We start from the raw sequence: 57,671 nt of genomic DNA, 5'->3' as shown, positions 1-57,671 counted from the left end.
CTCGACGCCATCGGTTGAAGCGGTTGACGCAGGTCGTGTGCGGCCCGTAGCGTGCCGGGATGTCTGCCCATGGCGCTCCAGTCCGAAGCCGCCAGAAGATGCCGTTCAAAACCCGCCGATCATCAACCCGCGCTACCCCGCGCACCTTGTTTGGCAACAACGGTTCGATAGTCGACCACTCGAAATCCGTCAGATCAAAACGTGCCATATCAAACCTCCTCAACTACGAAGGTTGAATCATTCATCGCACGTTTTGGGAATCCCCTTTATGGGTCTATGACCTAGCCCCCGTCCTTCGCGCCGATCTTGCGCACCAGCGCCGCGGTCGCCAGCATGGCGCCCATGTCCGAGATCATCGGCGCGACATGCCTGGTGTAGTCGAGCGGCACCGAAATCTCGGGCAGTTCGAAGAAATTCTTCGCCTGCGGCAACAGCAGGAAACCGTCGCCGCCATTGAGCGCGACGCGGGCGGGATCGTCGGGCCAGGTTTCGCCCAGCCATTTCAGCGCCTGCGCCAGCCGGCCCATCACCAGCGGCCGCGCCGCCTCGACATTGTCGGTGCGGAATTCATAGGCCGCATCGAGTTCGGGCACGCCGGATGACAGCTCCTGCATTTTGCTGGCGAACATGCCGCGGAAGAAGCCCATGACCGCATTGGTGCGCCGTGTCGCCACCAGGATCCCCGGGAACGGCTCGATGGCCTCGAAAGCGACGATGACGCCTTTGAAGGTTGTCGCCTTGGTCTTGGTCGACGCCCCATCCCAAAGGTCCGCTTCGTAGAGTTCGAACGCAAACCCGTCGTAGCGTCCCGATATGATATCGTCGAAGCGGCTCATGCTGGCGCCACCGACCGTCTCGCGCGGCAACCGGTCGAAGGAATTCGGCGTCACCTCATGCTGGTAGCGCATATTCCCGATGAAGCCGAAGATGATCGGCATCAGCGTCTCGCGAAACGATTGCCGCAGCCGCGTTGCCGGCCGGATCGCCCGGAAATAGAGCAGGATCGCCGTCACGAAACCGATGATGTAGAGAAACACGTGCGGCGTCGAAAACCATTGCTCATTGGGGTCGGCGACCTTGTTGAACAGCCAGGCGATCAGCGCCACGGCCACCAGCACCAAGCCAACGAAAAGCGGCGTCCGCCAGCGCACCTGCCGCAGCGTCGAAGCCCTCGCCGCTTCGTAGGCTTCGATACCCTTCCGGATGGCTGCGATGTCGTTCTCATCAGGCATGAAATCCGCTGTTTCCACCGCCATCTCTCCGCCGCCAGCACGCCTGCATGATAGCTGCTTTTGTGAGGGCCGCCAGACGGACGGCGCTTCTTCCTTCCCCCCTTGTGGGGGAAGGTGGATCGGCGCGCTAGCGCCGAGCCGGATGAGGGGTGTTCCAGCGGAGTGAGACGCTGGTGTTCCCTGGAACACCCCTCATCCGGCCGCTTCGCGGCCACCTTCTCCCACAAGGGGAGAAGGGAAAACCGCTCTCAGCCGCCCCTCGACCTTGTCGCGCATTCGGCTCTCCAACCCTGCCACCGGCACCAACCGTTCATGATCCCCGTCCCGCAGCCGCACGAACGGATGCAACCGGTAAGACGCAGCCACTCCGCGCGTCCCTGCATCGGCGCTGACATCGACAACGAAAATCCCGCCAATGCGCCCCGGCCATGGCTGTCGGGCAAGGGCAGTGCCCAAAAAATCGCCGAGCCCATAGGCGACCATCGTGCCGCCGATCCGCTCCACCGGCTGGACGACATGGGCGTGATGACCGGCGATGAGCCCGACGCCCTGCCCGACCAGGCGCCTGGCCAGCGCGCGCGTCCCGGCGCGCGGAAAATGCCGGAACTCCCAGTCCCAATGCGGCACGGCGCAGAGAAGGTCGAAATGATCGCGCGGCCAGCCTGTCGGGTTGCTATCCATCGACACACGCCCGGCAAACAGGTCCTCATCCGCATTGCGCCACAGCGTGAAGGCCGCGAAGCCGACATCCAGCGGCCCGACTTTGACCGGCTGCACCGGGCCGTCCGCGGCGAGGCCAATGGTGCGGATGCCAAGCCGCTTCAGCGCCACCAACGTCTCCTCGAAACCGGCGACGCCCTGGTCGAGCACATGATTGTTGGCCAGCGACAGCACCAGTTTTTCGCGCGCAAGGCCGACCGCGGCGAGCGCCTCGGCCAGGAACCGCTCGCTCATCGCGTGGTGCGTGCCCAGCTTCGTTCCGAGCACCGCGCTCGGTCTGTCCACGACAGGGCTTTCGCAATTGCCGATCACCAGATCAGCAGTGCCGAGCAGCGCCTTGATCGCCGGATCGCAATCCGGCGCACGGCGGTTGGCCACCGCCGAGATGTCGCCGATGAAGGCCAGCCGCGCCGTCTTTCTCGGCGGTGGCACCATCAACGTCCCCCCCATCGGCGCAAGCCCGTTGCCGTCACCGCCAAGCGACGGCTTCAGGAAACGCGGCAGCCAGGACAGTTTGTAGGAAAGCGGATAGTTCGACACGCAATGCCCAATCGTTTGCCTTGTTTAGACTGTCTAGTGGGTGGGTTGAAGCCGTCGGCAATCAACGATGTGGACAGCGCGTCGCCGCTGACAGGCGCGATGCCTCAAATAGCCTCAAATCTGTGTATGATTGTCGGCGACAAATGCTTGGGAGGGGAAAAGATGACACGAATAGCAAGCCTGCTGGCATCCGCTTTCATTGTGCTTATGCCACTGTCTTCCGCCAGTGCCGCCATGCCCGAAGCGGCAACCGCTCTGTTCGAGGCGAAGACCGTGGCCGCGCGCGACAGCGCCCTGTCGACGCTGGAGGCCGCGGCGCCGAAAGATCCGGCCTCCGCCTACGCCGCCGGCGCCGGTGAATTCTTCACAGCACTTGAGCTGCTGGCCAGCGGCCTGCACCACCATGGTTTCGAGAGCCCGCAATCCTTCATGCTGCCGCTGATGCAGCTGCCGGTACCGGCCAATCCCAACCCCGAGCCGCTGACCTATGAAGAGTTCCGCGCCATAGTGGTCGCCTTCCGCGACCGGCTGGCGAAATCCGCCGCCACGCTTGGTTCGGTGCCCGCCGATGCCGATATCGGCATGGTCATCGATCTCACCCATGTCGGCATCGACCTCAACGAGGACGGCACGATCGCGCCGGATGAAAGCATGGCGGCGATCATGGCCGCGCTGTCGCGCGGCAGCATCTCGCAGGGCGATAGCGCACCCGCGCTCACCTTCCGCTTCGACCGCGCCGACGGCTACTGGTTGCAAGGCTATGCCGAGTTCCTGATGGCGCAGGCCGATTTCTGGCTGGCGCATGATTTCAGGAACACTTTCGACGGCTCGTTCCACATGCTGTTCCCGCGCGCAAAATTGCCGCTGCAGGACATTCTGGTGCCGCCGCCAAGCGAGATGGGCAGCAACATCTTCTCCTCGGAATGGCGCATCGCCGATTTCATCTCGATGGTGCATCTCATCAACTGGCCGGTGGTCGAGCCGGAGCGTCGCAAGGCGGCGCGCCAGGAATTGCTCGAAATGATCCGGCTGTCGCGCGAGGACTGGAAGGCGATCCGCGCCGAGACCGACAATGACCGCGAATGGCTGCCCGGCCCGCAGCAGAAGGGCGCGAACCCGCTGACCGGCCTCGAAGTCGGCGAGGAACAGGTCCAGGCCTGGCTTGCCACTCTGACCATGGCCGAGGACCTGCTCGAAGGCCGCGTGCTGCTGCCGCATTTCCGCATCACCGGTAAGGGCATCAACATGAAGCGCTTCTTCAATGAGCCGAAGACCTTCGACCTGGTACTGTCGATCACCGGCCCTGGCATCGCGCCCTATCTCGAAAGCGGCAAGATTCTGACCAGCGAGGACTTCGACCAGATCCAGCGCGAGTTTGGGGGTGGTGGGTTTTTGACGTTTGCGCTGTGGTTTAACTGAGGCCGCGCCATCGTCATCCTGGGGCGTAGCAAGGAGCGAAGCGACGCGGCGCAGACCCAGGATCCATGCCGTGACATCAAAGCGCTGCTGCGGTACAGATTCTGTTGTGCTGCGCCGATCACAGGGTATTAATTCTGAACCGCGGCATTCTTCGGCTGATGTCGCGGCATGGATCCCAGGGTCTCCGCGACGGAGCTTCGCTCCTGCTTCGCCCTAGGATGACGAAGTTGGTTAGGCTTCGGCCAAATTCCAGCGTATGCGCTAGTAGCGAATGACGGATAGATTCTAGAAAATAGCTCCTTGGTATAAGACTGCTTCCGCCTCCTCCGGCGCAAACCGTCTGGCCAGCGAACGAAACGCACTGTGAACGCCGTCGCGGTCGATGTTGCAGCTTCTGAGATGACGGACGGCTAGCGTCGGGTCGAAGGCGCTGCGGCCATGCAGGACACGCTGGTTGTCGAAGACCAGCACCTCGCCCGGCTGCAGCTGGTGCTGGAACTGGTTTTGCGGATCGCAGATCAGCCGCGTCAGTTCGGCCAGCGCCTCGATCAGCCCGTCGATCCGGTCCAGAGGCGCCCATTGCGGCGCCAGGCACCGGTCATTGTAGCGGATTCCGGTGACCGCCCCCGCCGCATCGAGGCTGATGACATGCGCCTCGGCGCTGAAGAAGACCTCGCCTTCATGCTCGCGGTGGAAGGTGACGTCATGCCGCGTCAGAAGATCGAACAGTTCCGGCGTGCGCGTCCGCATCAGCTCGGCGACATGAAAACCGTCGACCATCAGCGAGGTGCCGCCGCTGCCCGCCCCCGTGCGGATGGCGTGGAAGAAGATGAAGCCCGGCGGCGCATAACGGAACGGCTCGTCCGTGTGCGGGATCTGCGCCCGCGCCGTCTCGCCCGCCACCCGCGCATCCGGCCGCGAGATCAGGTCGAACACCTTGCCGTAGCTGGTTTCGCGGATCGGCCCGTAGCGGCCGGCAACCCGCGCTGTGGCTTCCGTCTCGGCCGGAACGCCGGTCAGCATGGCGATGCCGTGATCCCTAAGCGCCCTGAGCGACTGGAACAGCGCTTCGTCATCCGCGACCACTGCATCGAAAGCGAAGCGGCCGAGCCGTGCGGCGAGGTCGCTGTGCCACAGCTGCGGCTGGAAACGGACTGGGCCTGAGCCGCCGACATGGCCGGCGAGCAAAGCCGCGTCGTAATGCGAGACGTGCCCATCCTGCCAGACGGCGGTGACCTGCCCAGGCGTGGAAACGTCAAAACTCTCGGCATGGATGGCCTTGTCGACATCAGCCGGCGTCAGCCATCTCTTGCCCGACGCGGTGTCGCCGCATTGCTCGCATTCGCAGGCCAGCCGCAGCCAGCGCGTCGAGAGTTTTGCCGAGCGGCCGTCCGCCAGTTCGACAGCGACGCGTGCGCCTTCGGCGCGCATGGCGCGGATCGGCACCGCTTGTAAGGCAGCGTCTCTTGGCTGGCTTGCATGCTTTGGTGTGTCGAGCATCTGGCATCTCCTGCGGTTGAATTTCTTCGACCAGCCTAGGCAGGAGAAAACCCATGTTCAAACGAGTTCCCTTCCCCAGGTTTTGAGGTAAATTCAAAACATGACAACGCTGAGGGATCTGCCGTTATCAGGTTTACGGGCGCTGGTGGCTACCGCAAGGGCCGGCAGCCTGACGCGCGCCGCCGAGGAATTGGGCGTGACGCCCGGCGCCATCGGCCATCAGATCCGGCAGTTGGAAGAGCGGCTCTGCGTCAAACTGGTGAGGCGCGAAGGCAATGGCATTGTGCTGACCCGCGCCGCCGAGGCCGCCTTGCCCGACATAGACCGCGGCTTCGACGCGCTTGCCTCGGGCATGCGCCGGCTGCGCTTCGAACGGCGGGCCGAGACCTTCACCATCTCGGCCGATCCCTCCTTCGCCTCGTTGTGGCTGGCGCCGCGCCTTGCGATGGTGCGGCCAGCCCTGGGACGACTCGAGGTCCGCATTGTCGCTTCCATCGGGCTCGATGCCATGGCGGAGGAAGGCGTCGACCTCGCCATCAGCTACCGCAAGGGATCGGCATCGGACATCGCGGCACTCGACCTCTTCACCGAGCGGGTCATTCCGGCCTGCGCGCCGGCGCTGGTCGAGGGGTATGCCGGGCCAAACTTAGCCGAGGTGGTGGACAGGATGCCGCTGCTGCACATCGACCCGATGATGGGCGACGATGTCTACCCAGCATGGCTGGACTGGTTCACCGCGGCGGCGCGGCAAAGGAAGGACATCGACCAGGGTCCGCGCTTCGGGTTGACCATCGTCGCGGCGCAAGCGGCGATCGCCGGCATGGGCGCGTTGCTGGCCAGCGAACTGGTGTTGCGTCGCCATCTCGACGCCGGCCATCTCGTCGAGATCGCCCGCGACGTACCGGCCCTGACCATCAAGCGCCGCATCGTCTGGCCCGAGCACGGCCCGAAGGCGCGCCGCGCCGCAGCGGTGGCGGCGGCACTCATGGCGGCGGCCGGAACCGGCATCGATGGCGCCCTGCCCGCTTGAAATGCCACCCAGGTCTAGCGTGCGAATCCGTGCAGCCGCGCGAGCAACCACTGCAGCGGATTGCCGACGAACGCCCGGGTGACGAACGTATCGTGGGCGGCATCCGACGCGAGGAAGGCAACGGTGCCGGCTTCGAGGCGGCGCGGTGGATCGGAACTGGGCGCGATGCCCTGGCCCGCCAGCAACTGCCTGATCTCGGCATTGCCGGAGGCCGAGGATTTGCCATAGGCGCTGACGAAGAAACTCTTCCGGTGCTGCGCGACCCAGCTGGCGAAAATGTCGGCTTCGTCGAAGACGGCGTCGAGCAGGATGACGCCGAGCAGGCGTCCGCTGATGTCACCGTTTTTGAGAATAGAGGCTGCAGGGTTGTAGCCGCCGCTATAGGCGACCAACACAACCGGCATGGCGTCGAATTTTGCCACCTTGGCGCCGGTCAGCCTGGCCAGGCCTTGCGCCGCCTCGGTCATAAACTCGGCAAAATAGCCCGGCGTCCAGAAATTGCCGGCGCTGGAATCCTGCGCATTGCTGGCAAATTGCGGCGCCACCAGCAAGGCATTGAGGCCGGAGGCCTCGACCTGCGCGACGACGCGCTGGCGGCCGACCACGTCGCGCTGCAAGGTGGCGCCATTGCCGTGGAAGAACACGACGATGACCGCCGGCTTGGCCGGATCAAACCCTTTCGGCACCGCCAGCAGCGTCGAGCGGTCGGAATAGGTCTCATCTTCCCAATAAATGCCGCCGCGCGGCGAGGTGTGGCCACGCCTTCCGCCCGCCGCCGTCACGTCGAGAAATGGTGCGGAGCCATCGGGCAGCTTGCCCCGATAGGGAAACGGCGATGCCTTGAACGGCACGATGGTCGAGATCGCCTTGCGCAAGCGCGCCCCTTGGCTTGCCACCGGGAACACCGCCGTGGCCAGCAATCCGGCAACGATGGCGCGCCGGTCCGGCATCAGGCTGATACCAGCCGCACGGCCGGCGCCTTCGACGGCAACAGCACGGCAAAGAAGGCCGGAATGGCGATGAGATAGGCGATCGCCGACCATTGCAGCACGGCGCTCAGCCCAAAGCTGGTGGCGACGATCGGAACCGCGGCCGAGCCGATGACGGAGAAGCAGCCATTGATGCCCCAGGCCCAGACGAACAGATGCTCCTTGCCGAGCCGCGCCAGCCAGGTCATGGCGGTGGCCATCGGCATGCCCATCAGGAAGGCCGGCGGCGACACCAACAGGAAGCAGAGCAGCAGGCGGACGGCATAGGGATAGGCGCCGATCCAGTCGAGCACCGGCGACAGATAAAAGCCATAGGCGAGCAGCAGCACGCACACCGCCAGCAGCACGAGAGGCAGCAGCGTCCTGGCGCGGTCGAAGATGCGTTCGGCAAACAGGCTGCCGAGGCCGGAAAACACCAGCATCGACGAAATCAGCACCGAGGCCGACACGGTCGGATTGGCGAGCGCCACGGTGAAGCGGCTGATCAGCCCGACCTCGACCATGATGTAGCCGAGGCCGAGACAGGCGAAATAGAGGATGGTGCCGAGCTTGCCGCGCGAGCGCGAGAACACGATGCGCCAGCCGAAAAGGACCGGCAGCAGCACCAGCGATGCCGCAGTGATGCAGGCGATGCCGAGTGTCGCCCAGATCAGGAGATAGCCCCAGTCGTCCTGGAACAGGTCGAGCCGGTCGAGCGTGCGCGGCAGGTCGGTAACCTTCACATAGGCGGCGAAATAGGGCTGGTCGTTGCTCAGCGCCCGCGCGTCGAAGACATAATCGCTGGCGAGCTTCTCCCAGCCGCCGGTCAAAAGCGCGTGCCAGGTCATGCGCTGCAGCGCTGTCGCCGGGAGCACGGCCGGGCCGGCATCGCCGCCGGCGCCCGCACAGGCATCGAGCGTCGGATCGGCGGGTGCCGTCGGGTCGCAATCGGGGTTAACTGGCGCGGTCGGATCGGCGGCGGGCTGCGTCAGCGTCGCATCCTGTCCGCTGCCGAAGATCGAGGCGCGGTAATCATCGAGCACCTTTTGCGCGCCCGAACCGTCATAAACCATTCCCGGATAATAGACTTCTTCCCAGGACATCGACTTGGTGTAGTCGCGCAGCGTCTTGATTTCGGCCTCGCTGAAGCCGCCGCGCTTGAACAGCACAGTCGTCGTCGACAGATAGCTCGATACGGCGAAGATGTCGTTGGCGGCGCCTTGCGGGTCGAAGGTTTTCGCCGCCTCGGCGATGGTCGAATAGAGCTTCAGCACCGATTTCGGCGGCTCTTCCTTGTTCCACAGGGTCACCGACAGCACGCCGCCATCGGCAAGCGCATGCATGTAGCTCAGCATCGCCTCATGCGTGTAGGCATACTTCTCCGAGATGGCGAAGCCGCCGGGATTGGACAGGCCGACGCTGTCGGCAAGACTGAGATCGATGACGTCGTAGCGTTCCGTCGTGTTGGCGAGGAACAGACGCCCGTCATAGTCGATGACCTTGAGCCGCGGCTCGGCCAGGATGTCGCCGGTGACATCCCTAAGGATCGGATCGCGGAACGCCCGCAGCGTCATCGGGTTGCTCTCGGCGACGGTCACCGAGGTCGAACCGGCATTGAGCGCGGCCTGCGTGGAGATGCCGCCGCCGAACTGCACGACGAATGTCTTGGGCTTGTCCTTGATGACATAGGGGTAGTGCATCGGCAGATAGCGGAAATAGACCTGCTCGGCCGGCGCCAGATTGCGCATGATGCCTTCCGGCCCGTCGCCGTCGCGGTACATGCCGACATAGGTGTTGGCCGGCACCTCGGGCATGCCGAAAGCGGCGTTGTCGCTCAAGCCCGGCGCGAAATGCATGTAGGAGCTGGCATATACCTGCAAATCGCCGAACGGCGAGACGCTGCGGTAAATGCGCTTGCCGTCCGGAAAGTTGCGGGCATAGGCGACGCCCTTGTACTGCGACACGGCGATGTCTGGGATGCCGAGCAGGCCGGGCAGCATGAGGTAGCCGGCGATCGACAGCGCCGCCACGACAACCCCTGCGACAACGCTTTTCCACGCACCGAACGCGAAGAACCACAGCAGCGAGCCGGCGGCCCAGAGCAGCAGCGGCACGACGATGATGGTTTCCGGCGAAAACAGATAGAGCGACACCAGCACGACGAGGCCGGCCAGCCCCGAGCCGGTGAGATCGGCGAAATAGACGCGGCCGAAGGCGGTGCGGCTTTTCAGGAAGACGATGCCGAGAAAGAACGCGCCGGCCAGGAACGGCAGGAGATAGAGCAGGAAATTGGCCAGCAGCCGCCATTTCTGCGCTGGGTCGGAGACCAGGAAGATGGCGTTGAACGGCACCGTCTGGGCAACGAGGTTGGCGCCGACGGCGAGCGGGCCGATCAGCAGCAGCGCCGCCGTGGCCGCGCCTTGCCAGTGGCGGTCGAACCAGCCCTTGCCGGCGAAGATGACGACGCTGGACAGCGAAAAGCCGAGCATGGCGAGGCTGACCACCAGCGAGCCGAAATGCGACCAGCTGCCGACCGCGAACACCCGCATGACCGCGATCTGCAGCGCGATGATGGCGCCGGCGATCAGCCCGACGGCAAGATAGTGCGCGAGCCGCGGCGCCTCCAGCGAGGCGATGCTTGGTCGAGAGGTCGATACGACAGCCGTCATTCAGGCCCCTTGATGCGGCAATTCAACCGTTATGCGTGCCGACGATCTGGTCGCCTTCCAGCTTGGTGAACGGCACGAACGGCACCACCTTGCCATTGTAGATATCCGAGCGGACGATGTTGAACGTGCCGTCGGCGAGCTGCTGCTTGATCACCTTGAGCACGTGCTGGGCGCCCGGTGGTCCGACCGGAATGACCATGACGCCATTGGGCTTGAGCTGCTGCAGCAGCGAGGGCGGGATGTGGTCGATGCCGCAGGTGACGATGATCTTGTCGAACGGGCCGACGCTTTCCCAGCCATAATAGCCGTCGGCGTTGCGGCTGGTGACCGAGCCGAACACGCTGTAGCCGCGATCGATCAGCGCGTCGTAGGTGCGGCGCGTGCGCTGCGCCAGCGGATTGATGATCTCGATCGTGTGCACCTTGTCGGTGAGGTTGGCGAGATAGGCCGACTGGTAGCCCGAACCGGTGCCGACCTCGAGCACGGCTTCGCCGAATTGCAGGTCAATGGCCGTCGTCATGCGCCCGACCAGATGCGGGCCGGAAATGGTCACGCCATAGCCGATGTCGAGGAAGGCATGGTCGTAGGCGCGCCCAAGATTCTGCGGCAGAACGAATTCTTCCCGTGGCGTCGAAAGGAAGGCGCGCTTGTTGCGGTCGTCCAGCACGTCCTTGTTGTAGACCATGATCTGGAAGCGATCGAATCGCTCGGCCAAAAACTTCGGATCCTCGCCCCGATTGGCCACCATCCAGTCGATGAACGATTTTTTGTCGTTGAACGGCACTTCGGCGTTGCGGTCATAGGCTACCGGCAAGGCAGCCCTGACGGTGGCCGGAAGAATGGAGAACGCCGCCGCAGCCGCCGACAGCGTCAAGAAATCCCGACGCTTCATGGAAAAGCCTCCAAAAGTGGCCTTTGCCACCCCAAAACCAAGCACTTCAACGGGATTGCACCGCCTCCCAAAACGAGTCAATGGCCCTCGGGAGGCGGGCGTCCGGGCCGGAAAAATGTTGCAAACGGGCAACAGTTTTTGCGATGCCATCGGCTTTTTCAGCATCGTGTAGTGGCGCGCCGCATTGCCGCAGGGCTCGCTGGAGCGCCTTTGTCTTAAATTAGCAAGGGCCGTTTTGCTTGACTCGGCCGTCAAAAACAGGCAGCAAACTTGCCTCGGAAGGGCTGAAATACCGCGTGCATGATCGTGGACGAGCCTTTTTTGGCACAAAGTCCACGTCTCTCGGTTGGTTTTGAGAGGGATTGGTTAACCAACTTTGTCCATATTTTGAAGCAATCGGCAACCAACGACAGGCGCGGCAAACGCGTCGGGGACCACCTGGGATCACTCGCAGAATGGTCGTCGCGGCTGACAAGGCCACGTACGGGGAAAACCGATTGGAGCAAGATTGGTTGCATGGCGTTGTCGAGTAAACAAAAAATAATCTGGGACCAACGCGAGGGCGGCGAGTTCGTCGATGCGCAGCGTGCCCTTTCCTTCAATCCGAAACGGATCGTCCGCTGGGTCGCGGTACCCGGTGCGAGCGCCGCCGTCGGCCTCTGGCTGATCGGCACCATGGCTGGCCTCAGTTCCGTCGGCGCCTCGCTGTCGGCGACGTCGGGCGGCGGCCTGCCGCAGACGCTGGCCATGCCGGGCTCGCTGGCGATGGCCGATCCGCTGAAACAGCATTTCCTCAGATCCTCGGCACCGTTCGTGCTGGCCAATGCTCATGGCGGCGCGCAGGCGCTGCACGACCATGCCGTGCAATGCGGCGCCAGCTGCTTCAAGCTGGCCAGTGTGAGCCCGCTGGCGGAAAAATCCGCGCGCCTCGTGGCACATGCGAAACCGGAACAGCCAATCCTAGAGTCGAAGGCGCAGGAGCGCTTCGAACGCATGGAAGCGTCGCTGTCGCCGACCAAGCTTGCCGCCGCTTTTGCGGTCGCCGGCAAGCCTGTTGCCACGGCCGACGCCCGCCCGGTGATTTCCAGCGTCGGCGCACAGATTACCGAAGCGTCGCTGGTGCCGTCTGCACAGGTCATGGCCAGCCTGTCGGACGACACGCCGGCTCCTGCTGCGGAACGCTTCGCCCGTGCCGATACCGTGGTCCAGGACGCGCCGGCGCCGAGCGGCTTTGCCCAGTCGCAGACGCCTGACAATTCGCAGCTGGCGTTGGCTCTCGTCGAGTCGATGCCGGTCGAGGACGAGGCCTTCGCCTCGCCGCTGCCGATGACCGAATCCTCGGCCGATGTCGCGGTCGCGCCTGTCGAGACCCAGCAGCAACAGCCCGGCGATGCCGCCTCGCTGCCGGATGCGCTGACCGACGACGTGCCGCTGCCGACCCGCCGCCCGCAATATGACGCGCCGCAACCCAAGGCCGTGGAGCAGGACAAGCCGGCTCCGCAGCCCAAGATTGCTCAGCCCAAGATCGCCCAGCAGAAGCCGGCGCCACAGGCAAAGCCGGTCCAGCAAGCCAGGCAGCCGACCCGGCAAGGCCGCGATGGCGGCGATGTGCTGGCCTATGCCAAGCCGGACACGCCTTCGGGTGGCCTTGGCCAGGCGTTCAGGAACCTGTTCAACGGACCGAACCCCGGAAGCGGCGCCGGCCACGGCGTCGCCGTCTATGACATCAGCGCCAAGACCGTCTACATGCCGGACGGCCAGCGGCTCGAGGCGCATTCGGGCCTCGGCGCCATGGTCGACCAGCCGCGCTATGTCCATGTGAAGGATCGTGGTCCGACGCCGCCCAACACGTACAATCTGTCGCTGCGTGAATCGCGCTTCCATGGCGTCGAGGCCCTGCGCCTGACTCCGGTCGGTGGCGGTAACAAGTACAACCGCAACGGCCTGCTTGCCCACACCTACATGCTGCGCGGCGGCCGCGCCGAGTCCAATGGCTGCGTCGTCTTCCGCGACTACGCCCGCTTCCTCGCCGCCTTCAAGAAGGGCAAGGTCACCCGCCTCGTCGTGGTGCCGCGCCTGAATGGATCGCCTACCCAGGTAGCGACTGACAACGCACGCGGCGCCTGACCGCAGGCAGGCATCCCCTGGCACCTGACTTCCTCCTGACAGCCTTCTGTCAGGAGCCGCATCCGGGCATGCGCCTCGCCGCATCCCGCTCTTTCCATTTTGGCCAAGACTCACCATATTCGGGGCATGGCCAAATCCCCCGACAAGAGAACGCCGCCGACGGCGGATGACGACCGCGCCGCGCCGAAGCGGCGCAGCCCGCTGACCGATTTCCTCGACGCCTCGGAGCCACTGCACAGAGGCGGCTTCGCCGAGATGCCGCAGCCCGAACTGTCGGGCACGCCGCTGACCGGTTCGATCGCCGACTGGGCCGAGCAGATCGAGCAGGAGGCCGAACGAGACGGCCGCCTGATCTCCCCCCTTGAGGGGGAGATGTCGCCGAAGGCGACAGAGGGGGTCATCGCAGAAGGCACCGCCAGAACGTCGAGCCCGGTCGAGCCGACCCCACCCGGCGGCTCCGCCGCCACCCTCCCCCCAAGGGGGAGGGAAAGCGCCAAGTCGAAGAAGATCCCCGAGCGCTCCACCGCTCCGGGCCGCAGCTCGCGCGGCACTTCGATGGGTGGCGCGGCAACGGCCAGGGAGCGGACCGCGGCCGGCCTCAATCCGGTCGCAGGCCTCGATATCTCGCTGGAAGACGCCGAGACCATGGCCTCGAGCAGCGTCACCGCCACGGTGGCAGCGCTGTCGGCGCTGATCGAATCCGGCAATCCGCTGCATAAGGACGGCGTGCTGTGGACGCCGCACCGCCCTGCCCGCCCGGAAAAATCCGAAGGCGGCATTGCCATCAAGATGGTTTCGGACTTCGAACCGGCCGGCGACCAGCCGACCGCCATCAAGGACCTTGTCGAAGGCGTCGATAACAACGACCGCACCCAGGTGCTGCTCGGCGTCACCGGCTCGGGCAAAACCTTCACCATGGCCAAGGTGATCGAGGAGACGCAGCGCCCCGCTCTGATCCTGGCGCCCAACAAGACGCTGGCCGCGCAGCTTTATTCCGAGTTCAAGAAATTCTTCCCCGACAACGCGGTCGAGTATTTCGTCTCCTACTACGACTATTACCAGCCGGAAGCCTACGTTCCGCGCACCGACACCTTCATCGAGAAGGAATCCTCGATCAACGAGCAGATCGACCGCATGCGCCATTCGGCGACGCGCTCGCTGCTCGAGCGCGACGACGTCATCATCGTCGCCTCGGTGTCCTGCATCTACGGTATCGGCTCGGTCGAGACCTATACGGCAATGACCTTCCAGATGCAGATCGGCGACCGGCTCGACCAGCGCGCTCTGCTCGCCGACCTCGTCGCCCAGCAATACAAGCGCCAGGACATCAATTTCGTGCGCGGCTCGTTCCGCGTGCGCGGCGACACGATCGAGATCTTTCCGGCCCACTTGGAAGACCGCGCCTGGCGCATCTCGATGTTCGGCGACGAGATCGAGCAGATCACCGAATTCGACCCGCTGACCGGCCAGAAGACCGGCGAGCTGAAAAGCGTCAAGATCTACGCCAATTCGCACTATGTGACGCCACGCCCGACGCTGAACCAAGCGATCAAGTCGATCAAGGAAGAGCTCAAGCACCGGCTGGTCGAACTGGAGCGCGCCGGCCGCCTGCTGGAAGCGCAGCGGCTGGAACAGCGCTGCCGCTTCGACCTGGAGATGCTGGAAGCCACCGGCTCCTGCGCCGGCATCGAGAACTATTCGCGCTATCTGACTGGCCGCCAGCCCGGCGATCCGCCGCCGACTTTGTTCGAATACATTCCCGACAACGCGCTGGTCTTCATCGACGAAAGCCACGTCACCGTGCCGCAGATCGGCGGCATGTATCGCGGCGACTTTAGGCGCAAGGCGACGCTTGCCGAATACGGCTTCCGCTTGCCCTCCTGCATGGACAACCGGCCGCTGCGCTTCGAGGAATGGGACGCCATGCGCCCGCTCTCCGTCGCCGTTTCGGCGACGCCGGGCGGCTGGGAGATGGAGCAGGCCGGCGGCGTCTTCGCCGAGCAGGTCATCCGCCCAACCGGGCTGATCGATCCGCCGGTCGAGGTGCGCCCGGCGAAAAGCCAGGTCGATGATGTCGTCGGCGAGATCCGCGACACCACCAAGGCCGGCTACCGCACGCTGGTCACCGTGCTGACCAAGCGCATGGCCGAGGACCTGACCGAGTACCTGCACGAGCAGGGCGTGCGCGTCCGCTACATGCACTCCGACATCGACACGCTGGAGCGCATCGAGATCCTGCGCGATCTGCGCCTCGGCGCCTTCGACGTGCTGGTCGGCATCAACCTTCTGCGCGAGGGCCTCGACATTCCCGAATGCGGTTTCGTCGCCATTCTCGACGCCGACAAGGAAGGCTTTTTGCGCTCCGAGACGTCGCTGATCCAGACCATCGGCCGCGCCGCCCGCAATGTCGACGGCAAGGTCATCCTCTACGCCGACCAGGTCACTGGCTCGATGGAGCGAGCGATGGCCGAAACCAGCCGCCGCCGCGAGAAGCAGATGGAGTGGAACGCCGCCAACGGCATCACGCCGGAATCGGTCAAGTCGCGCATTTCAGACATTCTGGACTCGGTCTACGAGAAGGACCACGTCCGCGCCGACATCTCGCAGTTCACCGACAGCGCCGGCGCCATGATGGGCAACAACCTCAAGGCCCATCTCGACGCGATGGAGAAACAGATGCGCGACGCTGCCGCCAATCTCGACTTCGAGAAGGCGGCCCGCATCCGCGACGAGATCAAGCGCCTGCGCGAGATGGAACTGTCGATCTCCGAAGACCCGCTGGCCAACTATGCCGACATGGAAAGCCCGGTGTCGGGCCGCGAAAAGGGCAAGCACAACAAGGGCGTGGCCAAACACCGTACGGCAGAGGAACAGGAGCGTTTCCGCAAGCTCGACGAAGCACGTGCCGCCGAAGAGGCAGCCAAGGCTGCCCGGTCCAACCTCTTCCGCAAGCCGGCGCTTGACGAGATGGGCGCCGACGGCGCCGTGCCGGTGAAGAAGCCGTTGTTCGCCAAACCCTCGATTGACGACATGGGTCCGGGCACCGACATGCCGACGCCGGCAGGTGCTGTGTCACGCTCGCTGTTCAAGAAACAGTCGGCCGAAGAGGCGCATGGTTCCGACTTCGGCATTCCTGGCGACGCCACCAAGCCGCTGTTCAAGAAGAACTCGCTGGATGAGATGACGGTGCGGCGGACGGAGAAGCCGGTCGAGGGAAAAGTGCCGGCAAAGCCACAGCCGATGTCCCCCCTTGTGGGGGAGATGCCCGGCAGGGCAGAGGGGGGCGCGAAGGAACGCGACGGCAAACCAATCGTCCGTCAGCGCGCCGGCATTGGTTCCTACGAAGACCCAGGCGACGCCCGTCGCGAAAAGCGTCGGCCCGGGAAGACTGGGCGGCCGGGGAAGTAGAGCTTTTCCCTTCTGCCGCGCCGTTGCGAACTTTCGACGCCAGCCACTAGAATGCGCGATGATCGTCACTGGCAGACTTCAGGAAGACGAGTTCAAGGCTTGCTTTGCCGAGCCTATGACGAACGTCACCGCCGCGGCAGAGGCTGCAGCGGACATATGGCCGTATGTCGACGCGCTGGATCTGGATGAGATCGGGCTGCCCTATCTGAACGACGTACACCATGTTTACCGTGATGCTCAAAACCAGTTTGACCAAGTTTTGATTGGCACCGGCAGGTTCAACGCCCTTCTTGTGATCGTTGTCGACCTTGGCCGAAGAACCGTGTTCGGCCATTTCCTGCTCGACCTGAACGAAGAGTATGGATCGACAGGCGGTCACTTGAGGCCTGTCTGAGTCTCGTCTGCCTTGGGTCGGCCACTTGCCACCAGCCCCGCCTTTGGTGTAATCGCTCCCCCCACACTCGAACGTCTTGAAAGGAGGGCTCACGTGTTTACGTTTCATCGTCACCATCGTCAGCGTGGCCCGATTTCTGCCCTGCGAGTTCGCTTGCAGGGCTGACCAGAGACGGTCCGGGTTTTTCCCGCTTCGATTTTTAGGTCTGCCCTTCGTGGTGCTGCGACGCCGAGCCTGATGGCCAGCACGCGCACCGTCAAAGTGCATCCGGAGTTGTTTCCGGCAAGAGCGCATGACCCCGAAAGCCGGATGGTTTTCGGAAAGGATCATGCGCCAACCAAAAAAGCGAAATCCAAATGGCCCTGATCAGCCTCAAAAACCTCGGCGTCACCATGAGTGCGCCGCTCTTCGCCAATCTCGACCTCACCATCGGCAGCGGCGACCGGCTCGGCATCGTTGCCGCCAATGGCCGAGGCAAGTCGACCTTGCTGAAGTGCCTGACCGGCGGGATGGAGCCGTCTTCCGGCGACATCACCCGCACGCGCGGCCTGCGCGTCGGCCATGTCGAACAATCCGTTGCCCCTGTCCTGCTCAGCGGCACCTTCTATCAGGTGGTGGCCGACGCCTTGCCGGCCGAGCAGGCTGACAGCGAGACATGGCGCGTCGACGTGGTGCTGGATTCGCTCGATGTGCCCAAGGCGATGCGCGAACGGGAAATGCAGGCGCTGAGCGGCGGCTGGCAGCGGCTGGCGCTGATCGCCCGCGTCTGGGTCACCGATCCCGACGTTCTGCTGCTCGACGAGCCGACCAACCATCTCGACCTTGCCCGCATTAGCCAGTTGGAAAGCTGGCTGAACGCGCTGCCGCGCGAGGTGCCCGTCATCATCGCCAGCCACGACCGCGCCTTCCTCGACGCCACCACCAACCGCACGCTGTTCCTGCGCCCGGAACAATCGCCGGTGTTTGCGCTGCCCTACTCCCGCGCCAGGCAGGCGCTCGACGACGTCGACGCCTCGACGGCGCGCAAGTTCGAGCGCGACATGAAGGTCGCCCAGCAGCTGCGAAAACAAGCCGCCAAGCTCAACAACATCGGCATCAACTCCGGCAGCGACCTTCTCACCGTCAAGACCAAGCAGCTCAGGGAACGTGCGGAGAAACTGGAAGACGCGGCGAACCCGGCGCACCGCGAGAAATCGGCCGGTGCGATCAGGCTCGCCAATCGCGGCACCCACGCCAAGGTGCTGATCACGCTCGACGATGCGGCTGTCGAAACGCCCGACGGCACGCTGCTGTTCAGGACCGGCAAGCGCCATATCTGCCAGGGCGACCGCATCGTGCTGCTCGGCCGCAACGGCGTCGGCAAGTCGCGCTTCGTTACCCTGATCCGCAACGCCATCGCCGAACCCGACACGGTCCAGAACGTGAAGGTGACGCCGTCGACAGTGCTCGGCTACAGCGACCAGGCGCTGTCGGGCATCAGCGGCGACGACACGCCACTGGCGATGGTGTCGCGCCGCTACGATGTCGGCGAACAGCGCGCCCGCTCGCTGCTTGCCGGCGCCGGCGTGGCCATCGAGATGCAGGAGAAAAAGATCGGCGTGCTGTCCGGCGGCCAGAAGGCGCGGCTGATGATGCTGGTGCTGAGGCTCGCCAACCCCAACTTCTACCTGCTCGACGAGCCGACCAACCATCTCGACATCGACGGCCAGGAAGCGCTGGAGGAGGAATTGCTGAAGCACCAGGCAAGCTGCGTGCTCGCCTCGCACGACCGCTCCTTGATCCGCGCCATCGGCAACCGCTTCTGGCTGATCGAGAAGCGGAAGCTGATCGAGGTCGAGGATCCCGAGGACTTTTTCCGCGAGGTGGCCGAAGCGGGCAGCTAAGGGTGAAGGATCGATATCCTCAATCGACCTGTAATTTATTTGCTTACATCCCTTGATTTTTGTAAGCAATATGCTTACATGCATCAATGATCAAGTCCTTCAAGAACAAGGCGCTGTCGGACCTCTTTCAAACCGGGAAAACCGGCAAGATCGACGTCAAGATGCACAAGCGCATTCTTGTCAGGCTTGATCGCCTGGAAGCCTCGGAAAAGCCGGAGGAGATGAACCTCCCCGGCTTCGACTTCCATCCATTGAAAGGATTCGAGCCCATCCGCTACACGGTCCATGTCAATGGTCCGTGGTGCATCACATTTGAATTCGACGGTACGGACGCCGCCCGTGTCGATTTCGAGCAATATCACTGAGGCGGCCAGATTGGAGAAGTTCGACTTATGAACGTGCACAAGCCGACGCGTCCGATCGAGCGTTGTCCCTCCCACCCGGGAGCGCTGCTTGAGGACATCATCCCGGCAACTGGAAAGACCAAGGTGGAAATTGCAAATCTGCTCGGAATCTCCCGGCAGCAGCTCTATGACATCATCCGCGAAAAGAAGCCGGTTTCGCCGGCAGTGGCCGCCCGCCTTGGGAAGCTGTTCGGCGACGGCGCTGCGATCTGGCTTCGGATGCAGGCGGCTTTCGATGCCTGGCACGCCGAGCGTGAAGTTGACGTTTCAGCTATCCCGACGCTTAAGGTCGCCTAGGTCCATTCTGGATTGAATCCGGAGTCGTAACAAAAATTCCGACGACCTGTCGGATCGCCTGAACCTGCCTCGTCCTTGGGATGCCGACACGATGATGCCGGCTTCATCTGAGGAGAAAGCATCATGTCCATTCTGTCATCCCTGGGTCGCGTTGCCAGCCGTTACGCACAGAACCGCGCCCGCCACCGCAGCGAACGTGAGCTGCTGTCCCTGCCGATCGAGCTGCGCAAGGATATCGGCTGGCCGGAAATCGTCATCGACACGCAAAACAGTCCGCGGATCCGCAGGGCGCCCTGATCATGCGGTCGGAAAATATCGATGCAGGCCGCCACGGGGCGACCATTGCTCAATCGTGCGTGTCGCCCGAGAGCGGCGTCGCCTGCATCGACGCGCGCTTTTCGAAAGCGTCGAACCAGCGCGTCAGCCGCGCTCGCGCACGGAAAGCCGGCAGGTTGCGGAACGCCATCCAGGACAGCGTGGTGGCGAGCGCTATATGGCCGACATGCAGCGGCGCGTCGTCGTCCAGGGTGCTTTCGATCCAGTCGTAGCTCGCCTCGATCTTGTCGCGGTAACCCTGCGCCAGAGCGTCATAGCGCAGCGGCTCTGGCCGCCTTTCCGTCTCCCAGCGCAAGGCGATGCCCGCCTGTGCCAACCCTTGGGCGACCGCCTGCAGACGCAATGCCTGCCAGCGCGCCTCGCCGTCTTGCGGCAACAGCTTGCGGCCGTCATGCAGCGTGTCGAGATAAGCGCAGATGACATCGGAATCGAAGATCGCCGATGCGCCGGGCCGCAGCAGCACCGGCACTTTGCCGAGCGGGTTTTCGGCGTAGACACGAGCGTTGCGCAAGGTCGGACTGGTCTCGTGATGAATGACCTCGAGCCGATCGGCAAGGCCGATCTCATGCGCGAAGACGAGCGCCTTGCGCGCGAAAGGTGAGTGCGTCTGATAATAGAGGATCATTGTCGTCCCAGGGGTTGAGGAAGCGGCGCGATCCACCCGTTCTAGCCTGCGCGCTGCGAGAATTGCGCTCTGATTGGGGGCCGCCGGCGCAAGTTCGTTTCACGCCTTCCGTTCAAACCGCCGCTTGCACAGCCTGTCGGCGACCGGCTCGACAAAAAATTTCACCGCCATGTAGGATTGCCGTCACCTCGTGCGTCCTAGGGTTCGCAAGGCCAAGCCAACCAGACGCAAAGAGGAGCAAGACATGACTGACCAGACCCCCGTTCAGCCCAGGGCAGAAGTGCTCGGCGGATTGACCCCTTATCTGCAGGTGGACGGCGCCTTCAAGGCTGCCGACTTCTACAAGAAGGCCTTTGGCGCGGAGCAGGTTTTTGCCTATCCGGCGGATGAGCAGGGCCGCACCATGCACATCCATCTCCACGTCAACGGCTCGACGCTGATGCTTGGCGACGCCTATCCCGAACACGGCCATCCGCATAAGGCGGCGCAGGGCTACACGCTGCAGCTCCATCTCGACGATGGCGACATCGACAGCTGGTGGCAGCGCGCCGTCGATGCCGGCTGCGAAGTGGTCACGCCGTTGCAGGTGATGTTCCGGGGCGACCGTTGGGGCCAGCTGAACGATCCGTTCGGCGTCGCGTGGGCGATGAACGCGCCGGTGAAATAAGTTGAGGCCTTCACCTCTCCCCTTGTGGGAGAGGTCGGATTGCCCCGAATTGCCCTTCGCAATTCGGTTGGCAATCCGGGTGAGGGGTAACTTGGCGCCAAGCTGGAACACCCCTCATCCGTCTCGGCGCTGCGCGCCGATCCACCTTCTCCCACAAGGGGAGAAGGGAAAGCCGCACCAACCGGGAGACCCACCATGTCCTATGTCGATGGTTTCGTGCTTGCCGTGCCAAAGGCCAAACTCGATGACTACAAGAAGCTGGCCAACCTCGCAGGCCCAATATGGATGGAACATGGCGCGCTCGCCTATGTCGAATGTATCGGCGACGACGTGCCCTATGGCGAGTTGACCTCGTTTCCGCGGGCCGTTCAGGCAAAGGACGACGAGATCGTCGTCTTCGCCTGGGCGGTCTATGAATCCAGGCAGAGTCGCGACGCGGTGATGGCCAAGGTGATGGCCGACCCGCGGTTGACACCCGATTGGGGGCCCATGCCCTTCGATATGAAGCGCATGATCTTCGGCGGCTTCCAGCCGTTCATAGAGCTTTGAATTGCTCTGCCCCAACCGCTTCGTCATCCTATGGCGGAGCAAGGAGCGACGCGGCGCAGACCCCTGGAGCTGCTCCGCAGCCCAAGGGATCCATGCCGTGACGTTAACGCTTTGAAAACGGTGCAGAATTCTGCTCCGTTGCATCCTTCGACCGAGGTCACGGAATGGATCCTCGGGTCTCCGCGACGGAGCTTCGCTCCTGCTTCGCCCGTGGATGACGAAGCTGAGAGAGCGCCGGCTAATCCGTAACCCCGCGTGCTAATCCAACTTGTCCAGCAGCGGCTTCAGCCTGTCCCCATAGCGTTTCCACAGGTCGACCGAGCCTTGATACATTGGCTGGCGCACCTGCGCGGCGGACGCCGTGCGCACCGGCCGGTCGGTATCATGGAACGACAGCACGGCATCGTCCCATGGCAGGCCGAGATAGTCGATGAGCACCCGGCTCTGCCCTTCCTGATCGGCAACGAAATCCTCGTAGCGCACGTCATGCACGACCCCAGGCAGCACCTTGTGCCAATGCGCCATGAGGTCGGTGTAGAGATTGTGGAAATCGGCAAGTTCGCCGAGATCATAGCCGTAGCGGTGGCTGTCGCCGCGGAAATGCACCTTGTAGATCGACAGGCAGGTTGCCGCCGCATCGCGGGCGACGTGGATGATCCTGGCCTTCGGCATCATCATGTGGATGAAGCCGACAAGCAGGAAGTTGCCCGGCATCTTGTCGGTGACGTGGCTGATATGGGGATAGCGGGCATGCAGCATGTCGAGATAGGCCCGGCCTGCCTCGGCAAAATCCGCGTCATCCGTATCGGATACGCCCAGGGGAAACCGCCAGGCATGGTCGCCGGGAACTGCTTGCCGACCGCCTTCTTCAGGATGCTGAGCTCGCCTGCGCCATAGACCTTGGGATGGCTGGCAATGATCTGCTCGACCAGCGTCGTGCCCGAACGCGGCATGCCGACGATGAAGATCGGCGCGTCATCGGTGATCGGGCTCGGTCTGCGCTTTTCGAAGAAGCCGGCATCGAACACCGTCTTCATCGCCTCGAATTCCGCCCGCGTCCTGACGGGATCATAGTTGATCCCCTTGCGGCGAATGGCATTGCCTTCGGCGAAATAGTCGAAGGCCCTGTTATAATCCTTCAAATCGTCATTGGCCTTGCCGAGACCGAAGGACAGCTGCATGCGTGCCAGGCTGTTCTGCGGCGCCTTGGCATGCTGCGCCTCCATGCCGGCCAATTCGGCGTCGCGCTCCTTCTGGCGCTTGACCTGCGTCAGCATCAGCCAGGCCGTGGCCATGCCGGGGTTCACCGCCAGCGCCTGCCGGAACAGATCGGCCGCTTCGTCGAGCTTGCCCTTTTCCATCAGACCGACACCGAGCCCGTGCAGCAGGTCGGCATCCCTAGGGCGGATGGTCAGCGACTCGCGAAAAACCGCCAGCGCCTCGTCCAGCCGTCCGGCTTCCTGCAGGGTTTCGGCAAGTCCGATACGAGCGCGCACATGGAAGGGATTGCGCGCGACCGTGCCGCGATAGATCTCCTCGGCCTCCTCGAACTGGCCGAGCTGCGTCAGCGACGAGCCGAGATTGTCCCGTGCCGCGAGCTGGTCCGGTCGCAGATCCACCGCGCCACGGAAGAAGTCGATGGCCGCAGCGACGCGGCCGAGGTCGCGCATCACCGTGCCGAAATTGTTGAGGAAATCGGGATTCGTCGGCTGCAGGCTCACCGACTGTTCGATGAGATCCAGCCCTTCTTCGCTGCGCCCGGTCTGGTGCAGCAGCAGCCCCAGGAAATGCGCAGCCGCCGCATGCTTGGGCTGACGCGCCAGCACCTGCCGGTAGATTGCCTCAGCCTCTTGCCGGCGCCCGGCCTGGTGCAGTTGCAGGGCCTGCTGCACATACTGGTCGAGCCCCAGCGGCGGCTGTCCACCCGCGCCAGACCTGGTTCCCGCACCCGCCGCTCGTCTCTGATCTCTGTTAATGGGAAACCTGCCGTGTTTGTCCGCCTGCCGCGATCTAGGCCATTGGCGCGGCAGGTTCAAGTCTCGGCGTGGTTTTGCGGCTTTTCCGTCGCCGCGAAAGCGATCAGATCAGGCGGTTGGTCTCGGCAACCTGCCTGGCCCGCCTCACCGTGCCATCGGTATCGGAGATCGTTCGCCTTGCCGCCTCATCGCTTCTGATGGTCAGCCGTGCCGACTTGACGATCATCGGCTGGCCGTTGGCGCCAACGGCAATGGCATGTATGGCGATTGGCTTGATGACCGGATTGACCGCGACGGTCTTCGCCCTTGAGCTTCTTGTGGAAACCATGGTTGTGTCCTTATTCCGGAGTAAATAAAAATATGAGAACTGGGAAAATACCCCAGCGCGCTCTCAAGAATTTTTAGAAATATGCCGGACCATAGCAGAATTATCTGAACATCCACAGCGATCTATTTTTCAGCCGCGGCGGGTTTATTTCCTGAATCACCTTGAACTGGCCGCCCTATCGATCTACATAAGGAAGATCGTTTTGGCCAGAATTGGCATCTCGCGGCGTCAGAGGTTTTCGACCCGCCAATATCATTCCAAATCGTCGATACCGGACGCGCGGCACGTTCGCCGTGCGACGAGTTCTCGATCCGCGAAAGACACATATGACCACCGGAACCGTGAAGTTCTATAATGGCCAGAAGGGTTTTGGCTTCATTCAGCCAGCCGACGGCGGCAAGGACGTTTTCGTCCATGTCAGCGCGCTGGAGCGCGCCGGCTTTCCCGGCCTCGCCGAAGGCCAGAAGCTGCAGTTCGAACTGGAGCGCGACGGCAAGGGCCGCGAATCGGCCGCCAATTTGCAACTGATCTGATCCGGCCGAATTCGATGAACGCTGACCACGGATGTACTGGCAGCTCTCAAAGGCGGCTTATTTCCAGCGATTGCCGGAAATAGGAAAGCGGGGCTCGTCCCCGCTTTTTTGCTTTCAGGCCGCTGTTTCGCTTAACGCCCCAGGCGTGAACCAACCAAGACGTGAACCAACCAGGGCCAGGACGATGCCGGACCGCACCACCCATTCCATCGCCCACTTCACCGCAGCTTTCGCGCTCGGTGGACTGGAGGGACCGTTGCCGGCCGGCGACTACGACATCGATCATGACGAAGAGCTGATCGAGGGCACGTCGCGCATTGCCTGGCGCCGCGTCGCCACCTTCATTCACCTGCCGGCAAGGGCGGTGAAGAACCCGACCACCAGCCAGCTTGTCGCCATCGACCACCTCGAACTCGAAACCGCGCTGAAGCGCGACCGGGAGAATGCAGCATGATCCGTTTCCAGCAGAATACGCGTCCGCGCACCGACACGCCCTCGCACCTTTTCGCCATCGGCCAGACGGTGCGCATGAAGAGCCGCACCGGCCTCGTCCAGAAGACGGCGGAACTGTTCGAGATCAAGAGCAGGCTGCCGGTCAAGGACGGTTCGCCGCAATACCGCATCCGCAGCGAGCAGGAGACCTACGAGCGGGTCACCACGGAAGACAATCTCGAACCGGTCGACAATCCGGTTGTCGCCAACAATCCGGTCGTCTGAGACCACGCCACAACGTCAAACCAGCACGCGCACACGAGGAGCAGTCCATGTCCAAGGGTCAACAGCGAAGCAATCGCGAAACACGCAAGCCGAAGAAGGACAAGGTCGTGGCCAAGGCCGCGGCCCCCTTCGGCTCTTCGGTCAAGCAGGCGGAGAGCAGCCTGAAGCCAAAGTCCAAGGGCTGAAAGCCCTTGGGGGCGCTTCGCATGCGCCCCTCGCCCCGCCGGTGAGCAGGCGTTGAACTGACGCAACAGGTCCACGCAATGCTCTGCCACGGAGGCTCGTTTGAATTTCGTCATCGAGTTCTATCGGTCGCGCGACGCCGAGGAAGCGACACTCGACAAGGTGTCGCTGGAAGCGCCGACCCTGCGCGCCGCCCTGCAGGGCGCCACCGCACTCTTGCATACGCTGGCAATGCCGCAGATCCCCGACCGCCTGCGCATCTCCGATGAGCATGGCAGCGAGCTTTACGCCGGGCCCGCTGATGGGGCCTATCCCGCCTAGGCAAACCGTAGTCGGATATCATTCCGGCGCCACCGCAAGCGCCTCGCAACGTTGACCCTGCACACTCGCACGCAGGAGCCGCCCGATGTCCCTCACCGCCTTTGCCATCAACTGTTCGCTCAAAGCTTCCGGCGACAAGGAAAAATCCTCCACCGACAAGATCATCGCAGATCTGCTCTCGGCGCTCAAACCGCATGGCGTGAAGGGCGAGGTCGTGCGCGCGCTTGATCACGACATCAAGCCCGGCGTGCTCTCCGACATGGGCAAGGGCGACGGCTGGCCTAAGCTGCGCGACAAGATCGTCGCCGCCGATATCTTCATCCTCGGCCTGCCGATATGGATGGGGCAGCCCTCCAGCGTCGCCAAGCGGGTCATGGAGCGCATGGACGCCTTTCTCGACGAAACCGACGACAAGGGCCGCATGCCGACCGCCGGCAAGGTGGCGCTGGTGGCGATCGTTGGCAATGAGGACGGGGCGCACCATTGCCATGCCGAGTGCTTCCAGTCGCTCAACGATGTCGGCTTCACCATTCCGGCCAATGGCGGCGTATACTGGGTCGGCGAGGCGATGGGCGACGTCAACTATGTCGATCTGCCGAAGACCCCCGAAAAGGTCGCCAGCATGATCGAGATGGCCGCGTCAAATGCCGCCTATCTGGCCGCTCTGTTGAAGGCCAAGGCCTATACTGGCGCGGCCAAGTAGCGACCTCTCAGCACGGCCCATCACCAACGATGCGGTAGTCCGCCGCGCGGGCCTCGCAGGCGTTGGGGAAGCTGCGCATCTCGCCATGGCGGCGGGCGCAGACGGGTGCGTATTCGCGGGTGCAGAACGTCTGCTCTTCGCCGCCGCCACCACCGCCGTCACCGCGGCAGGGGCCGTCGCGCACGATGCGGTAGCCGGCGCGGTCGGCGAGGCAGCCATTGGCGAAAGTCTGGCGGTCGCCGCCCCGGCGGGCACAGACCGGCTCGTATTGCCTGGTGCAGAATTCCGGTTCGGGACGCGGCGGACGCGGGCGTGGTCCCGGGCCGTCATCGACGACGACGGTGCAGGCGGCCAGAAGTGCCGACAGGAACAGCGCGGCAAATGCTTGCCGCGAAAAACCCAGACCTTACCGCAAAAAAAAATGACGCCAGGAATTTCATGCTGATCTCTCCCTCGATCCGATCGCGATCCTCCCCATTCCCCTGTCAAATGCAATCCCGCCCCTGTCAAATGCCCCCGTTGTCAAATGCAACCGCGTTCGCGGCTCTTGGCGCGGGAAACGTCGGTTGCAGCCATGGCGGGCGCCCGCTCACGCCGCCGGTAATCCTGGCCCATGCGTGACCCCGTCCGTGGGCCGATGACCCGATCCACAACCGAGCCTATTTGCGGCCGGTCGACGCTCAGATCGGTCGATTCTTGCGTCGGGATGCGCCCAGTGTGGCGGCCCGCGGCGCTATCTTGCAACCTTCACGTTTCCGTGCGATAAATTCCGTGTTCGGGCATTTGCGACCCGGAGAGCGGAACGTTTTGGACGACCTTTCCCCGATACTGTGAATCTCTGACGGCCCCGTTTTCGGCGGGGGGTTTGACCATGCGCCAATGCATGACTGCCGAAGCAACCACCGGGAACTGCCCTCGACGCCAGGTGGCGGGCAGGACCACCAAAGACTGAACGGGTGAAGGAGTTTCCCCAATGGCCCAGACCGGCACCGTTAAATTCTTCAACGCGACCAAAGGCTTCGGTTTCATCACGCCCGACGGCGGCGCCAAGGACGTGTTCGTCCACATTTCCGCGATCGAGGCATCGGGCCTGCGCACGCTCGTCGACGGCCAGAAGGTCACCTTCGACGTCGAGCCGGACCGCATGGGCAAGGGCCGAAGGCGGTCAACCTCCGCGCTGCCTGAGCCATCGTCGCACCGCTGTCCTTGACGGCGGACGAACGAAGTTCGGAGTTTGCCCGGTCCTTGGGCACGCAGACAGATTTTTGAAAAGGCGCGGCGGTTTTCGTCGCGCCTTTTTCATGTCCGCGGCGCAGCATAAATACATGTCGCCCAGAAGTGAATCCGGTTCCGGGTCAACGACATGCATCATAACAAGGGCTTAAAGCGTGACGCGCTTTAAGTGCCCGCAAAACTTTCTCTTGCCGATGACGCTAAAATAAAGGACAAATTTCCTCTCGGGCATTTGCCGGCCCGAGACTGGAGTTTATGGGATCAAAGGGAGCTTCCCATGCCGCAGACCGGCACCGTCAAATTCTTCAACCATGCCAAAGGCTTCGGCTTCATCACGCCGGACGATGGCGCGAAGGATGTCTTCGTCCATATTTCGGCCGTGCAGGCGTCGGGTCTTCCCGGTCTCGAAGATGGGCAGAAAGTGACATTCGACACCGAGCCGGACAAGCGCGGCAAGGGACCCAAGGCCGTCAACCTGTCGGTCGGCTGAGCCGGCTTCAGACCGTTGCTTCGGCAAGGCAGCCAGCTCATTTGGAGCGTGGTTTTGACGTGCCTCTTGAACACGCCTTTTTGAACAGGCAGGTCGAAATCCGTTCAGCCTCCGTTCAGCCACGGTCGCATATTAGTCTTGGGTAAAGCCGGACCGCATCCCCTGCAACACTGCACGGCCCGGTACGAAGGAGACCAAGATGAACAGAATTTTCAAGACTGCCGTGCTGTCCGCCGCCGTGGTCGGCACCATGCTTGCGGCCTTGCCCGCGGCCAACGCCGATGACTGGGGTCATCACCGCCGCCACCACAATGGCGACGCCATTGCCGCCGGCGTGCTTGGCCTCGCGGCCGGTGCGCTGATCGGTGGCGCGTTGGCCAATGACCAGCCCCCGGCCTACGCTGACCGCTACTACGATGACGGCTACGACCGTGACGTGGTGGTGCGCCCGGCCCCGGTCCGTCGCTATTACGCCGAGCCGCAGGTGGTCTATGCCGATCGTTATGCCGAACCGTGGACGCGCGGCTGGTACGAGTATTGCTCGGACCGCTACCGCAGCTTCAACTCCCGCACCGGCACGTTCACCGGCAATGACGGCGAACAGCATTTCTGCTCGGCCAACTGAGGCTTCCCTGCCCCAAACAAAAAGCGCTGACCGCAAGGCCAGCGCTTTTTTGTTTTTCCGTTTTAGCCGCCTCGAAGGTCGGCGCTGCACCAAACCAGCAATTTAAGTCAAGAATGGATTGGTCCTGCGCTCCTCGCCAAAGCGGCCGCCAGGGCCGTGGCCGCAGATGAAACCGATATCGTCGCCGAGCGGCAACAGCTTGTCCTTGATCGAAGCGATCAGCGTCGCATGGTCGCCGCCCGGCAGGTCGGTGCGGCCGACCGAGCCACGGAACAGCACGTCGCCGACATGGGCGAACTTGGCGGCGCGGTTGTAGTAGACGACGTGGCCCGGGGCATGGCCGGGGCAGTGCAGCACCTCGAACACGTGGCCGCCGAACGACACGGTCTCGCCTTCGGTGAGGAAGCGGTCGGGCACGCAGTTGCGCGAGCCGGCAATGCCGTAGCGCCTGCCCTGGTTCTCCAGATTGTCGAGCAGGGACTTGTCGGCCTCGTGCGGGCCGATGATGTCGATGCCGAGCGCCTCCTTCAGCTCCATGGCGCCGCCGGCGTGGTCGATATGGCCATGCGTGATCCAGATCGCTTCGGCTGTGATTGCATTGTCTTTCAGCACCGCGAGCACCTTGTCGATGTCGCCGCCCGGGTCGACGACGACGCCGTGCTTGTCGTCCATGTCGAACAGGATGGTGCAGTTCTGCTGGAACGGTGTGACCGGCACGATGCCGGCATTGAGCTGACCCATGATCTTCCTTTCGTATCTCTGGCGTGATGTAGAGCAATTCCAGGAAAAGTGTGAGACGGTTTTCCGTCCGGAATTGCGTCAAAACAAGAGACAGAGTGGTTCTGCGTTTCCGTGAAACGATGAACCACTCTGGCGGCGCAGGCGAAACGCGTCCACCCTCGAAAGGCGAACAGTCAGTCATCCCAGAAACGGAAATGGGCGGCCGAAGCCGCCCATTTGAACAAACCTGAGACCGTCAGGCTTACTTCTTCATAGCACCCAGGACCGCGCCGATGATGCCGGTCAGGATCGCACCGCCGCCGGCGCCGCCAACGATGTTGTTGAGGTTGAGCGCGCTGCCGAGACCGCTCGTCGCCGCCGCTGCCGCTGCCGGATCGATCGTGCCGTGGCCGAGCAGGCTGCCGAGGATCGCCGCGCCGCCGACGCCGCCAATGGCGCCACCCAGGATCTTGGGAAGCTGTCCCATAGCCGCGTTCTTGAGCGCTACACCGATCGCCTGACCGCCGATGATGCCTGTAATCACCTGAATGATGATCGGAAGAAGCGTGTTCATGTCCATATGATTAGTCCCTCCATAGCTGCCAGCCTCCCGGGCCGACACCATCATGAGACGCCGAATTGGATGAAAGTCAAATGCAGAAACGCTGAAATAAAAGGGGCGGCTGGAAAACCGCCCCTGCTTGCGCGAAAAGCTGTGACTATCGTTATTCTGCGGCGATCGCGTGCTTCGGCTGCACTGCGGCAGAATAGTCGTTCATAAGGTTCTTGGCGATTTCGCCGACCTCGAATCGGTAAGGGCCGATCTCCGAAACCGGCGTTACTTCCGCTGCCGTTCCGGTCAGGAAGCATTGTTCGAAGCCTTCGAGTTCTTCCGGCAGGATGGCGCGTTCGATCACTTCCAGGCCACGATCCTTGGCCAGCCCAATGACCGTACGGCGGGTGATGCCGTCGAGGAAGCAGTCGGGCTTTGGCGTATGGATCTTGCCGTCCTTGACGAAGAAGATGTTGGCGCCGGTTGCTTCGGCGACCTGGCCGCGCCAGTCGAGCATCATGGCGTCGGCATAGCCTTTGGCTTCCGCGGCATGCTTGGACATGGTGCAGATCATGTAGAGGCCGGCGGCCTTCGACTTCGACGGCGCCGTGCGCGGGTCAGGCCGGCGCCATTCCGCCACATCGAGGCGAATGCCCTTCAGCTTCTGCGCCGGATCGAAATAGCTTGGCCACTGCCAGATGGCGATGGCGCAGTTGATGCGGTTGTTCTGCGCCGAAACGCCCATCTGCTCGCTGCCGCGCCAGGCGATCGGCCTGACATAGGCGTCCTGGAAACCCTGCTTCTTCAACAGCGTGGTCGAGGCGTCGTTGAGCTCGGCGACCGAATAGGGGATCTTGAAGCCGAGCAGGCGCGCCGATTCATGCAGGCGCTCGGTGTGCTCGTTGAGCTTGAAGATCGCGCCGCCATAAGCGCGCTCGCCCTCGAAGACCGCGCTGGCATAGTGCAGACCGTGCGTCAGCACATGGATCTTGGCGTCGCCCCACGGAACGAACTCGCCATTCATCCAGATGAAGCCGTCCAGCTGATCGAAGGGAACGGATGCCATGGTAACCTCCCGCGGGCAGCCGCCCGCATATCTTGGTGTCGTTGCGTGTTCTTTTTGGCCGCGCCATGCGATTGGAGACGCCGGCCGGTGTCTCGAAGCGTAGGCGGAGAATCGCGCGCTGGCAAACTCAGGAAGTTCCGGAAAAACCGGCCTGCCTTGCCTTTTCGTTCGCAATCGGCCCAAAAGCTTGTCAAAAATTACCATTGCAGGGAAATTACGTCAATAGTACTGACATAATCTCCCGTTCCCTTGGAGAAATGATGACGGATCGAAGCGCAGCCGCCGGAAAACCGATCAGGACCGCGATCACGGACGAGGACGGCATCGACTTCGCCATCATCGAACTGTTCTTCTTCGCCTATCGCGACTTCACCTCCGATCCCGATCAGATCCTGGCCGACTATGGCTTCGGCCGCGCCCACCACCGGGTGCTGCATTTCGTCAACCGCCGGCCGGGCCTGACGGTTGCCGAACTGCTCGACGTGCTGAAGATCACCAAGCAGAGCCTGGCGCGCGTGCTCAAGCAACTGATCGACACCGACCATGTCGTGCAGTTGCAAGGCCCGCGCGACCGCCGCCAGCGCGAACTCTATCCGACGGCGAAGGGCCGTGCGCTGGCACTGGCCCTGGCGCGGCCACAGTCGCGCCGCATCCGTGCTGCATTGGAAGATTCCGGCGCCACCGAACGGACCTTGGTGGAACGCTTCCTCGAAGCGATGGTCAATCCGGAACTGAGAGCGCAGATTGACGTTGGGTCCGCAAAAATGTCAGGGAAAAGCCATGGAGAGCACTGAGAGGGTCGATCAGACGGCCGCACCGGACGACGATGCGCCGCATCTGCTCGTCGTCGACGACGACACCCGCATCCGCAATCTTCTCAAGCAGTATCTGACCGAGAACGGCTTTCGCGTCACCGTCGCCGGCAATGCCGGCGAAGCCCGGCGCAAGCTTGCCGGCCTCGATTTCGACCTGCTTGTGCTCGACGTGATGATGCCGGGCGAAACCGGCGTCGACCTGACCAAATCGCTGCGCGCCGAAAAGAACGTGCCGATCCTGATGTTGACGGCGCTGTCGGAAACCGACAGCCGCATCTCCGGATTGGAGGCCGGCGCGGACGACTATTTGCCCAAACCCTTCGACCCGCGCGAGCTGATCCTGCGCATCAACAACATCCTGCGCCGCGGCGGCCCGGCGACGACGCCCAAGGTCGAGCAGCTGGTCTTCGGCCCCTACACCTTCCAGATCGCCAGGCGCGAATTGAAGCGCGGCGGCGAGGCGCTGAAGCTGACCGATCGCGAGCAGGAGATCCTGGCGATCTTTGCCGCACGTGCCGGCGAGACCATCCCGCGCCACGAACTGGTCGGCGACGATTCCGAGGTCGGCGAGCGCACCATCGACGTCCAGATCAACCGGCTGCGCCGCAAGATCGAGCGCGATCCGTCCAACCCGGTCTGGCTGCAGACCGTGCGCGGTATTGGGTATCGGCTCAGTGTAGAATAGCTGGTTCGCTACCAAGCGTTTTCAATACCTTACGCTTTAAACTGTCAAACCGACCTGTTTGGTTTGACAGTTTTCGTTCCTGCTCCGTGCTCTGCAATGGCATTCATCGCTTCATGCGCCAAGCGCATCTGATCGACGGCCTCAGTGTAGCGAACGATCTCATCAAGCTTTTTGTGACCCGTGATTGCCTTGATCTGGTGGGGCGTGCAGCCGGCTTGGGCAAGCCGTCGGCTACATGCCTTGCGCAGACCGTGCGGTGAAAGTCCCATGGCGCCGCTTGCCAGATCCTCGCGCAAACCAGCTTCGCGGACACAGACCCGGAACCAGTTAGTGAAAGACTCGGGCTGGAACGGCTTTTCGTATTGCGTCAGGAGAAATGTGAGATTGTCCTGAGGCCGCGCATCGAGCGTGCCTTTGAGGTATGCGTGAAGCGGGATGGAGACGGCTGTGCCTGTCTTTCGCTGCCTAATGGACAGCACGTCGTTCTTGACGTGCTGCCGACCCATATCTATCACGTCTGAGCGTCGCTGCCCCGTAAACAGCAGAAGGTCGAGGGCTAGGCGGGCGCGGGTGCCCTCCGCGTGCGCCGCGTAGAACGCCACAATGTCCTCTTCTTCCCAAGTGATGAATCCGCCCGACTTGATTTTCATGCGCCGTATCCGGATCGTCGGATCGTCCTTGCGCATCCCCATATCGATCGCGCGCCCCATCAGCAGCTTGATCATCTTCAGCAGTTCGTTGGCCGCACCAGGGCGTTCAGCCTTTTTGTCCATCATCCTAAGGACGTGCTTGCGCTCGATCCTGGCAACCGAACCAATGCCGTATTGAATACGGATACGTTCGAGTGCGTTCCGATACGTCTTCTGGCTTGCCTTTGCTAGATTTCTGAAATCTGCGCTGCCGTAGTAGGAGAGGATCAGCGCCCCGATTGTTCCGGGCTGGGTTCGATCGGCTCCTATAATGGTTGTTGGCGCCGCTCTGCCGGCTTCCCACGCCTTCAGCGCAGCCCCATAGGCATCCATGAACTCCGTCGAGTATGGAAGACCTGGCAGGGTAGTGTTCGACTGTCTGAAATAGTGCCGTGGCCGGCCGGTTCGATCAATGAAGGCTTTGACGTGCTTCGGCAGCTTGCGCTTCATTGGACGAGCCGATCCCACTCGTTGTCGGATTCTTGAGACTCGGAAATCCCGCTCAGGCCGTCAAGCGCCCTCTCAAGTGCGCGCACATCCCAGCGCTTGACGCCAGGAAGCCGCAACGGCTGTGGCATAATGCCGGCACGCACCAGCTTGTCAAAATAACCAACGCTAGCACCCACGAAGCTGGCGGCTTCGGGGCGGCCAAAAACGCGGCGATCCGATGGTAATAAGGCGTGGATAAGCCCGCAGGTGATCATTGTCATGGCAGAATGCTCCTTCTGCTGACGTTATAGCGCTGTTGCCGCCGAAGAGCCGAAAATGGGAAAAAGAATTCGATCGTCGGAAGTGAACTCCAGTTACGGTGACCTGCGAGGGCATGGGTCAGCCAAGACGCACAGATTGGACCCTCGCGCTAATCGCCCTTCCACGTTCGCTGGCCGCCTCGAGTTAGCGCTCTGGGCGCAATATTGATGAATGACTGAAATGGGCCGGTGAACGAACCCGCTGCGCGGGAGGGCGCCTGCGATTGAGGTAGAGGGCACAGGCCGGGCGTCGCGCCTGCATTGAGCGTCGTCCGGCGGGGGCAGAGCATGACGGGCTTCTTCAACAAGGAGCCTGACCATGCAGCACCCCGTTCTCGATGGACCCGTCAGCCTGCTGCGCCGGCGGCTGATCGACGACATGAACATGCGGCGCTTCTCACGCGAGACGCAGCGCAACTATCTCCGCGACATCGGACGCCTGGCGACATTCCTCGGGCGCTCACCAGACACCGCTACCGCCGACGACCTGCGCCGGTTCCAGATCGAGCAGCAGGAGGACGGCGTTCCCGTGCCAACGATGAACAGCATCGTGTCGGCGCTGCGCTTCTTCTTCACCCACACGCTCGACCGCCCGGACCTGGCGCGCAGGCTTGTCCGGCTGGCGCATCCGCGCAACCTGCCCGTGGTGCTCAGCCGCGACGAGGTGGCCCGGCTGCTCAACGCCACCACGTGTCTCAAGCACCAGGCCGCATTGTCAGTCGCCTATGGCGCGGGCCTGCGGGTCGCCGAGGTGTCGATGCTGAAGGTTGCCGACGTCGACAGCGAGCGCATGCTGCTGCGCGTCGAGCGTGGCAAGGGCGGGCGCTATCGCAACGCCATGCTCTCGGAGGACCTGCTCACGCTTCTGCGGGAGTGGTGGAAGGTCGGACGTCAGCAGGGCGTGATGCACCGCGACGGCTGGCTGTTCCCCGGACAGCATGCGATGAAGCCGATCAGCACGCGGCAGCTCTATCGCATAGTCGTCGAGGCGGCCCAGGCCGCCGACATCGCCAAGCGGGTCGGGCCGCACACGCTGCGCCACAGCTTCGCCACCCACCTGCTGGAGGACGGCACCGACATCCGGATCATCCAGGTCCTGCTCGGGCATGCCAAGCTCAACAACACCGCCCTTTACGCGAAGGTGGCGACCCGGACGGTGCGTGCCGTGACGAGCCCGCTCGACAAACTGGGGCTGTTCAAGCCGGGAGAGGTCTCGCCCGACATCTGAGCCGTGCGCGCCTCGATCGAGGTCGCGGACATCTTCCGTGCTGCCGGACCCGCTTACCGGGCCGCCCATGCAGGTCACCTGAGCCTCGCCCAGCTCAAGGTCATGTCGGCGATCGAGTATTGCCGCACCGCAGCCCTTGGCGGTCACGTCGAGGCTTGCGAGGACTGCGGCCAATGGCGGATCGCCTACAACTCCTGCCGCAACCGGCACTGCCCGAAGTGCCAGGGCGCGATGGCACGGACATGGTTGGCCGAGCGCGAGGCCGACCTGCTGCCGGTCGGCTACTTCCATGTCGTGTTCACGCTGCCCGCCGAGGTCGCCGACATCGCGTACCAGAACAAGGCGCTCGTCTACGACCTGCTGTTCAAGGCGGCAGCGGAGACGATGCTGACTATCGCCGCCGACCCAAGACACCTCGGCGGGCGCATCGGTATCACCGCGGTGCTCCACACCTGGGGATCGGCGATGACGCACCATCCGCACCTGCACATGATCGTGCCGGGCGGCGGCATCGCGCCGGACGGAAGCCGCTGGATATCTTCTCGGTCGGCCTTCCTGCTTCCGGTGCGCGTACTCGGCAAGCTGTTCCGACGGCTCTTCCTCACCCGGCTGGTCGCGCTACACGACGCAGGACGGCTCGCCTTCTTCGGATCGATGGCGCACCTGTCCGCGCGGCAGGCATTCGTGCGGCACCTGTCGCCGGTCCGCAAGAAGCGCTGGGTGGTGTACGCCAAGGCGCCGTTCGCCGGGCCGGAGGCGGTGCTCGCCTATCTGTCCCGCTATACCCACCGGGTTGCGATCTCGAACCGCCGCCTCATCCGGTTCGATGAGGCAGGGGTCACGTTCCGCTACAAGGACTATCGTCGTGACGGCACCGATCGGCAGCAGGTCATGACGCTCGCCACCGACGAGTTCATCCGCCGATTCCTGCTCCACATCCTGCCACGTGGCTTCCACCGCATCCGGCACTACGGCCTGCTCGCCGGCTCCGCTCGCAAGACCAGCCTCGCACGCGCCCGCGAACTGCTGAACGTCGTTGCGCCGTCGGAGGACGACAACTCGGTAGAACCGACTGATTTCCGTCCGCCATGCCGGTGCTGCGGCGGAAGCATGATCATCATCGAGACGTTCGAACGGTGGCGACAGCCGCGCGGACCGCCGGACACCACGGCGACGAACCGGGAGAACTCTCCATGACCCGGCATGGCATGCTCCAGCCTTCAGCCGCAGGCACTCAGCCTCCGGCAACGGACCCACGCGTGTCCATGGTCATTATCGACGCCGAACGGGTCGCGTCCGGCCGCGCGACGAGCCGACAATACCGCGTGACTGAAAGGCGAAACGGTCCGTCCGCATCAAACCCGCCACTTCCCAGCGGCGGTCGCGCCATCGCCGACACCAGCCGAAAATCGAAATCCCCATAACCATCGCCTGTGGCCCGCGGGTTCCTTCCTCGGGGACTTTCGTACGCCTGCCGGCGCCCGAAACTCTTCACGGAAGCAGAACGACAGTTTCTGGTGGCGGACTAAAGCTAGCGGACGTCGCGCTCTTTGCGGCCGTCGATATTAAATCTTGCGGTCGCTGCCCTCAAATGCTCACAGGCCTTTTCAACCCGGGAACTGCAGGTTACCAATCACTGTTCGGCAATTGCTCAGAAGGCACAAGCATGAATGAGGCCCTTGGGTCCTTACAAGATTGGTTCTACCAAGTGGCTTTGCCTGTGATTTCATGGTGGCTGGGCTCGATCATTGCCGGCGTCGCAGCGTCGCCGGCTATTGCTCTGGTTTTGCTGCTGGTGTCGATCCTGTGTGCGGGGCTTAGCAGAAGCATCTCCATCATGATCTCTTGCCTCGTCTTCAGCGCCATTGTCATTGCATTGCACGGCCTTGCCCCGACGCCGCCGTTGAAAGGCGGGCTGATAATGGTGGCGGTGTTAGGCTTCGGATTGCTGGCCGTGGCATTTTACCGTGAGCGGGGTAAGGTCGACAAAATGTACCAAAGGCTGGAAGCTGCCCGTAAGGAGACTGAAGAAACGAGGCTCCTTCTGGACAATGAAATCAAATGGCGAAAAGCATCGGAATGAAGCTGCCGCCGCTGTTGGCGGACCCAACGTGACGCGCTAGCCTTGGGCCAGCCCTGCAACTTGCGGCTCGTCTACGAGTCGGACTAGCCGATCGCGGCCATTGGCTAGCTGTGAGCTTTCGGGAGGTTGTCCATTCGGACCGGACCGGGGAGACTGGAGTTACCAGGCTTCAGCACTCACCGGAGGGTCCGAATGAACATCCACAAGAATGCCCGTCTCACGCCGCTGCGTCGAGAGGAGATGGCGCTGGCGGTGATAGAGGGCGCTTTTTCCAAAGCCCATGCGGCGCGCGTCTATGGCGTGTCGGCCAAGATCGTGGCGCGCTGGGTCGAGCGCTATAAGGCCGAAGGTCGGGCCGGCACGGTCGACCGTTCCTCACGGCCCGCCCATATGCCACAGGCCACCGCTGAGTCGATCGCCGAACGCATCGTGGCGCTGCGGCGGCAACGTTGGACCGGCAAGCACATCGCCAATGAGGTCGGTGTCTCGCCCGCTACCGTCAGTCGGGTTCTCAAGCGTGCTGGGCTGTCGCGGCTCAAGGATATCGAACCGGCCGAACCGGTCCGGCGCTACGAGCGCGAGCATCCCGGCGAGATGATCCACATCGACATCAAGAAGCTCGGCCGTTTTGAGCGCATCGGCCATCGCATTACCGGCAAACGTACCGGCAATGCCAGTTCGCGCGGCAGCAGTTGGGAGTTCGTCCATGTTTGCATCGACGACGCCTCCCGCATCGCCTTCTCACAGATCCTGCCCGACGAGAAACAGGAGAGCGCCATCGCCTTCCTCAAGGCGGCGGTGGCCACTACGCCAGCCTCGGCGTCACGATAGCCCGCGTCATGAGCGACAACGGCTCCTGCTACATATCGAAGGCCTTCGCCAAGGCCTGCCGCGATCTCGGCCTCAAGCACGTCAGGACAAGACCCTATACGCCCAAGACCAATGGCAAGGCTGAGCGCTTCATCCAGACAGCACTGCGCGAATGGGCTTATGCCATCGCCTATCCGACTTCAGATCACCGCGCCGCAGAGTTGCCGGTCTGGCTGCATCGTTACAATTGGCACCGTCCCCACGGGAGCCTAAAGTCCAAAACACCTATCAGTCGCCTCGATCTAACCGAGGACAACCTGTTGAGGCTCCACAGCTAGCTAACGGCTGCTTGCAGCGTTTAGTCGCGACCGTAGGTTGCTGAGAACGCCAGGGGCCGAGGAAGGCCGGCGATGGCAGCGATAAGGGTGCACCAGTTCACCCCGATCGCCCATAGACGACTTATTCAAGGCTGTATCGATCAATCTTCGTTCATGGCTCGCTTCACCGAACGGCGATAAGTTGGATCGCCAGTGATGCCCTCCGAATAAACTATTCGGCCGTCACCACAGACCACATGCCGCCCATGTAGTGTCCAGGGATATTGCAAAACAGCACGTAGGTTCCGGGCTCCAGCTTGAGGTTGACAGAACCGGATTTGCCCGGGTCCAATTCCGGCACTTCGCCAAGGGTTTCAAAAAATTCTTCTTCCACCTTTGCATTTGCCGAGTCATAGGGAGGAAGCTTGCTTGCATCAACTTTGGCGACAACCATTTCGTGGACCATCGATTTCGAGCTGTTGGTAACCTCGAAGGTCACCTGGCCGGCTTTGACGCGCTGAGCGTCCGGCGTGATCTTCAACGTTGCCATCTTCATATTGCCTGTGTTGCCCATACCGAGATCAGTCGCCATGCGGGCGTCGTCGCCCAGATCTGAGAGCTTGATCCGAATGAGATCACCGCCGGCATGTGTAACGACCGTACTTGCCAAGAGGGCACTTGCGAGGAAGAGAGGCATCAGACTCCGTGACATGACTTTTACTCCTAGGGTTCTTGTTGCAACGGCCGTTTACTTTTCCCTAATCGCGCGAGACACAGGGCGGTAGACGCTTGGGCGTTGGTAGCTATCAGGGCGTCGCTAATCACCCCGATCACCCGTCGCTCCAAAATCAATGACGACGTGTTCAAGACTGTTTCGATCAATCTTCGTTCATGGCTCGCTTCATCTGATCGGTGAATGGCTTGACAAGGTAGGAAAGCGCGGATCTTTCCTTCGTGTGCAGGAAGACTTCAACCGGCATGCCTGGCACAAGTTGCTTGCCTTCCAGGCCGCTGTCATCGACGATTGCAATCGTTGAAAGATAGTAGGCCTGACCAGTCTGCGCGTCGACACTCGCAGCCGCTCCAACAACGTTCACGCGCCCGTCTATCTCTGGCGTGGTGCGCTGGTTGAACGACGAGAAGCGCAGCCTGACATCCTGGCCTGTCGATACTTGGTCGATATCAGTAGGTGCGACCCTTGCCTCGACGACAAGCTCGTCACCGCGAGGCACGATTGACATGACGGTTTCACCGGGCGCAATCACCCCACCAACCGTGTGAACCTTGAGGTCGTTGACGGTACCCGAAATCGGCGCCCGCAATTCCATGCGTGTGAGACGATCCTTCGCAGCGACGATGCGCTCGTCCAGCTCGGCAACCTTCGCCTCGACGTCGCGCAATTCGCGCTGGGCATCGGTCCTGACCTGCTGGTCGATCTCGATCATCTTCAGATTGACCTCGCTGATCTGGCCCCTTGCCCGCGCTATGTCGGACTCGACCTCGGCGATATGGCCGTCGATCTTTACCTGGTCCCGTTCCAGCGTGTGGGTCTTGTCGCCTTCAATCAGCCCCTTGCGCAACAGAGGGGCCAATCGACCGATATCTTCGGCCACAAGGGTGCGTTCACTCCTGCTTGACGCTTTTTGGGCCTCCAGACCTCTGATCTGTTCCTGAAACTGTTCGATCTGCGAAGCCAGTTGCGCCTTCTGGGCCATACGTGACGCCCGGTTGTTGGCAAACATCCGCTTTTCGCCATCCACGATAGCCTGTGAATCGACATCGGCTGCAAAATCGAACGTGATCTGGCCCATGTCGTCTCGCTCTGCGCGCAGACGGGCGGAGCGCCCTTGAAATTCCAGGAACTGCCCGCTCAACACGCCCAACTCCGCCCTGGTCTGGGTCTCGTCGAGACGGATCAAAACGTCACCCACTTTCACCGCGTCGCCATTAGCGACTTCGATCGCGCCGATGATGCCACCGTCGCGATGTTGAATCATCTTCAACTGCTTTTTCGCGGTGACTTTGCCCTGTGCAACAATCGCACCCGATAATTTTGCATTGGCCGCCCAGCCTCCACAGCCAAGAACCAAACCCAACGCAAGGAGGCCCGAAACCACCACCCGTGAGTGGATCGCGTATTGTGGCCGGCGCGATTTCTTCTCGATATTCTTGTCCACGTTTTACCCCTGTCGTCTACGCGGTCGCCAATGCCGGACTAGGCAATACGGCGTCGTGTTTTGCTTCGAGAATGAAGTCCTGTGCAGTCAGTTCGTGATGGCCGTCCAGGACCAAAGAGAACTCGTCGTCCGGGTCGCTGTCGAGATTCCCGGAGACGACCGTGACTTCGTGATCGATGTCGAGCATTTGATAGTTGAAGGTCACCGCCCCAAGTTCGGCCGGTGCCGCCGAGGCTGCGCCGGCAAAGAATAATTTCTGACTGGCGAAGTCATTGTTGTCATCGGATATGCGCGACAGATCAATGCGGTCTCCGGTCTGGAAATCCATTATCAGGTCGAGCGGCCCGCCATGGTTGGCAAGAGACTCGAGCGATCGAAACACGAAAATGTCGTTGCCGCCGCCGCCAACCATGACGTTGACGGCGTCATTCGCCACCAGCGTATTTCGCCCATGGCTGCCCACGATGCTCTCAATTGCAAAGACATGGGCCTCTTCTACGCCGTCCAGGAAGACGAGCCCATCCTGGAGATCCACGATGGCGTCAGCCGCGTTGGCCGAAAGATCAAGCGTGTCCTGCCCCTCGCCGCCATCCACGATATCGATCTGGAGGTCGTTGCTTAGATGAATGACGTCATTGCCTGCGCCGCCGTCGACATGGTCGAGACCTTCACCATCGCTTAGATGATCCATACCATCGCCGCCGTCCAGTGTGTCGCCACCGGCACCTCCGACCAGCGTGTCATCACCCTGACCGCCATCCAGCATGTCGTTGCCGTTGCCGCCGTCCAGCGTATCCGCGCCCGCACCGCCATGCAGCTCGTCGGCGCCGTCGCCACCCAGCAGTTGGTCGTTGCCGTCGCCACCGGCCATTACATCGTTCCCGCTGCCCCCGATCAGTTGATCGGTCCCGGCACCGCCATCGAGGGCATCGTTACCGTCTCCGCCGTCCAGCGTATCCGTTCCCGCATCGCCATGCAGATCGTCAGTTCCGTCGCCGCCCAGCAGATGGTCATTGCCGTCGCCCCCGGCAATTGCATCGTCGCCGCTGCCCCCGATCAGCAGATCGGTCCCGGCACCACCATCTAGGACATCGTTGCCGTCTCCGGCGTCCAGCGTGTCGTTGCCGTCTTCGCCATAGAGGGTGTCATTGCCGGAGCCGCCGTCGGCCACGTCATTGCCATCGCCACCATGGATCTGGTCATTGCCTTCGTCGCCAAGAAGCAGGTCGTTGCCGGCATCGCCATACAGGGTATCGTTGCCCTCGCCGCCGAACAGGGTATCGTCGCCACGGCCGCCAAACAGGATGTCGTGTCCGCGGCCACCCCAGATAACGTCGTTGCCGTCGCCGCCAATGAGCCGGTCATCGCCATCGCCGCCGTGAATCGTATCGTTGCTTTCGCGCCCGTACACGACATCATTGCCGCCGCGGGCGTCGATCAGATCATCGTAGGGTGTTCCGATCAGTACATCGTCGCCTTCGGTGCCGGCTATCGATTCACCGGCAGGTTCCGTGACTTCGAGATGAGCGCTCTGCTGGATGGTCTCGGCACCGTCGCTGATCTGATAGTGAAACGTGACGGATCCGGTCTGGTCTTGCTCGGGCGTATAGAGCCAGCGTTCCAATCCGATACGCTGAAGTTCGCCATGATCGGCCTCCAGCGAGCGCACGATCAAATTATCGCCGTCGGGATCGCTGGCGCCGTTCAGAAGCTCCCCCATGGTGATGATGACCGACAGGTTCATCATGCCGTCGGAAAGAAAAACCGGACCGGTCAAGACCGGCCGCCGGTTTGTTCTTGTCGACCCTGGCGAACCTTGACCTGGGTCGGATTGCCCCGGCTGATTTCCCTGTCCGCCACTGCTGCCGCCCTGGCCGCCGGAGCCCGACCCGCTGTGGCTGTTGTCGCCCCCGCTTTGGCCTGGCAAAACGCCGCCGGGAGGGAGCGTTCCCCCGCCGTTGTCGTTGCCAGCAACAGGTGGCGGCGGGCCTCCGTGACCGCCAGGTCCATGGATGCTGTTGCCGACGCCACTGCGATGGGTCGAGTGCAGTCCTTGCACGCCCCAAGGCCGACGTGGCTGCCAGACATCGAAATTGAGGTCGGGAACATTGACGCTTACAGGTTCGGCGAGACTTCGCAGAAAGTCCGCGACTTCGCCAATCTTCTGGATCTGCGTCATGACCGGGTTATCTTCAACGTCGGATGACTGATCGCTGTGCTTGGTGTTCTGGTCGGAATGTTCGCTGGGGTGCTTGTCGGAGCTGTCCTGGTCGGTCTCGAACATCTTTTTAAGAAGTGCCGCGAATGCACCGATCAAGAACGGAAGTGCCGAGATCGAATTGACGCGCGAGCGCGACTCTCGCAGCGCAAAGCGGTTCTTCGGAGCGTCAAGCTCCTCGTGGTTGGGCAGTCCAAGTGCGAGCCGATCGTCCATTTTGCGCTCGTCAATCCTTTTGCGCGGCCGCGACGGCCGACGCGGCGCCCATCTTGCCGCCAGAGCCAGGCATCGGGGCGGCGCGCACCTTGCCGTCCGAGGCAGGCATTGGCGCGACGCGCGCGGGTTCGCGGATCAGTTCGTCCTTCGGGCCCATCGCCACGAGCTTGCCGTTCTGTATCAGCCCGACGAGATCGACTGCTGCCAGGGCGCTTGGGCGATGGGCAATCACAATGGCGATGCCACCACGCTGGCGAACGCCCTTGAGCGCCTCCGTCAATGCCGTCTCCCCTTCGGAGTCCAGGTTGGAATTCGGCTCGTCGAGCATGACAAGGAAAGGGTCTCCGTAAAGAGCCCGCGCAAGGCCTATGCGTTGGCGCTGGCCGGCCGACAGGGCTGTGCCGTTCGGCCCAAGTTCTGTCTGGTATCCCTGGCCGAGCCGGACGATCATTTGATGGACACCCGCAGCGCGCGCAGCGGCAACGATCCCGCGTGCATCGGCTTGCGGGTCGAAGCGCGAGATGTTCTCGGCGATCGTCCCCTCCAGCAGCGATACATCCTGTGGCAGATATCCGATAGCGGCGCCAAGTTTGTCGCTATGCCATTGATCGAGGTCGGCGTCGTCGAGCCTGATCGAGCCACGCAGCAGCGGCCAGACACCGACAATGCCTTTGGCCAGCGATGTCTTGCCGCCGCCGCTCGGGCCGATCAGTCCGAGAGCGTCGCCAGCCTTGAGTTCGAAAGAGACGTCGCTCAGAAGAACCGCTCCGGTATGGGGCGCAACGACAGTTACCTTTTCCACTTTCAGCGTTTGGCGGGGCGCTGGAAGGTCGATGATGTGGGACTCGTCACTCATGGCCGCAAGGGTTTCCTTCAGGCGGCCAAAGCTTCGGCGCGCAGCGACGAAACCTTTCCAGTTGCCGATGGCCATGTCGATGGGAGCAAGCGCGCGCGCGGAAGCGACCGAACACGCGATGATCGAACCCGCGGAGAGTTCGCCCTTCATGGTCAGATATGCGCCAAGGCCCAAAAGCGCCGATTGCAGCATCATGCGCAGCACCTTTGCCAGGCCGCTGAGGGACCCTGTCACATCGCTGGTCTTGGTTTGCAAATGGAGATGCTTGTCATTGGCGGCTTCAAAGCGCGTCACAGCACGGGAGCCGAAACCCATGGCTTTGAGAATATCGGCATTGCGCGCATGTGCGTCGGCGATGTTGGAACGCACAATCGCGGCGCGGTGCGTGTCCTTGGCGACATTTCTGGTCAAAACTTCGGTAACAACGGTCAACGCGATTAGGACTATGGCGCCCGCAACTGTCAGCAGTCCAAGCATGGGGTGGAGGAGATAGACAAAGCCCAGGAACAGCGGCATCCATGGCAGGTCGAACAAGGCGATAGGGGCCTGGCTGGATATGAAGCCGCGCACGGTATCGACGTCCCGGCCTCGCTCGAGCGCTTCTGATGTGGAATAGCCGTAGCGCGGCATCTCGATCACCACCTGATGAGCAAGCGGGGCGAGTCTGGCGTCGAGGCGCGCGCCATAGCGGACCAGAATCTGGGACCGCAACACGTCGAACAGGCCTTGGAAAAGGTAGAGACCAATGGCCAGCACCGAGAAGGCGACGAGCGTAGGCACGCTGCCACTGGGGATAGCCCGGTCGTAGATCTGCAGCATGTAGAACGAGCCAGTCAACGCCAGAAGGTTGATGACGCCCGAAAGGCAAAGCAGAAAGACTGCAAGCCCTCGATAATTGCCGATGTATTGCGAGACATCAGGGGCAGCACGGGTGCGTTTCTTTTGGGTACTCATGAAAGCCAATCCCAACTACATTGAACAGTTTGCGGGCTTCAGCGGCCGCCGAGGGGCTCCCCTCGGCGGCCGGCACGTTCAGGCGAGCTTGAACGAGCTTCCGTCCAGGTCGTGGTGACCGACAACGTCGATGCTGAAGTCGGCCACGCCGTCTCCGTTGATCTCACCCTTTACCAGCGTGTGTTCGCCGTCCGCGGCGGTCTGATAGCTGACCATGACCTGGCCCGCCGAAGTGAATCCGGCTCCGGCAAAGAGGACGAAGGACTGGTGACCCGCGGCACTCGTGTTGGCGTCGATCATTGACAGATCGATCTTGTCGCCGGGCTGCAAGCCTACGATCGTATCGCCATTGGCGTCGCCTGCCGACCCGAACACGAAGGTATCGCTGCCAAGGCCGCCATCCATGATGTTGGCGGCGTCGTTGGCTATGATTGTGTCATTCCCTGAACCGCCGATGACATTCTCAAAGCCGAACACCGTGTCCTGGCCGCTCTGCGCGCTTGAGACACTGCCGTGATGCAGCAACCCGTTGCCCAGATCGATCGTCAAGCTGGCGCTGATGGCCGAATAGTCGAGCGTATCCTGGCCATCCTCGCCCCAATAGACGTCGTCTCCGTCACCAACGTTGGCGATGACGTGATCGTCGCCGGTGCCGGCATACACGGTGTCGTTGCCAGATCCGCCTTCGATGACGTCGTTGCCCTCATCGGCGAATATCCGGTCATTGCCGCCGTCACCGAAGATCATGTCATGTCCGGCGCCACCGAAGATATCGTCGTTGCCGGCGCCACCGAAGACAACATCGTCGCTTGCGCCAGCCTTTATCAGGTCGTCTCCGGCACCGCCAAGCAAGGTGTCCGCGCCGTCATTGCCCAAAATGACGTCATCGCCATAGCCGCCGCTCAGCACGTCCGCACCGAGCCCGCCGATCATGACGTCGGCACCATCAGTGCCGAGATGTGCATCACCTCCCAACACCGGCGCACCCGCGCCGTCGCCTTCACCACCGGCAGCTGCCGTCAGATCCAGCGAAGCGGTCTGGTGGACGGAAGCGTGGCCATCGCTGATGTCGTAGCTGAAGATCACCTGGCTGGTGTCGTCGGTGGCGGGTGTGAAGGTCCAGCCATCCGGCCCGTGCGTGACAGTTCCCGAAGACGGCGTGAGATTGGTAACCGTCAGCGAGTCGCCATCGGCGTCCGAGGCTCCGGCCAGAAGCACAGCCGCGGCGAGCAGCAGCGGTGTGTTGGCGCCAAGCGACGGCAGGACGATGGGTCCGTTCACGACCGGCGCTCGGTTCAGGTGCTCGTCGTCGTCGTCTTCTTGACCGTTCGACTGCTGGCCGCCGCTGCTGCCATTGCCCGGGTCGCCACCGGGCGCGCCGTTTACGTCGGACCGGTTGACGACGTCCTGAGGGCGCATATCACCAACGACCTGGCCGGTCGCATCCGTATTGAAGACGATGCGGTGGGCGGAGGTGAGGCCAGAAATGTCGACCATGTCGCCACCGTCAGCGTCGTTGATGGTGATCGTCGAGTAAGCCAAGTTGGTCCCGTTGAAGTTGCCAATCGCGGTAACCGTGTCGTTGCCTGGCCCGGTATTGATTACGATCTCTTCGACGTGAGCGAGTTCGGCGACCACCGAGCCATTTCGAGTGACCACGATCTCGGTCCCGGCGTGCAGGCCGGTCAGCCCCGCGTGCGCCGCGCTACTGCCGGTTCCCGGCCCCGCGCCGTCCCAGTCGTCGGTGTTCGAGTAGATGGCAAAGGTTTCGCTGACGTCGGGACGAGCATTGGCCAGATTGGTGTTGGTGTTGCCTTGTCCCACACCCGTGACCGACGAATTCAGAATGAAAGTGTCGTTGCCTGCGCCGCCATCGATGGAATCGCGGCCGCCGGTGGTTACGCTGGTGGTGAAAGTCCCGTTGTTATTGCGCGTGACTGTACCGCTGACGTTCCAGGCGATGAAATCATTGCCGCCGTGCGCATTGATCGTATCGTTCCCGCTTCCGCCGACGAAGATCTGACCTGCGTCGGTCGTGCCGTTTAGCGTGTTGCCAGTCTGCTGGACGACGTCGACGAGCGGGCTTTGTCCGTTCACGGTGTAGTGGAACGAGCCGCCTGGCGGATTTGCGTCCGTGATAGTGACCGACTGGCTCCCGTTCGGGTGGGAGGACGTTACGCCACTGTTGGTCGACGTGCCTGAGATCGTGAGGACCGTATCAAGGTCGACATCGTTGGCCAGCAGCGCCGCGTCCGGGACGGCGAATGCCGTCGTTCCCGTGTTGGTGATGATGGTATCGTTGCCGGCAACAGTCGGTTCATCGATGGCGGTGATCATCACTGTCGTGGTCGCGACGAGGCTGTCCTTGAGGCCGTCGCTCACCGTAACGTCGATATGACGGGTCGTGTCGGTGTTGTAGACGGTCGGGTTGTGGTTGGTCGGGTTGGTATAGGTGATCGCTTTCAGCGCCAGTTCGTAGGCAGCGGTCGAAGCGGCGCCGATCAGGGTCACCGTGTGTTTGTCGGCACTTAGAGTAGCGGTAATCGTTCCCGGGACAGCACCAATATTCAACTGATCTCCCGCGATCGCGTCGGTGAGAACGATCTTGGCCGACTGGAGATTTGTATCATCGGCATCGGTGATGTGAGGCAAGGTGGTAAGGGCCGCGCCCGTGGCCGATCGCTCGGTGTAGGCTGCCGTGTTGTTGTTGCCCTGGGCCGAGTCTCCAACAAAGTTGACGCGAACATTGTCGACCCGGAAGTAGTCGCCATTGTTCAGGCTCGTGACCGCGAAGCGTATTTCCGAGTCCGCGGTCATGGTCTGTCCGGCCAGACTGATGGTCTTCGTGCCCGTTGCATCGGCGCTGCCGTAGGTCGCAACCGTGACAAAATTCGTTCCATCCGAACTATACTGCAACGCCAGTGTCTCGTTGGCGCCGATGCCGTTCTTTGACTGCAGATCGAAAACTATACTTGTCGGCGTTGCCCCGCTTTGGCCAACACCACGTGTGATCTCGGCGCCATCGCCGCTGCCGAACTGCAGGACGCCGCCACTACTGGTGCTCCTGGTGATCTGGCCGTTGTTCGACGAGGAATTGTTGCCATCGTTCGATTCTTGCCAGCTGCCATTCCAGTTCACACTGCCGTTGTTCTGGCCGTAGGCATTGTTGTTCGAACCGAACGCATCGAGCGTGTTGCGGGCAACCGGCACGTAATTCAAATCCAGCGTTGGCGCTTTATCGAAGTACGCCGCTGGATTGATGGTCTGGTCAGAGAATTTGAAGTTTTCCACGCCGATTACCAGATCGGTGCCATCGGTCGGAATGAGCTGACCGTTGGCATCCGTCGCCAATGGATCGCGGTGGTCAGCGACCTTGATAGCGGCAACGCTTGCCCAGTTGGCGTGAGGGTTGACGACGACTGCGCCGTGCGCGTCGACGGCCGTTAGTGTGTAATCTGACAGATTGCCCGTGAACACCGCCGTATCGCCGAGACCATCGGCGCCGCCATCGCCCAGCACCGTGTCCTTGAACATCTCGGTGCGCAGCAACTCGGTGAAATGCTTGTCGAATTCCTTGGTGGCGGCACCGCCGAGCAGGCCTGCATGGCTGCCGACATTGTCCAGCAGGGTTTCCTGATAGTCGACACGGTGCGACGCGCCCTGGTAGAGGGCGTCCTGCAACTGATCGGCGGCGGTGGCTCCGATGTTGTTGTTGTTGTGGGTGTAGCCCGAGTTGTATTTGCCAATCAGAGCATCGAGCCGGATAGAGCCGCCCACGATCACGTCGTTGCCGCCGGCGCCAGTCAGCATGTCGTTGCCGGAGCCGCCGATCAGCCAGTTCTCACCCTTGTCGAGGGCGGCATTGGCGAGGCCCGCGTCACCGGCCGAGTCGCCGGTCAGCGTGTCGTTACCGGCTGAGCCGATCAGGCCTTCGGTCTGGAACGCGGCTATCTGCTTGGGAATGCCATTGACGTTGACGGCAGGGTTCTGCTGGTCGGCCAGGTTGAACGTCACGCCACCTGGGCGCACGGCATTGTCGCTGAAGTCGATCAGGTCGAAACCGAGCGTCCCCGGCTTGTTGCCCTCGTCGGTGACGCCGTCGCCGCCCAGCACCTCATCGGTGCCGATGGTGAGGGCTCCGGTGGTGTCGCCGGGACGGATGATGTCGTCACCGTTGCCGCCGAACATCTGGTCCTGGTCGGCCCCGCCGACAAGCACGTCATCGCCATTGTCGCCGTAGAGGATGTCGCCGCCACTGCCGCCATCGACATAGTCGTTGCCGTCGCTGCCGTGGGTGAACGGGTCGGTGTCCTGATCGCCGTAGATGCGATCGTCACCGGTGCCGCCAGACAGCTTGTCGATGCCAATGCCGCCCGAGATGTAGTCGTTGCCGGAGCCGCCGATCACCTGGTCGCTGCCGTTGATGTCGGAGCCGCTGGACTCGCCGTAGAGGAAATCGTCGCCGGAGCCGCCGTCGATCAGGTCGGGGTTGTCGCCGCCATAGATACGGTCGCTGCCATCGCCACCGTAGAGACGGTCGATGCCGTAGCCGCCGTAGAGCGTATCGTTGCCGCCGTCGCCGTAGACCGTGTCATCGCCGCCTTGCGCGTAGATCAGGTCGTTGCCCGCGGTGCCGACGATGACCTCGTTCGACTCCGCACCCGAATTGGGCGTCCCATCAAGGTTGACGCCATCGTTGAAGACCACTGATCCGGTAGTCAACTGGATGTCATCGACCAGAATCTGCTGGCTGCCGCCCGCCGAGTTTTGCTGCACCTCGATCCGCAGCTGGAAACCCGCATAGGCGGCATCAATCGTACCGGTGTCCAGTGTAACATGCGACCATGCACCGTTGGCCGGCGTCGGCAAGGCCAGTGAATTCAGCACATGAGTGGTCACGCCGTCTGTCGCGATCAGGCGTACCTCGCCGCCAGGCCAGGCCAGGTCCGTCCGGTCGCCCACATTGAGACCAAGGCTGAAGGTCTGACCCGCCGTCAGGATCTTGCCTGTGTCCTGGGACAGGATTGCCCCGCTATGCAGCCAGACAACATTACCGCCGTTATGGCCGGCGGGATTGCTGATCGAGCTAACCGGGGCGAACAGACCGCCAACGCCGCCTGTGATTGTCCAATTGCTCGGATTGCCTACCGTGTAGTTTCCGAGCGCATCTACGATCACGCCCGGTGCGCCAGTGGCAAGCGAGTCGACCTCGAAAGCGGCGTTGGTGAGACTGACTTGGAACTGGGTGCCGTTCGCCAGCCGGGTGTCCTGGACATACTGAACGCCACCGATGGTCACGACATGGCCGTCGTTCAGATTCCCGCGGCCGCCGTTGGAGTAGACGCCCATCGTTCCGTCAGCGACTGCGGCAATGTCTCCATATTTGTGCTCATTGCCGGTGGTCAGAGTTTCGGCGCCCGTTGCCACGACCTCCTTCTTTGCGCCGAGATCGACATATTGATCGGCATATCCAAAGATGTTGCCGTTGAGGTGCGTGAGCCCGGTATTGCGCTCGACGATATCCTTGAGCTGGCCATTGCCGACCTCTTCGGCAAACTGCTGACCGGCCAGACGGAACAGATAGTAGAAGCGGTCTCCGTCCATCAGCGATTCGATCTGGTTGACGAACACCTTGTCGAAGGTCTCGCCGAGCAGGCCGCCAGGCTGATGGATCTCGGCGAGACCCCCAAGCCAGGTGTCGATCTGGTTGAAGGCTAGCGCACCGGCGCCACCGACGGCTTCATCCCCGTTCAAGAAGCCGTACGCTTGATCCAGTGTGAAGCCTAACGTGCCGACGGCTATGGTGCCCTCGACAATGCCAAGGATCGCCTGCGCCTTAGCGAGGTCACCATCGAACGCATAAGCCGCAATGAAATTTGCCAGCGACGTCGGGTGCTGCATGTTCTGCCCGAAGTCGTTCCAGCTCGTATACTTTTGAAGGCCGATCGCTTCGCGGAAATCATTCAGAGTGGGGATACCGACATCGCGGCCGCGCGCGATGTTGATGGCGGCGAGATCGAGCGGCTGCCCAAGCAAGCCCTGGTTGAGGGCCGGGGTGATGAATTCGTCAACCTCGTTCATCTGCTGATGCGTCATGCCGAGCGCGATGGCGGCTGGGCCGATGTCCGCGTATTTTTCCGGGCTGAGGAAGGCTTCCTTCAGCGCGTAGCCCATGATCTTGCCGGTCAGTCCGTGGCTCGGATCGATGGTGTCGATCGTCTCGCGCAGGGTCGAGTGACCGAAGCGGAACGCCGCCTGAGAATACTCCAGCGAGACCGCGGAATTGACGCTGGATGAATATCCAACAAATTCCTGGATGTTGGGCGTCACGTTGCGGGCATATTGGTCAACCGCCGCGTGCTGGTATTCCATTTCGACGACCAGCTTGGCTGCGTTGAAAACCTTGTCCTGGTCCCAGGCGATGCTGTTGTCGGTATATACGAAATCTCCAGTCGCATTCATGTGGCCCGTGTCGACCTGAAAATCATGAAGACTGGCGTGGGTCGGGTCACCCGAGACCACATCTTGCCGATGCAATGCGTCGATCAGGTTCTGCACCTGATAGTTATGCTCCTCATGGAAGACGTGATGGATCGAGGTGAGGCCGAAATTCTCATTCACGCGGCCGTCGCCCGCGACATAGTGGTCACCAACGGACGCCAGCAGGATTTCACCCACAGCGTTGTGCACCGCGCCGGCAGGCGCCGTGATGCTGAAATCCGCAAAGTTGACGAATGGATACAGCGCGCTGGCACCCGAAAGCGTATGGGGCGTTCCCGGCGGGGAACCGACCGGCAAGTTTTCCATGTAAAGCGTCAGCTTGTGTGTCGTGGGATCGATGCCAAAGGACGAAGTGGCCCCAAACGTGCTCTTGACGCTGGCATCAATCGTCGCGATGGCGGCATCGACCTTGGCCGACTGCGCGGAGTTGCCGTAGCTGGCCTCGCCAATGCCTTGGACGCCATCACCATTGATGTCGTAGAAGCCGTGCAAATGGCCGGCATCAAAGCGCGGGTTCATGTCGAGCAGCAGCGCAGAGCCGCTCGTGCCCGCAATCACATGTCCGCTCGCGTCGCGGTTGCGCAGATTGGATACGTCTTCCCAGGTCAGGGCGTCTCGCCCGGTTGCCTCGACGTGCGCCCGCAGTTCGTCGAGCGTCGGTAGGGTGTCGTTTGTCGATGTCCCATCGGCCCTCGTCCACACTGTCGCCAGCGTCGTGCCGTCAAACAGCTTCATGCCAGCATGGAAGTCGGTCGTAGAAGCCGTTGTCGGATCCGGCACCCACTCGCGCAGCAGGTTCGTCAGTTGCTCGTGCGAGCCATAGGTCTGGCTCTGGTCGATGAACGGCGAGGTATGGTTGACATATTCCGGACCATTGGCGTCGACGGTTTGCACGGTCGCGCGACTGATGGTGATCTCGTGCACCGGCTGCCCGTCGGGACCGGCCATGCCATAGAGCGGATCGTCGGTCGCAAGCGCGATCTTGATCGTTGCGCCGGACGATTTGTCGATGAAGTCGAGGCCATGGTCGAAGAACTGCCCGAACAACACGAAAAAGCCGTTGGACGGCGACACGCCAGGGTTCAGGCCACCAATGAAGTGATCGTCCTGACCGGCGGACGCGGCAAGCCGCGCTTGAGGGTCGACCTGACCGAGACCGCCGTCGGCGACGGTAGCCAGCTGGCCCCAGTCGAGAACCGTGGCGACGCCGTTGCCGTCATAATAGATTTCGTTCGACGTGTGGCTGGCCGCGTCGGGATTGGGCGTGGTTCCGTCCGGCATAAATTGGTGATTGGCCCATGTGTCATAGGTCACGCCTGCGGTCGTCGTCGCAAGGCTGATCATGCGCGGTGTGTAATCGACTACGTTCGGAATGTTGATCGCGGTTCCATCAGTTGCGTGAGAGTCGCCGGGCTGCACGGCCGCCGTAGTATCCAGTGTCACGGCGTAATTCGTATTCGCGATGCCGCCGGCATTGAAGGTGCCGGTCGGCGTTCCGTCGGTCGCACTGCCGTCGCTGTATTTGCCGTAATACTGCTTGGCTGCGGCATATGCGTAATCAGCCACTGCCTGCAGGATCGGCGAGTAATTGGCGTAGTCCGCAGCAGCCGACCGCGTGAATATCTGGTCAACAGCGCCCCACTCGGCGTTGATGAGCGACAGGTTATTGTTCAGCCCAGTGACGTCGCGCAATCCGGCGAGGTCGGTGACCGACTGGTAGGAGGTGCCATAGGCTGCAATATTGGCACTCACGCTACCAAGATTGGCATAGGCAACGTGCTTGGAATTGTAGACCGTACCAGTGCCGTCCCAATTGATGATGGCATTGCCGAACTCGTCGAACAATGGAAGAAAATTCAGCTGGTCCAGAATGAACTGGATATCCGTCTGGTTGATGACGAACGGCTTGAGCGTATAGGCCATGGCACAACTCCTCCCTTACGCACACCAGACGATACCGGGAACGTCCAGCGCTGTTGGATCTGTCGGTCTTGCGAGGAATTTGTTTGTCTCGGCTCGAAATTCGCTACCACGCTATTTCAAGCTGAGCCCTGGCATCCGACGTTAACTCTTCCTTAAGGATGCCGTAGCGATGGATATTTGCCATGGTCCGAGGTCGAGCCAATTCTTCGGACCTTGGCAAGTTCATGTGAGCATTAAGTCTGGTTGCGAGCCGGACTAAAGTCGGGATTGATGCTGGTTTGCCTGGAACCGCAGGCGCCGAATAACCAGCCAGGGGCAGCCGGCGTCGATGGCTAACTGCAGCGGATCAGCCGCTAGTTCATGCCGATCGTCGCGCTTTCACATCGGCCTAATTCAAGGCCAAGAATGTGCCTCAATCCCAGCCAGCAGGGTAGATACTCATTCAGATTAAGTCCGCCATATTCGCGACTCCAGGGGATGGCTGATTTAACCATGGTCACAAATTTTCGGGATGCCGATCCCGGATATCAAATTTGTTTTGAAACTGGTAACATTAAAGTTGCCATTTTTATTGGAAATAATTTGCGCGATCCGCGATTCTATACTGCAAGTGCCTTAAATTATCTGAAATAATACTTAGAAAATATTGCTGAATCTCAGCTGCGTTGACACCTACTCAAGCAAAGCCTAACGTATCGTCGGGTGCTTGAGGCTGTTGGGGCTTCAATGCAGGGTTAATGCTCACAGGCGTCGGTATATACTCCTTGGGCAACGCGTTGGGGGTTGGGGCGTGGGCGAACTGGATGAGGTTACAATTGCCATTGTCGATGATCATCCGATCGTTCGACGGGGTCTGAGCGCCGTCATTTCGGGCGAGGCTGGTTTCAATCTGGTGGCGGAAGGCAGCACCGCGCGTGAGGCATTGGAAATCGCCGAACGTTGGCGACCGCAGATCATGCTTCTCGATCTGGGGATCCCGGGGGGTGGAATGGAGGCGTTGAAGCGGATTGTCGTGCAGGTGCCTTCTGTCCGATGCATGATCCTGACGGTGTGTGATTTGGCAGACACCGCCATTTCCGCTTTGAACGCAGGTGCTAGAGGCTATGTGCTCAAGGGCGTGAGCGCCGGGGATCTAAAGAAGGCGATGTGGACCGTGGCCAACGAAGAGTCATTCGTTTCGCCCGAATTTGCGACAAAACTGCTGCAGGCCGCACAACTGAACGTCCGGCCGGCGTCCTCCATAGACCAGCTTACGCACCGCGAGGCGCAAATCATGAAAGCCCTTGAAGAGGGTCTTACCAACCGAGAGATTGGCAAGAAACTGGATATCAGTGAAAAGACGGTCAAATATTATATGTCAGGCATTCTGCAGAAGTACGGGGTCACAAACCGGGTTTCGGCGGTAATTGCGGCGCAAAAGCTGCGCGGAGCAAATCTGTCTCTGGGGAATTGACGTCTTAAGGACTGCCTTCGACGCGGTGCCGTGTTGATATTCGCTACCGAACGGGTGATCCAGCGGTGAGACGTCATCAAGGTCTTGCGGCATGATACCAGGCGAGTGAACCACTGCGGCGGGAGCCCGAGATCAATGCGCCAGGCGCGTCTCCCCTGGATCGAGTTAGGTGGCTACCTGCTGCTGGTCGCGGTCGGCTGTCTGCTTTGGTTTCAGTTCAGCACCGCGAGCGAAATGGACCTGAAGGCCGCGATGCGCGCGTTCCAGGCGGAGAACCAAGCCAAGAGCCGAGCGGTTGCCGTCGACATCGAGGCAAGCTTTCGCCAGATGTATCAGGGCATTCGTACGATCGCCCGCTTGCCGACCGTGCGAGCACTAAATTCAGAATCGCATTCCTTGCACGAGGATGCGAGGGTGAGCGCCCAGGAAATTTACAACAATTTGGCGGAAAACGTGTCGGTTTCGGAACTCTATATAGAGTCAGCCAATTTCGACCCGGATCGCGTCGATGCCGATCCGGCGACGACAGAAGTGCCTTTGATGACATTCGATGAATTAATAGTTGGAAAGAATGCTGATCAAGCACTGCGCCTGTCCGTACCAAGAAAAGGACAATTAGAAGAGGTTGAATTATTCGAATATAGAGAGATGAAGCGACAGCTTGATTATTTAGCAGAAAAATATGGGAGGGAGGACCTCATTGCAAATCTGAACTATCCTGCGGTAGCAAGCCAAGAAGTTATTACCTGCGATAATACGCACTACTCACCAACGGCTCCCGATGACGACAACCGAAAGGGTATTGTCTATTCGGTCCCATTCTTCGGGTTTGACGGGGAACTGCGAGGCATCGTCACGGCCGTCCTGCGGTCCGATGTCATTACCAAAATTCTGCCGAACGACGGCTATGCGCTACGCAATGACAGACTCGGTTTCTACAGGGGACTTCGAGATGGCCACCTTTGGAAGGAGGCTTCGCCGCGACGCGCCGCAGGCCTCGACCAACTTGCGTATGTCAACTCGACGCCGCTCGAGTTTCCAGATGTAGCGGGAGGATGGAGCCTTTGGTCAGCAGTGCCGACGGCGGTGTTTCTGGAATCACCAGCCGTTCAGTCGATCAGCGAGCGTTTTCACACCGAGGTCATCGTCTTGATTTTCGGGAGCATAGCCTTGGCTGCCGCGCTCCGGTGGCTCGCTCATAGAGGCTCAATGGTTGAAAGGCACAATCGAGATCTGGCATTGCGCATAGAAGAGCGCACGGCCGAGTTAGCCAGCGCCAAGAAGGTTGCCGAGGCGGCCAGTTCGGCGAAAACCCAGTTTCTTGCCCGCGTCAGTCATGAGATCAGGACGCCTATGCATGCGATCGTCAGTGCAGCGGAGTTGCTGAGATCCAGCCGGCCCGACCGGCGTGCGCGGGCCAAGCTTGAGATCATCGACCACGCCAGCCAGACCTTGCTCGACATCGTCAACCAAGTGCTCGACCTTTCGGCGATCGAGGGCGGCAGGCTGAATATCAATTCGGTCGAATTCGTGCCTTCGGTTTTGGTCTCTGAAACGTGTGACATGATGCGGGCAGTCGCCGACCGCAAGGGCTTGAAGGTGAGCATCGAATGCACTCCGACCACGCCAACCCGTTACTGCTCGGATCCGGCGCGCATTCGCCAGATCCTGGTAAACCTGATCGCGAACGGCTTGAAGCATACCCAAGCGGGCGGGGTGACCGTCCGGATCAGCAGCAATGTATCCGGCGTTCTCGCCTTCGATGTCGTGGACACTGGGTCGGGTATCGCGGAGGTCGATCGCGAGCACATCTTTGAGGAATTCTATCGCGGTGCCAATTCGGACGGGTCTGGACTTGGGCTGGCGATCAGCCGTCAGCTCGTCGAGTTACTCGGCGGCACCATTGAAGTCATTGAGCACCATCTGCATGGTGCTCACTTCCGGTTCACCGTCGCTGCCGAACCGTCCGCCACAGCGTCTCCTGCAGGCGGGCTGAATCCCTCGCATACGAGGCGGAGCCTCTCAATCGCGGCAGGGCCGAGGATGCGTGTCCTTATCGCGGAAGACAATGAACGTGTCCGCGGACTTCTCGAGGAAACGCTTCGGCAGTTTGGTTGTCTCGTGCAGGTGGCCAGTGATGGCGAGGAAGCGGTCGCCGAGGCCCGTCGCACCAGCTTTGACGCAATTCTGATGGATTGTTCGATGCCGAAACTCGACGGGATGCGTGCCGCGTCCAGGATCCGGGAGATTGAGGCGACGTCAGTTGCCGAACGTCGCCGAGCGCGCATCGTCGCCTTGACGGCCAGCGCATATGCCAGCGACCGGGAAGCTTGCCTGCAGGCAGGTATGGATGATTTCTTGAGCAAGCCCTTCAAACGGGATGAGCTCTTTCGCGTCTTGGAAATTGCATCCGGAGCAAGGGGCAAAACCGCTGCAGTTCTGGCGCCGGCTGCAGAATAGCTCCATCCGATGCCGTACCGCGCTGCCAATCGCTGCAGCATCCCTAAGGTAGACTTCCCTAAGCCCCATCGGACCACCAACTCGGGCTTGTCACGTCAGCTGCCGCGAAATCTGTCTGAGATCGTTCAGGGCGTCGAGGCTCGCTGACTTCACGTCCTGAATGATCTGTCTGGCCTCCGTTTCCGTCGTGCCTTCTGTAGGCCGCAACAGGTCATCGAGCTCGTCGAGGCGCAGCATAACGAAGGTTAGCATTTGTGCTGGGCCATCGTGGATGCGCTGGCCGATCTCTTTTTGGTTTAGGCTATCGGGTCGAGGGTTTCTAAACCCACCGATTATGTCGTGGCCTCGGAAGGCCAGGACAAGCGCACTCAGCATGATCGCCCACGCGAGTGCAATTGCTACGACCGCTTTAATTCTGCTGGGGAATGC

General features: G+C 61.9%; 48 protein-coding genes and 3 pseudogenes (2 of these 51 only partly in view). 29 read left to right on the top strand and 22 right to left on the bottom strand.

The window, feature by feature from the left end; translation table 11 throughout:
- The 3 genes from AC0V7N_RS15510 to AC0V7N_RS15500 form a co-directional block, all read right to left on the bottom strand.
- The gene (locus AC0V7N_RS15510; RefSeq protein ID WP_475451259.1) for an IS5 family transposase occupies positions 1 to 208 on the bottom strand (it extends 562 nt beyond the left edge of the window). Within the gene, positions 1 to 208 belong to an annotated coding region that runs on past the window's edge; the region does not span the whole gene.
- A 73-nt stretch (positions 209 to 281) separates the two neighbouring features.
- A complete protein-coding gene (locus tag AC0V7N_RS15505) occupies positions 282 to 1,256 on the bottom strand; it encodes a hypothetical protein (RefSeq protein ID WP_496627941.1) in 975 nt (324 codons plus the stop codon).
- Positions 1,257 to 1,424: 168 nt separating this feature from the next.
- Positions 1,425 to 2,492, bottom strand: a complete 1,068-nt coding sequence (locus AC0V7N_RS15500; RefSeq protein WP_496627940.1) for a CapA family protein — start codon at positions 2,490 to 2,492, stop codon at positions 1,425 to 1,427.
- A gap of 162 nt (positions 2,493 to 2,654) precedes the next feature.
- Between AC0V7N_RS15500 and AC0V7N_RS15495 the strand changes: the two genes are divergently transcribed.
- Entirely contained in the window at positions 2,655 to 3,911 is a 1,257-nt protein-coding gene (locus AC0V7N_RS15495; RefSeq protein ID WP_475458914.1) for a hypothetical protein, read from the top strand.
- Between the two features lie 285 nt (positions 3,912 to 4,196).
- Here the strand turns inward: AC0V7N_RS15495 and AC0V7N_RS15490 are convergent, their stop codons facing one another.
- Positions 4,197 to 5,411: a clavaminate synthase family protein gene (locus AC0V7N_RS15490; protein ID WP_475458912.1), complete on the bottom strand. Its 1,215-nt coding sequence runs from the start codon at positions 5,409 to 5,411 to the stop codon at positions 4,197 to 4,199.
- A gap of 100 nt (positions 5,412 to 5,511) precedes the next feature.
- Between AC0V7N_RS15490 and AC0V7N_RS15485 the strand changes: the two genes are divergently transcribed.
- Positions 5,512 to 6,441: a LysR substrate-binding domain-containing protein gene (locus AC0V7N_RS15485; protein ID WP_475458909.1), complete on the top strand. Its 930-nt coding sequence runs from the start codon at positions 5,512 to 5,514 to the stop codon at positions 6,439 to 6,441.
- A 14-nt stretch (positions 6,442 to 6,455) separates the two neighbouring features.
- Here the strand turns inward: AC0V7N_RS15485 and AC0V7N_RS15480 are convergent, their stop codons facing one another.
- The 3 genes from AC0V7N_RS15480 to AC0V7N_RS15470 are packed head-to-tail and all read right to left on the bottom strand — an operon-like array spanning position 6,456 to position 10,970.
- The gene (locus AC0V7N_RS15480; protein WP_475458907.1) at positions 6,456 to 7,391 is read right to left on the bottom strand and encodes a hypothetical protein; all 936 of its coding nucleotides are present in this window, start codon (positions 7,389 to 7,391) and stop codon (positions 6,456 to 6,458) included.
- On the bottom strand, positions 7,391 to 10,078 hold the full coding sequence (locus tag AC0V7N_RS15475) for a spermidine synthase family protein (protein ID WP_475458905.1): 2,688 nt from the start codon (positions 10,076 to 10,078) through the stop codon (positions 7,391 to 7,393). Before AC0V7N_RS15475 ends, AC0V7N_RS15480 begins: the two co-directional genes overlap by 1 nt.
- Before the next feature lie 22 nt (positions 10,079 to 10,100).
- Entirely contained in the window at positions 10,101 to 10,970 is an 870-nt protein-coding gene (locus tag AC0V7N_RS15470) for a protein-L-isoaspartate O-methyltransferase family protein (protein ID WP_475458902.1), read from the bottom strand.
- 516 nt (positions 10,971 to 11,486) lie between these two features.
- On the opposite strand from AC0V7N_RS15470, the gene AC0V7N_RS15465 reads away from it, so the two are divergent.
- From AC0V7N_RS15465 to AC0V7N_RS15435, 7 genes are all read left to right on the top strand, one after another.
- Positions 11,487 to 13,097 (top strand): DUF2778 domain-containing protein, encoded by a 1,611-nt coding sequence (locus tag AC0V7N_RS15465; protein WP_475458900.1) that lies wholly within the window; start codon positions 11,487 to 11,489, stop codon positions 13,095 to 13,097.
- Between the two features lie 126 nt (positions 13,098 to 13,223).
- Entirely contained in the window at positions 13,224 to 16,505 is a 3,282-nt protein-coding gene (gene uvrB, locus AC0V7N_RS15460; protein WP_496627939.1) for an excinuclease ABC subunit UvrB, read from the top strand.
- Between the two features lie 58 nt (positions 16,506 to 16,563).
- Complete coding sequence (locus AC0V7N_RS15455) at positions 16,564 to 16,899, top strand: hypothetical protein (RefSeq protein WP_475458896.1); 336 nt, start codon at positions 16,564 to 16,566, stop codon at positions 16,897 to 16,899.
- Positions 16,900 to 17,255: 356 nt separating this feature from the next.
- Positions 17,256 to 18,782 carry an ABC-F family ATP-binding cassette domain-containing protein gene (locus AC0V7N_RS15450; protein WP_475458893.1) on the top strand — a complete coding sequence of 509 codons (1,527 nt, stop codon included), beginning with the start codon at positions 17,256 to 17,258 and terminating at the stop codon, positions 18,780 to 18,782.
- Between the two features lie 86 nt (positions 18,783 to 18,868).
- Positions 18,869 to 19,147, top strand: a complete 279-nt coding sequence (locus AC0V7N_RS15445; RefSeq protein WP_475458891.1) for a type II toxin-antitoxin system RelE/ParE family toxin — start codon at positions 18,869 to 18,871, stop codon at positions 19,145 to 19,147.
- A 27-nt stretch (positions 19,148 to 19,174) separates the two neighbouring features.
- Positions 19,175 to 19,483 (top strand): HigA family addiction module antitoxin, encoded by a 309-nt coding sequence (locus AC0V7N_RS15440; protein WP_095201853.1) that lies wholly within the window; start codon positions 19,175 to 19,177, stop codon positions 19,481 to 19,483.
- A 123-nt stretch (positions 19,484 to 19,606) separates the two neighbouring features.
- The gene (locus tag AC0V7N_RS15435) at positions 19,607 to 19,780 is read left to right on the top strand and encodes a hypothetical protein (protein ID WP_475458887.1); all 174 of its coding nucleotides are present in this window, start codon (positions 19,607 to 19,609) and stop codon (positions 19,778 to 19,780) included.
- A gap of 49 nt (positions 19,781 to 19,829) precedes the next feature.
- On the opposite strand, the gene AC0V7N_RS15430 is transcribed toward AC0V7N_RS15435, so the two are convergent.
- The gene (locus AC0V7N_RS15430) at positions 19,830 to 20,444 is read right to left on the bottom strand and encodes a glutathione S-transferase family protein (protein ID WP_475458885.1); all 615 of its coding nucleotides are present in this window, start codon (positions 20,442 to 20,444) and stop codon (positions 19,830 to 19,832) included.
- Between the two features lie 244 nt (positions 20,445 to 20,688).
- On the opposite strand from AC0V7N_RS15430, the gene AC0V7N_RS15425 reads away from it, so the two are divergent.
- Both AC0V7N_RS15425 and AC0V7N_RS15420 read left to right on the top strand, forming a co-directional pair.
- On the top strand, positions 20,689 to 21,111 hold the full coding sequence (locus AC0V7N_RS15425; protein WP_496627938.1) for a VOC family protein: 423 nt from the start codon (positions 20,689 to 20,691) through the stop codon (positions 21,109 to 21,111).
- Positions 21,112 to 21,306: 195 nt separating this feature from the next.
- Positions 21,307 to 21,660, top strand: a complete 354-nt coding sequence (locus AC0V7N_RS15420) for a DUF1428 domain-containing protein (RefSeq protein WP_475458881.1) — start codon at positions 21,307 to 21,309, stop codon at positions 21,658 to 21,660.
- A gap of 258 nt (positions 21,661 to 21,918) precedes the next feature.
- On the opposite strand, the pseudogene AC0V7N_RS15415 reads toward AC0V7N_RS15420, so the two are convergent.
- Positions 21,919 to 23,552, bottom strand: a pseudogene (locus AC0V7N_RS15415) (tetratricopeptide repeat-containing sulfotransferase family protein).
- Positions 23,553 to 23,739: 187 nt separating this feature from the next.
- Entirely contained in the window at positions 23,740 to 23,964 is a 225-nt protein-coding gene (locus tag AC0V7N_RS15410; RefSeq protein WP_475458879.1) for a hypothetical protein, read from the bottom strand.
- A gap of 326 nt (positions 23,965 to 24,290) precedes the next feature.
- On the opposite strand from AC0V7N_RS15410, the gene AC0V7N_RS15405 reads away from it, so the two are divergent.
- The 6 genes from AC0V7N_RS15405 to AC0V7N_RS15380 all read left to right on the top strand — a co-directional run bounded on the left by AC0V7N_RS15405 (position 24,291) and on the right by AC0V7N_RS15380 (position 26,421).
- The gene (locus tag AC0V7N_RS15405; protein WP_096449281.1) at positions 24,291 to 24,497 is read left to right on the top strand and encodes a cold-shock protein; all 207 of its coding nucleotides are present in this window, start codon (positions 24,291 to 24,293) and stop codon (positions 24,495 to 24,497) included.
- A gap of 184 nt (positions 24,498 to 24,681) precedes the next feature.
- A complete protein-coding gene (locus AC0V7N_RS15400) occupies positions 24,682 to 24,951 on the top strand; it encodes a hypothetical protein (protein WP_475458877.1) in 270 nt (89 codons plus the stop codon).
- Positions 24,948 to 25,214 carry a hypothetical protein gene (locus AC0V7N_RS15395; RefSeq protein WP_475458875.1) on the top strand — a complete coding sequence of 89 codons (267 nt, stop codon included), beginning with the start codon at positions 24,948 to 24,950 and terminating at the stop codon, positions 25,212 to 25,214. The genes AC0V7N_RS15400 and AC0V7N_RS15395 overlap by 4 nt, the downstream gene beginning before the upstream one ends.
- 47 nt (positions 25,215 to 25,261) lie before the next feature.
- Complete coding sequence (locus tag AC0V7N_RS15390; protein WP_197033284.1) at positions 25,262 to 25,399, top strand: hypothetical protein; 138 nt, start codon at positions 25,262 to 25,264, stop codon at positions 25,397 to 25,399.
- Positions 25,400 to 25,499: 100 nt separating this feature from the next.
- Positions 25,500 to 25,718 (top strand): hypothetical protein, encoded by a 219-nt coding sequence (locus AC0V7N_RS15385; protein WP_172225382.1) that lies wholly within the window; start codon positions 25,500 to 25,502, stop codon positions 25,716 to 25,718.
- Between the two features lie 85 nt (positions 25,719 to 25,803).
- A complete protein-coding gene (locus tag AC0V7N_RS15380) occupies positions 25,804 to 26,421 on the top strand; it encodes a flavodoxin family protein (RefSeq protein ID WP_475458871.1) in 618 nt (205 codons plus the stop codon).
- A gap of 7 nt (positions 26,422 to 26,428) precedes the next feature.
- Here AC0V7N_RS15380 and AC0V7N_RS15375 read toward each other — a convergent pair whose 3' ends face one another.
- A complete protein-coding gene (locus tag AC0V7N_RS15375) occupies positions 26,429 to 26,824 on the bottom strand; it encodes a Kazal-type serine protease inhibitor domain-containing protein (RefSeq protein ID WP_475460343.1) in 396 nt (131 codons plus the stop codon).
- Positions 26,825 to 27,394: 570 nt separating this feature from the next.
- Here AC0V7N_RS15375 and AC0V7N_RS15370 point away from each other — a divergent pair.
- From AC0V7N_RS15370 to AC0V7N_RS15360, 3 genes and pseudogenes are all read left to right on the top strand, one after another.
- Positions 27,395 to 27,606 (top strand): annotated as a pseudogene (locus AC0V7N_RS15370) (cold-shock protein).
- A gap of 325 nt (positions 27,607 to 27,931) precedes the next feature.
- The gene (locus tag AC0V7N_RS15365; protein ID WP_008877668.1) at positions 27,932 to 28,144 is read left to right on the top strand and encodes a cold-shock protein; all 213 of its coding nucleotides are present in this window, start codon (positions 27,932 to 27,934) and stop codon (positions 28,142 to 28,144) included.
- 199 nt (positions 28,145 to 28,343) lie between these two features.
- A complete protein-coding gene (locus tag AC0V7N_RS15360; RefSeq protein ID WP_475458869.1) occupies positions 28,344 to 28,769 on the top strand; it encodes a BA14K family protein in 426 nt (141 codons plus the stop codon).
- 102 nt (positions 28,770 to 28,871) lie between these two features.
- On the opposite strand, the gene AC0V7N_RS15355 is transcribed toward AC0V7N_RS15360, so the two are convergent.
- The 3 genes from AC0V7N_RS15355 to AC0V7N_RS15345 form a co-directional block, all read right to left on the bottom strand.
- On the bottom strand, positions 28,872 to 29,510 hold the full coding sequence (locus AC0V7N_RS15355; RefSeq protein WP_475458867.1) for an MBL fold metallo-hydrolase: 639 nt from the start codon (positions 29,508 to 29,510) through the stop codon (positions 28,872 to 28,874).
- 241 nt (positions 29,511 to 29,751) lie between these two features.
- A complete protein-coding gene (locus tag AC0V7N_RS15350; RefSeq protein WP_475458865.1) occupies positions 29,752 to 30,069 on the bottom strand; it encodes a hypothetical protein in 318 nt (105 codons plus the stop codon).
- 145 nt (positions 30,070 to 30,214) lie between these two features.
- Positions 30,215 to 31,108 carry a branched-chain amino acid aminotransferase gene (locus tag AC0V7N_RS15345; RefSeq protein WP_027044076.1) on the bottom strand — a complete coding sequence of 298 codons (894 nt, stop codon included), beginning with the start codon at positions 31,106 to 31,108 and terminating at the stop codon, positions 30,215 to 30,217.
- 260 nt (positions 31,109 to 31,368) lie between these two features.
- Between AC0V7N_RS15345 and AC0V7N_RS15340 the strand changes: the two genes are divergently transcribed.
- Positions 31,369 to 31,902 carry a MarR family winged helix-turn-helix transcriptional regulator gene (locus AC0V7N_RS15340; protein WP_027044075.1) on the top strand — a complete coding sequence of 178 codons (534 nt, stop codon included), beginning with the start codon at positions 31,369 to 31,371 and terminating at the stop codon, positions 31,900 to 31,902.
- Positions 31,889 to 32,608 carry a response regulator gene (locus AC0V7N_RS15335; protein WP_475458862.1) on the top strand — a complete coding sequence of 240 codons (720 nt, stop codon included), beginning with the start codon at positions 31,889 to 31,891 and terminating at the stop codon, positions 32,606 to 32,608. The genes AC0V7N_RS15340 and AC0V7N_RS15335 overlap by 14 nt, the downstream gene beginning before the upstream one ends.
- Before the next feature lie 44 nt (positions 32,609 to 32,652).
- On the opposite strand, the gene AC0V7N_RS15330 is transcribed toward AC0V7N_RS15335, so the two are convergent.
- Positions 32,653 to 33,747, bottom strand: a complete 1,095-nt coding sequence (locus AC0V7N_RS15330; protein WP_475458860.1) for a tyrosine-type recombinase/integrase — start codon at positions 33,745 to 33,747, stop codon at positions 32,653 to 32,655.
- Entirely contained in the window at positions 33,744 to 34,007 is a 264-nt protein-coding gene (locus AC0V7N_RS15325) for an XRE family transcriptional regulator (RefSeq protein WP_475458858.1), read from the bottom strand. The genes AC0V7N_RS15330 and AC0V7N_RS15325 overlap by 4 nt, the downstream gene beginning before the upstream one ends.
- A gap of 358 nt (positions 34,008 to 34,365) precedes the next feature.
- On the opposite strand from AC0V7N_RS15325, the gene AC0V7N_RS15320 reads away from it, so the two are divergent.
- From AC0V7N_RS15320 to AC0V7N_RS15305, 4 genes and pseudogenes are all read left to right on the top strand, one after another.
- Positions 34,366 to 35,274: a tyrosine-type recombinase/integrase gene (locus AC0V7N_RS15320; protein WP_475454997.1), complete on the top strand. Its 909-nt coding sequence runs from the start codon at positions 34,366 to 34,368 to the stop codon at positions 35,272 to 35,274.
- A 3-nt stretch (positions 35,275 to 35,277) separates the two neighbouring features.
- Positions 35,278 to 36,471: an IS91 family transposase gene (locus AC0V7N_RS15315; RefSeq protein ID WP_475453809.1), complete on the top strand. Its 1,194-nt coding sequence runs from the start codon at positions 35,278 to 35,280 to the stop codon at positions 36,469 to 36,471.
- 469 nt (positions 36,472 to 36,940) lie between these two features.
- A complete protein-coding gene (locus AC0V7N_RS15310; protein WP_475458855.1) occupies positions 36,941 to 37,357 on the top strand; it encodes a hypothetical protein in 417 nt (138 codons plus the stop codon).
- Between the two features lie 192 nt (positions 37,358 to 37,549).
- Positions 37,550 to 38,505: pseudogene (locus tag AC0V7N_RS15305) on the top strand (IS481 family transposase).
- A 211-nt stretch (positions 38,506 to 38,716) separates the two neighbouring features.
- Here AC0V7N_RS15305 and AC0V7N_RS15300 read toward each other — a convergent pair.
- The 5 genes from AC0V7N_RS15300 to AC0V7N_RS15280 all read right to left on the bottom strand — a co-directional run bounded on the left by AC0V7N_RS15300 (position 38,717) and on the right by AC0V7N_RS15280 (position 52,417).
- A complete protein-coding gene (locus tag AC0V7N_RS15300; protein ID WP_496627937.1) occupies positions 38,717 to 39,196 on the bottom strand; it encodes a cupredoxin domain-containing protein in 480 nt (159 codons plus the stop codon).
- 166 nt (positions 39,197 to 39,362) lie between these two features.
- Positions 39,363 to 40,661, bottom strand: coding sequence for an HlyD family type I secretion periplasmic adaptor subunit (locus AC0V7N_RS15295; protein WP_475458851.1), 1,299 nt, complete (start codon positions 40,659 to 40,661; stop codon positions 39,363 to 39,365).
- Positions 40,662 to 40,677: 16 nt separating this feature from the next.
- On the bottom strand, positions 40,678 to 43,095 hold the full coding sequence (locus AC0V7N_RS15290) for a cadherin-like domain-containing protein (protein WP_475458849.1): 2,418 nt from the start codon (positions 43,093 to 43,095) through the stop codon (positions 40,678 to 40,680).
- Positions 43,096 to 43,105: 10 nt separating this feature from the next.
- Positions 43,106 to 44,905, bottom strand: a complete 1,800-nt coding sequence (locus tag AC0V7N_RS15285) for a type I secretion system permease/ATPase (RefSeq protein WP_475458846.1) — start codon at positions 44,903 to 44,905, stop codon at positions 43,106 to 43,108.
- 78 nt (positions 44,906 to 44,983) lie between these two features.
- Entirely contained in the window at positions 44,984 to 52,417 is a 7,434-nt protein-coding gene (locus tag AC0V7N_RS15280; RefSeq protein WP_475460341.1) for a peroxidase family protein, read from the bottom strand.
- Here AC0V7N_RS15280 and AC0V7N_RS15275 point away from each other — a divergent pair.
- The 3 genes from AC0V7N_RS15275 to AC0V7N_RS15265 all read left to right on the top strand — a co-directional run bounded on the left by AC0V7N_RS15275 (position 52,325) and on the right by AC0V7N_RS15265 (position 57,242).
- The gene (locus AC0V7N_RS15275) at positions 52,325 to 53,485 is read left to right on the top strand and encodes a hypothetical protein (RefSeq protein WP_475460697.1); all 1,161 of its coding nucleotides are present in this window, start codon (positions 52,325 to 52,327) and stop codon (positions 53,483 to 53,485) included. The genes AC0V7N_RS15280 and AC0V7N_RS15275 overlap by 93 nt on opposite strands.
- Before the next feature lie 634 nt (positions 53,486 to 54,119).
- The gene (locus AC0V7N_RS15270) at positions 54,120 to 54,782 is read left to right on the top strand and encodes a response regulator (protein WP_475458844.1); all 663 of its coding nucleotides are present in this window, start codon (positions 54,120 to 54,122) and stop codon (positions 54,780 to 54,782) included.
- A 135-nt stretch (positions 54,783 to 54,917) separates the two neighbouring features.
- Complete coding sequence (locus AC0V7N_RS15265) at positions 54,918 to 57,242, top strand: response regulator (protein ID WP_475458841.1); 2,325 nt, start codon at positions 54,918 to 54,920, stop codon at positions 57,240 to 57,242.
- A 90-nt stretch (positions 57,243 to 57,332) separates the two neighbouring features.
- Here the strand turns inward: AC0V7N_RS15265 and AC0V7N_RS15260 are convergent, their stop codons facing one another.
- Positions 57,333 to 57,671, bottom strand: the 3' portion of a protein-coding gene (locus tag AC0V7N_RS15260) for a histidine kinase (protein WP_496627936.1). 147 nt of this gene lie beyond the right edge of the window; the window shows 339 of its 486 coding nt (coding positions 148–486); the start codon falls outside the window, past its right edge; its stop codon occupies positions 57,333 to 57,335.

This window comes from Mesorhizobium kamtschaticum (assembly GCF_056174585.1).
This window is presented reverse-complemented; position numbering and strand designations above follow the sequence as displayed.

Coding starts and splice junctions, on each gene's coding strand:
- AC0V7N_RS15505 (WP_496627941.1), bottom strand. CDS start 1,256: ATGGCGGTGGAAACAGCGGATTTCATGCCTGATGAGAACGACATCGCA.
- AC0V7N_RS15495 (WP_475458914.1), top strand. CDS start 2,655: ATGACACGAATAGCAAGCCTGCTGGCATCCGCTTTCATTGTGCTTATG.
- AC0V7N_RS15490 (WP_475458912.1), bottom strand. CDS start 5,411: ATGCTCGACACACCAAAGCATGCAAGCCAGCCAAGAGACGCTGCCTTA.
- AC0V7N_RS15485 (WP_475458909.1), top strand. CDS start 5,512: ATGACAACGCTGAGGGATCTGCCGTTATCAGGTTTACGGGCGCTGGTG.
- AC0V7N_RS15480 (WP_475458907.1), bottom strand. CDS start 7,391: ATGCCGGACCGGCGCGCCATCGTTGCCGGATTGCTGGCCACGGCGGTG.
- AC0V7N_RS15475 (WP_475458905.1), bottom strand. CDS start 10,078: ATGACGGCTGTCGTATCGACCTCTCGACCAAGCATCGCCTCGCTGGAG.
- AC0V7N_RS15470 (WP_475458902.1), bottom strand. CDS start 10,970: ATGAAGCGTCGGGATTTCTTGACGCTGTCGGCGGCTGCGGCGGCGTTC.
- AC0V7N_RS15465 (WP_475458900.1), top strand. CDS start 11,487: ATGGCGTTGTCGAGTAAACAAAAAATAATCTGGGACCAACGCGAGGGC.
- uvrB (WP_496627939.1), top strand. CDS start 13,224: ATGGCCAAATCCCCCGACAAGAGAACGCCGCCGACGGCGGATGACGAC.
- AC0V7N_RS15455 (WP_475458896.1), top strand. CDS start 16,564: ATGATCGTCACTGGCAGACTTCAGGAAGACGAGTTCAAGGCTTGCTTT.
- AC0V7N_RS15450 (WP_475458893.1), top strand. CDS start 17,256: ATGGCCCTGATCAGCCTCAAAAACCTCGGCGTCACCATGAGTGCGCCG.
- AC0V7N_RS15445 (WP_475458891.1), top strand. CDS start 18,869: ATGATCAAGTCCTTCAAGAACAAGGCGCTGTCGGACCTCTTTCAAACC.
- AC0V7N_RS15440 (WP_095201853.1), top strand. CDS start 19,175: ATGAACGTGCACAAGCCGACGCGTCCGATCGAGCGTTGTCCCTCCCAC.
- AC0V7N_RS15435 (WP_475458887.1), top strand. CDS start 19,607: ATGTCCATTCTGTCATCCCTGGGTCGCGTTGCCAGCCGTTACGCACAG.
- AC0V7N_RS15430 (WP_475458885.1), bottom strand. CDS start 20,444: ATGATCCTCTATTATCAGACGCACTCACCTTTCGCGCGCAAGGCGCTC.
- AC0V7N_RS15425 (WP_496627938.1), top strand. CDS start 20,689: ATGACTGACCAGACCCCCGTTCAGCCCAGGGCAGAAGTGCTCGGCGGA.
- AC0V7N_RS15420 (WP_475458881.1), top strand. CDS start 21,307: ATGTCCTATGTCGATGGTTTCGTGCTTGCCGTGCCAAAGGCCAAACTC.
- AC0V7N_RS15410 (WP_475458879.1), bottom strand. CDS start 23,964: ATGGTTTCCACAAGAAGCTCAAGGGCGAAGACCGTCGCGGTCAATCCG.
- AC0V7N_RS15405 (WP_096449281.1), top strand. CDS start 24,291: ATGACCACCGGAACCGTGAAGTTCTATAATGGCCAGAAGGGTTTTGGC.
- AC0V7N_RS15400 (WP_475458877.1), top strand. CDS start 24,682: ATGCCGGACCGCACCACCCATTCCATCGCCCACTTCACCGCAGCTTTC.
- AC0V7N_RS15395 (WP_475458875.1), top strand. CDS start 24,948: ATGATCCGTTTCCAGCAGAATACGCGTCCGCGCACCGACACGCCCTCG.
- AC0V7N_RS15390 (WP_197033284.1), top strand. CDS start 25,262: ATGTCCAAGGGTCAACAGCGAAGCAATCGCGAAACACGCAAGCCGAAG.
- AC0V7N_RS15380 (WP_475458871.1), top strand. CDS start 25,804: ATGTCCCTCACCGCCTTTGCCATCAACTGTTCGCTCAAAGCTTCCGGC.
- AC0V7N_RS15365 (WP_008877668.1), top strand. CDS start 27,932: ATGCCGCAGACCGGCACCGTCAAATTCTTCAACCATGCCAAAGGCTTC.
- AC0V7N_RS15360 (WP_475458869.1), top strand. CDS start 28,344: ATGAACAGAATTTTCAAGACTGCCGTGCTGTCCGCCGCCGTGGTCGGC.
- AC0V7N_RS15355 (WP_475458867.1), bottom strand. CDS start 29,510: ATGGGTCAGCTCAATGCCGGCATCGTGCCGGTCACACCGTTCCAGCAG.
- AC0V7N_RS15350 (WP_475458865.1), bottom strand. CDS start 30,069: ATGGACATGAACACGCTTCTTCCGATCATCATTCAGGTGATTACAGGC.
- AC0V7N_RS15345 (WP_027044076.1), bottom strand. CDS start 31,108: ATGGCATCCGTTCCCTTCGATCAGCTGGACGGCTTCATCTGGATGAAT.
- AC0V7N_RS15340 (WP_027044075.1), top strand. CDS start 31,369: ATGACGGATCGAAGCGCAGCCGCCGGAAAACCGATCAGGACCGCGATC.
- AC0V7N_RS15335 (WP_475458862.1), top strand. CDS start 31,889: ATGGAGAGCACTGAGAGGGTCGATCAGACGGCCGCACCGGACGACGAT.
- AC0V7N_RS15330 (WP_475458860.1), bottom strand. CDS start 33,747: ATGAAGCGCAAGCTGCCGAAGCACGTCAAAGCCTTCATTGATCGAACC.
- AC0V7N_RS15325 (WP_475458858.1), bottom strand. CDS start 34,007: ATGACAATGATCACCTGCGGGCTTATCCACGCCTTATTACCATCGGAT.
- AC0V7N_RS15320 (WP_475454997.1), top strand. CDS start 34,366: ATGCAGCACCCCGTTCTCGATGGACCCGTCAGCCTGCTGCGCCGGCGG.
- AC0V7N_RS15310 (WP_475458855.1), top strand. CDS start 36,941: ATGAATGAGGCCCTTGGGTCCTTACAAGATTGGTTCTACCAAGTGGCT.
- AC0V7N_RS15300 (WP_496627937.1), bottom strand. CDS start 39,196: ATGTCACGGAGTCTGATGCCTCTCTTCCTCGCAAGTGCCCTCTTGGCA.
- AC0V7N_RS15290 (WP_475458849.1), bottom strand. CDS start 43,095: ATGGACGATCGGCTCGCACTTGGACTGCCCAACCACGAGGAGCTTGAC.
- AC0V7N_RS15285 (WP_475458846.1), bottom strand. CDS start 44,905: ATGAGTACCCAAAAGAAACGCACCCGTGCTGCCCCTGATGTCTCGCAA.
- AC0V7N_RS15265 (WP_475458841.1), top strand. CDS start 54,918: ATGCGCCAGGCGCGTCTCCCCTGGATCGAGTTAGGTGGCTACCTGCTG.